The organism is Bacteroidia bacterium (genome assembly GCA_040880525.1).
In the GTDB taxonomy this organism is placed as follows: Bacteria; Bacteroidota; Bacteroidia; order CAILMK01; family JBBDIG01; genus JBBDIG01.
The window spans coordinates 1-57,671 of sequence record JBBDIG010000050.1; the positions used below are offsets into that span (position 1 = coordinate 1).

Here is a 57,671-nt window from a genome sequence, read left to right on the forward strand (position 1 = left end):
AGCAGACCTAAATTAAAATGTGATTTTACTCCAGCTTATTAGGGGGCTAAGACACGGGATATGTCAACCAATGACGTGAATGAATATTTGTTGGAACCGGGCTGGAATTTACAAAGTGCTGAAAAAGCGTTAAACTGACAGTACTGTAATGGTACGAGTTACGCTATCGCTAAACTCGCACCAACGGGTGCCGCATCTTGGGATGCGAGGTATTTATTGAGTACCGATGTTTGATATAAACTCATGGATAAGTGCTATCACTTAGGGTTTTGACACAAAGGCGAGCCAACGCCCCATTAAGAGTTGGCCCGGTTTCAATCCCGAAAGTAGCACTTCCTTCCTCATCCGCCAATATATTGTCAATCACGAGCCCGGCCCGAGGCCTACCACCATAACCGTCACCCGACAGGAGCCGGGCGACTGGAAACGTTATGGCCTTTCAAATGATGAATAATATTACTTTTACAATAGGTAATTAATCAGCTTGAGCCAGATGTATATGATGGCAGGCTATTCAGCTTCATCCTTTAACCGCAGGTATCTTTTACTTGAAGTAGTGCTTTGGAAACTACCATCTACTTTTTTAAAATCCTCTTCTATTAATCCAGAATTACCCTGAATGGATGTTGCGATAATATTGGAATCTGCTTTCCAAGTACCTGATTTCACCTGATTGTCGGGTGTCCAGGTCCAGCTGGCTGAACCATCAGGTTTGAGATCAAACAATTCAGTTTTTTCTGAATCGCCCTTCACCATTATCCAATAAGACCCTGCATATTCTTGAAGAAATTTCTCCTGAAATTCATCAAGGGCTTCTATATTGGCACTGGTAGAAGCATCATTATTCCCATTATTACATGAGAATAATAAAAGAAGAGTGAAGATTAGGGACATGATTCTTAGCATAGAAAATTTTATCAGTACATTATATGTTAGCGCTAATCATCAACCAAACAAGTCATTTGGCTGGGTTTCAATTTCAAAAGTAGCAAATCTTTACTTATAAGATCAGGCACTCCATTATGAACCGTCACGGCCGTACGTCATTCAGATCGTAGCGAAGCGGAGAGAAGAATCTGGTACACGGATAACCGGGCGTGCAGCACCCTTCCGGATCCTTCGTTATCGCTCAGGATGGCGATGTTTGCTGAGGGGCTTGCTGTAGTGCATTGGCGCTGCCAAGCGTAACAGAAGTTCATTGCTGGTGCGAGTTTAGCCCTTCAGCCCCCAAACGCAAAAAAGCCTTGCAAAGTCAGTCTTTGCAAGGCTTTATAAAATTGGTTTGTGAACCCGAAGGGATTCGAACCCCAAACCTCCTGATCCGTAGTCAGGTGCTCTATCCAGTTGAGCTACGGGTCCATGCGGGTGCAAAGGTAAAAAAAATCATAGTTGCAGGATATATTTCCGGCAGCAAATCAGGAAATATGGCAGAGCCAGCTATGCTCCTGAGCGCTAAACTGTCCGGGGTCTGGTCGTTCTCTGAAGATACCGTAAACTGCGCTTCCGCTGCCTGTCATGGCTGCGTATGTTGCACCGGCTGCGTATAGCTGGTCTTTTGCCCGTGCAATTTCCGGATGCTGTGAAAAAAGGTGTTTCTCAAAATCATTGAATATATGATGGCGCCATTCCCCAACTGGCAGCGTTGGCAATTGGCGGAGATCATACGGTGCTGGCGTGGGAGAAACGCCTGCATAAGCCTCTCCGCTGGAAACGAATACCGGAGGCTTAACCACCAATAGGTACAGCCCCTGAAGTGATATGTCTACCGCTTCCAGCAGTTCTCCCCGGCCGGTTACGCACTGCGGACGGTTCTGGATAAAGAAGGGGCAGTCACTTCCAAGTCTTTCGGCATAAGCCAGGAGCCGGCTTTGATCCAGTTTCAGCCGGAAAAGGTCGTTCAGCATTTTCAGCGTAAAAGCGCCATCTGCCGAACCTCCGCCCAGGCCGGCACCGGTGGGAATGTTTTTTCTGAGGCGAATCTCCACGGGCGGCAGGGAATGTTCCGCCTGCAATAACCGGAAGGCCTGTAAACACAGGTTTTCCCTTGCACCTTCCGGGATTTCAAGTCCGGAGCTTTGAAACGACAATTGAGAAGCCTCATGAATCTGAAGTTCATCGCACAATGGCAGCGGATAAAATATGCTTTCTATATTATGAAAGCCGTCAGGCCGCTTGCCCGTAATGAACAAGCCAATATTGATCTTAGCGTTGGGAAAAGTGAGCATAAAAAGATTTACGAGCTAAATATCGGAATGGAGAAAAGCATTAATATAAGCGGGTTCGTTTTAGCAGGAATGGGAGCAATACCTGCCGGAAGCCCTTGTTGATGTCAGCTTCTACATATTCTATCTGGTACTGGGTACATTTCATTTGCAGCTTTTGCCTGTATTTGTTTACCTGGTCAAGGTATTTCTCCTTCACCTCGCTGGGAAATACCTTTACCTCCTGGCCGGTTTCAATGTCTACAAACCTGTATGGCCGGTTTTCAAATTCAAATCCAAATTCCATTTTTTTGTCCATTACATGGAAAAGGATAACCTCGTGCTTATTGTATTTCAAGTGTTGCAGTGCATTGAAGAGCTGATCTTCTGTGGAGGAATTATCCATCATATCACTGAATATCACGATCAGTGAGCGCTTGTGAATGCTTTCAGCGATAAGGTGCAGCACATCCGTGGTTGATGAAGTTTTATTATGCGCATGCTCTTTCAGCAATCCTCCAAGCGCTGAATAGAGGAGTTTGAGATGGACCGGATTTGACCTCGCCCCGAATGATTCTTCGATCCTATCGGAAAAGATGGTCATTCCGGTGGCATCACGCTGCTTCTTTAAAAGCTGTATGAGGGCAGCCGCTGCATAGACGGAAAATTGCAATTTATTGATTCCGCCCTCTGGATAATACATGGAACTGCTGTTGTCAATCAGCAACTGGCAGCGCAGATTGGTTTCCTCCTCGTAGCGTTTTACAAACAGTTTTTCGGTACGGCCATACAGTTTCCAGTCAATATGGCGCGTGCTTTCTCCGGTATTATACAGCCGGTGCTCAGCAAACTCTACAGAAAAGCCGTGGTATGGACTCTTATGCAAACCGGTGATAAATCCTTCCACTACCTGCTTTGCCAGGAGTTCAAGATTCTCAAATTCCTGGACTGCTGCAAGATCAAGATGATCGGTATCTAATTCTGCCATTTCTTTTTGGATATGAATATTCAGCTAAATAACGAAGCGCTCCGCTCGCATGGCAAAAGTCCTTCCTTATCCGGTCATATCCCAAAGGAATGATACGATGTATCGAACAGGTTGAATCCCAGCCTTCCGGAGAGGCACTGCATCCGAGGTAGAAAAATTTTCGGGTTTGCGTGTAACATTTTGCTGCCCCTTCCAGTCAATCTAACCAACAACGGAAATGGATTAAAAATTTGAAACTTCAATATTAAAATTAAAACATCATGAAATCTTTTAGTATCGCACTCGCAATCGTTTTGTTGACTTTTTCATTTACCCATGCTGCCGGATTACGACCCGGTGACGGACCTGCCGGTGAGGCTACTATCCTTGAGTCTGAATATGACCTGGCTGTCCAGGATCTGGAGGAAATACTCAGTTTGAAATTTGAAGCCGATGGTGCGTTTATCCTTGAGCGGGAATATGATTTAGCAGTGGCAAAACTAGAAGGGATCCTTAATATGGGAAACACGGAAAAGCCGGACAAAACTCTTGAGGCACGTCAAAAACTGGAAAAAACACGTGAAGATCTCAGGGCACAAATCACCTGGATAAATGCCACTATGGAAGACCTGAAATCCTGGGAGCCGGTGGTGGCAGGCCTCACGAAGGCGCTGATTGAAACTGAGAGATCTTTGGCAGAATTGAAAAAGCTGGATCAATCAAAAGAAGATCAACCTGCCCGAAGTAAATAGATTAGGTTTGCTTTCTGAATTGTAATGTGTGAAGGAACGGCTTGCTGCGTAGCGGGCCGTTTTTTTTATGTATTGAACCATAGTAAAAATATCCAACAAGAACACCCGGCAACCAATGTTGGCAAAATGGGCTGCAATCCGGCTGCCCATCACGCCTGACCTAAGTACGGCTACTTTTCTGATTATTCGGTTCATGAATGGATTGGTTTTCTGATAAATAAATTTTCTTCTTGATAAAGGTGGGAGGGGTGGAAAGGTTTGGGGGAGTTCGAGAAGGTACGAGCGAGGTGAATGGCCATTTTATGCTAACTTTGAACTCAGGCAACAGAAATTAAAAAAATCATGAAATTTTCACTTCAAACTTTGTGGATAATGCTCATAGGACTATGTTTCATCTCGTGCAATAAGAGCGATATTGACAGAAATAAATTGTTGAAGTCCGGAAGCTTTTTCTTAGAAAGTATTTTTGACTACAATCAAACTCGTACAGAGGGAATCATGTATGTTTCAGCATTCACTGGGTCTGATTCAGATGTTACAGTCTATGGTTTGGGGGCAAACCTTTACGGAGATACAGCCGATTGGAGTACCCCTAAGAATGGTGGAACGTTAACACTTGGGAATAAACAAATAAATACTGATTCAACTCAAAACTATGCCTACTATTATAGCGCGTATCACAGTAATGATCCTTCTTTAGCATCTAATTTTGGGAATACTATAAGTTTTGACATAAGCGGAAATAGCACCGCTGGAATCCCAAATATTTCAGGAAGTATTTATAGTCCTGATCTCATATTCATGACTCAGCCTACGGGAAGTTTGTTGGATATATCATCAGACTTCGATATAGATTGGAATTCGGATGCCGCCAATCCGAACAATATATTCATAATTATTGAATATTTAGGATCTGCCTCTCAACGACAAGATCCTTCTTTGCCAGGTAGTAATTTCTATTTGATTTACGAAACAGCCGATGATGGCAGCCACACTGTCAATTCATTAGATCTGGCGGATTTCCCGGTTGATGGTATAACACAAATACATATTGTAAGGGGCAATACCGCAATTGAAGAAGATGCTTCGGGAGAACATAAATATGAATTCCTTACCTACAGTAAATATCGAGCGGAGTTCATTATAACTGAATAGTTACTTGTTGTTTTCTTCCTTTCTTTTACGGAAGTATTCCAGAATTTCCTGAGGTGTCTTTCCTTCGGTATCCTTGGCAATTTGCTCTCTCACTTTCCTCACCTCCTTAACGCAATCGTAGTCTTTCTTAATTGTCGTCTTCATAATCTCAACGTAGATCGTTTTCATCTAATCAGTATCGAAATTAACCGTTTCTTAATGATGTATCCCCTGACTCAGCCCATTGACGAAATACGATGGTAGGGCTCTGCCCGGATTCTCTCGCGAAAGTAGCCCTTTCTTGCCTAACCAGTGAGGCACCAACCCAAACGTCAAGATGACGATGTTTGCCAAGGGGCTTTGGCAAATGTATTGGCGGGGAGCCGAGTACTTCTAATGGATAAAACCTCACCGACTATATTAGTTTTATCAAAGTTCTATAATGATGGACACTAATGTGCGCAATGAAATTCAAATTAAGCTCTGTTAGAAAACAAAGAACAGCCCTTGTGATTGCCCTACTGCCAGTGTTGCTTGCGTTGCTGATATTCTGTACCTTCTTGGTGGGCGAAATCCTTACTGGAAATCTGAAAGATTTTGGGTTTGAGAGAAAACTCCTACTGCCTAAAATATTCATCGGATTGATCTCTATAAATCCCCTGTTCACAATTGCTGGTCTCTATATAAGCGGCCTTACCAACTATGAGAAAAATTTGGCCTCATCTACCATCCATCTCTTGATCGCCCTCATGTGCATTATCTCGATTATCTTGCTTTTTCTTGGTTGGTTTTTGTATCTGTTTTGGGTTATGCCCTTTTTGAGTGGGTGAGGGGAAATCCACGGCAGGAGCCAGGCGACAGCAAACGAGCCACCTCTTCCGTCATTCAGATCGCAGCGAAGCGGAGAGAAGAATCTGGTGCATGGATAACCGGGAATATTTATTAATGCAGGAGTTGAAAATTACATCACCAATAGGCTAACGCGTGTTTATTTAGGGTATTATTATGGAGAAATTTTTCAGTTGGAAGATGAAAATGGCCCGGTTGAAATATTTTCGCAAGCAAATAGACATCTGGATTTAGACTTTAGCGGATTCAATGTTTCGTTTGGTTTGAATCTGTATTTATTTTAATAATTCTATTCACACCCGTGTCATTTGCATCACGGTCAGTTCGAATTGTGGTATTTGAAATATTTGCAAAAGAACCAAGAAGAAGTCGCATCTGTCCTTCCTCCGGATTTCCGAAAACCTTCCCCCATTTGATACCTTAACTTTGCAGCGCAATAAATGTATTGAAAAATGTTGCTGCAGGCAAAATCGCTGGTGAAGACATACCGGCAAAGACGGGTGGTTGATGATGTGAGCATTGAAGTGAACCAGGGTGAAATCGTGGGCCTTCTTGGACCCAACGGTGCCGGGAAAACCACCACCTTCTACATGATCGTGGGCTTCATAAAGCCTGGGAGAGGTGACATTTATTTGGATGATAAGCGTATTACCGGTCTGCCAATGTACAAGCGCGCTAAAATGGGAATTGGATACCTGCCTCAGGAAGCTTCCGTTTTTCGCAAGCTGACGGTAGAAGAAAACATCAAGGCCGTGCTGGAAATGACAAACCTCAAGAAGGCGGAACAAAAAGACCGGCTGGAGCAGCTCATTGTTGAATTTGGGCTGGAACGCGTAAGGAAAAACCGTGGCGATCTGCTCTCTGGTGGTGAACGCAGGCGGACGGAAATTGCCCGCGCCCTCGCGGTAGACCCCAAATTTATTTTGCTTGATGAGCCTTTTGCAGGCGTGGACCCAATTGCGGTGGAAGATATTCAATCCATTGTTTCTCAATTGCGCTTCAAAAATATCGGCATCCTTATTACCGACCACAACGTGCAGGAAACGCTCTCCATCACCGACCGCGCCTATCTGCTCTTCGAAGGCAACATCCTCAAATCCGGAACAGCCGAAGAATTGGCCGCAGACGAGCAAGTCAGAAAAGTGTACCTGGGTCAAAACTTCGAATTAAGAAGAAAAACCTTTAATTCAGATTTGAATTTAAAATAAACCCCTTCTTGCCGCTACCGCTCTCATTGCGTGGATTGCGTTCACTCCCGGCCACTTATCTCTGAGCTGCCATTTTTTCCAATTCAATTTTGGCTACTTCAAAGGAAGGGTCAATGGCCAGGGCCATCCTGAAATCCTGCTCTGCGCGGTCGTTTTGGTTCATTTCAATGTGGGTGCGGCCACGGGAATACCAGGCCCAGGTATATGTGCTGTCCGCAGCGATCGCATTGCTGAAGTGTTCAAGCGAATTTTCAAAATCGCCCTGCAGGTAATTCAGATAACCAATATTATAACTGGCATTGCGATTACGCGGCTGAAGGGATAATACCATCTGGTAATCCGTAATTGCTTTTTCGAGGCTATCCATTTGCTGATACGCCCATCCACGATTGTGCAGGGCCTCTACGCTTTCGGGGCGAAGTTCCACGGCATTCGAAAAATAGCTGACTGCATGTGAGGTGTTGCGGTTCAGGAAAAGCAGGCCCAGTTGAATATAGCCATCATAGAATTCCGGGTTCACTTCCACGGCCGTTTGAAAGTTGCTGATCGCACGTTGCGTATCACCCATTTCTTTATAATTCATTCCTTTCAGAAAATATGCACGGGCATTATAACGATCCTGTCGTAATGCATCATTGAGATTTCTGAAGGACTGCTCGCGGTCCGGCAGGTAAAGGTACAACTCCCCCAGCCGCAGATAGGTGCTGACATCATTGGTATCCAGCAGCTTTTTTTTCTCGTAGGCATCTATTGCGCCCCGGCTTGATTTCAGGTTCCAGGATATTCTGCCCAGGCGCTCGTAGTATTCGGGGTTCAGCGAATCGAGTTCAACGGCTCGCTCCATGTCCAGCAGCGCCATCTGGTCCCTCTGCCGCTTCATGTACAGCCCCGCCCGCTCGTAATATAGTGCTGGAGAGAGGGAATCTTCCTTGATTTTGTCTGTAAGCTTGCTAATCTCCATCATCCAGGAATCTTCCGTCATTGGAATGGAATCCGAGGTTTCAACATATTCCTCAGAATTGCCGCCATCGCATGAAACCAGAAGAACGAAAAAACCAATTATTAAAAACGGTAATAATTTTCTTTTAAATATTAATTTATTTTTCATTTTAATTTTTCTGATTTGATCCATTTAAAATTGGCGCTCTTTTAAAAGGAATAGAAGGATCAAAATATTTTCGGTAAGTATGATAGATCTTTTTTCGCTTTGCATCAAGCTTTTCAACCATGCCTATCATCTTTGGGTTAAAGTCACCGATCCAGATCATTTCCAGTTCATCGTATTTTCTCATTGGTTTAATTACCTTTTCTGCGGCATTGATTATCGCACCTTCCACTCCTTTGCCCTGATGAGCGGGCACAATACCAAACAAGATACCGAACATTTTGCGGTTTACCCCCCGCCAGCGGTAATACAGAAATTTTAGTTTTTCCCATAAACCAAATTTCCCGTTCATATATTTAAATATCTGGTTCAGTTCCGGAAGCATCAGAAAAAAGGCAATAGGCTTCTCATCATAATACCCAAACCACATCAGTTCCTCTTCCATTATTGGCTTGATGCTATTGAGAATGGCCATTGCCTGGCGCCTGTCCATTTTTTTAAATCCATAATGGCCACCCCATGCATCATTATAAATTTCAAGAAAATCCTCACCGTATTTTTCCAACTCACTTTTTTTGGCGTAGCGGAAGCTGTAGCGATCATCCCCTGCGATTTTTTCAGCCGCCTCTTTGAATCGTTGCGGAACTGGCTGCCCCACCTCATAGCTGTAGCAATATTGCCGGAAGTAAAGCTGGAATCCATAGTTCTCGAACAACTCACGATAATACGGGCGATGATAATTCATGCAGTAGGTGGGCTCTTCAAATCCTTCCACCAGCAGCCCCCACCAACGGTCGCGCTCTCCGAAGTTGATGGGGCCGTCCATTCCTTTCATTCCGCGTTCCTCCAGCCATTCTTCGCACTTATTGAAAAGCGCATCGGCCGTGGACTGGTCGTTTACGCACTCAAAAAATCCCATGCCTCCCACCGGTAAATCCTTATCCAGCTTTTTACGGTTGATATAGGCTGCCACCCGGCCTACGGGTTTTCCCTCATCATTTTGCAGCACCCAGCGTACCGCCTCCCCATGCCGGAAAAACTTGTTTTGTTCCTGATCAAATACCAACTCAATATCCTTGTCCAGCGGCCTGATCCACTTCGGATCATTTTTATAGATATCCACTGGCATTTCTAAAAACATCCGGGCTGTGGCCTTATTATTTACTTCAATGAATTTCATTTATTCCTTCTACTTTAAGTTGCAAAAATCCCTATTTATTTATCATTATGACAATTTCCCGTTTTCATGGCTAAAGCTAATTACCGCTAGCGGTTTTATTGAAAGATTACGTTGTTGGCAGACATTTCAGTTTGCGCCAGCGGGCACTTCTCCTCAAAAATTTAAATCTCAATTGGCGTTATCTTTGAGCATTCGCGGCAAAATCAATTCACTTATGAAAAATCTACTGTTTACGCTTGTTGCAGTCTTGCTATTCTCGAATCTGCAGGGACAGGAGGCTGAAAAGGAAGAAGGAAAACCTTTACCTTCTGTAATATTGACCACCCTGGATGGAGAGGAAGTAGACCTTCAGGAATATCTTAATGATGGCAAACCCCTGATCATTTCATTGTGGGCTACCTGGTGTACGCCATGCAAAAAAGAGCTTGATAATGTGAGCGGCCTGCTGGACGAATGGGAGAACAAGTATGGTGTTCGCCTTCTCGCCATTTCTGTAGACGATTCCCGGAACAGCATGAAGGTCCGTCCCTACATTGATGGCAAGGGATGGGAATTTCATGTATTGCTGGATGAAAACAGCGATACGAAACGGGCACTTAACTGGGCCACAATACCCTACACCATCCTCGTAGACAAAAACCGGAATATTGTGTACAAACATACCGGCTACACAGAAGGCGATGAATACGAACTGGAGGATCAGCTAAAAGCTCTGAAATAATTCGGCATCGGTAATAGGTTATGAGAAGAAATTATTTCTCTCTACTTTTGCACCTCCAAAAATTAATTTTACATGGCACATCACGCTTCAGCAATTAAAAGAATTCGGCAAAACGCAGTAAAACGGCTAAGAAACCGCTACTATAAAAAGACATTGCGAAATGCCATTAAGAAGCTGAGAAATACACACGACAAGGCAGAAGCTCAAAAGCAGCTTGTGGAAGTTTCTTCAATGCTGGACAAGCTTGCAAAGAAAAAAATGATCCACCGGAACAAGGCGGCAAACAACAAGTCCAAGCTATCGCGGCTTGTGAACAGCCTGTCTTAATCGCCAGGCTTTTTCGGAAAGATATAAAAGGATGCTCACGGGCATCCTTTTCAGTTTCTGCACCTTCGTAAATTCGCGGCCATGCCACAAGAACCAAAAGTGCCAAAGGGCATCCTTTCATGGAGCGAAGAGGATCGTCCCCGCGAAAAGCTGCTGCTGAAGGGAAAGCAAGCCCTGAGCGATGCAGAATTAATTGCCATCCTACTGGGTAGCGGCACCCCTGACCGCAGCGCAGTTGAAGTAGCCAAGGACCTTCTCAAGCAGGTGGAACACGATCTGGAAAAGCTCGGACAACTCACCATCAAACAGCTTTGTAAGCCAAAAGGCATTGGCCCGGCAAAGGCCATCACCATTGCAGCTTCTATGGAACTTGGGCGCAGGAGAAAAACCTCTGAAAAGAGGAAACGGCTTAAAATCACTTCCAGCAAGGATGCCTACGACTATATGTATCCATTGCTGGCCGACCTGGAGATGGAGCAGTTCTATGTGCTGTTGCTAAGGCGCAGCAATGAGGTCATTCGTCATCATCATGTGAGCACGGGCGGAGTTTCAGGAACTGTGGTAGATCCGAAAATCATTTTCCGTCCGGCACTGGAAGAGCTGGCCTGCTCTATCGTTCTTTGCCATAATCATCCTTCCGGCAACATAAAGCCAAGCCAGGCCGATATTTCTCTTACCAATAAACTGAAGCAGGCGGGTGATGTGCTCGATATCCGGCTGATTGACCACATCATTTTTACCAATAACGACTACACAAGTTTTGCGGATGAAGGCATGTTGTAAGAGCTACCTTTGCAGCCGCTAAAATTTAATCTTATTTCTACTTCTTCATCCATAGAGAAGCAAATAGTGATTGCCGGTGCCGGACCATCAGGAGTAAGCACTTCACTTTTCCTTTCCAAACAAAAGATCCCACACCTCATCATTGATAAGGCAAAGTTTCCGCGCGATAAAATATGCGGGGATGCCATCAGCGGCAAAGTGCTGGATACCCTTACAAAGTATGACCCGGCATTTGTGAAGGAGCATTTCGAGGGCCGGGAAAATCTGCTTCCGGCTTTTGGTATCACTTTTTATGCTCCAAACGGGAAAAATGTGGATATCGGCTTCCCATCTTCTGCCACAGATAGCCCCGGCTACATTTCCAGACGCCTGCATTTTGATCAACTGATCTTTGATCACCTGGATACTGAATTCGCGGAAATATGGCAAAAAGCTGAACTGCTGGATGCGGTACAGAAAACGGAAGGAATAACGCTTACCGTGCGCCACAACGGTATTCAAAAACAGGTTAACACTTCTTTAGCCATTGCGGCAGAAGGTTCACGATCAGTGATTGCAAAGCAGGTAGGCGGAACCACAGTAGAAGAAAAACATTATTGTGCCGGCATCCGGGCGTATTATTCAGGTGTGGAAGGAATGCATCCGCAGAATTATCTCGAACTCCATTTTATCAATGAACTGCTGCCCGGCTATTTCTGGATCTTTCCGCTGCCGGGCGGTAGTTGCAATGTGGGGATGGGAATGCTGAGCAGTAAGGTGAGCCAGAAAAAAGTAAACCTTCGCAAGGAACTGTTGCGCTTGGTGACTGAACATCCGGTATTAAAGCAGAGATTCAAAAATGCCAGACCGGAAGGCAAAATACAGGGATGGGGCCTTCCGCTGGGATCGAAGAAGCGCTCGTTGTCAGGCAGCAACTATTTGCTAACAGGCGATTCCGGCTATCTGATTGATCCATTCACAGGCGAGGGCATAGGCAATGCTTTCGTAAGCGGAATGCTCGCGGCAAAGGTTGCTGCCGAAGCGATTGCCGCAAATGATTTTTCTGCCAGACATCTTTTCGGATATGATACAATGGTTTATACCAAGCTTTGGGATGAACTGAAGTTGAGCCGTACGCTTCAACAATTGTCTGCTGTTCCACCTCTCTTTAATTTTGTAGTAAATAAAATTTCTGGCAGCGAATCTTTGCAGGAGGTTTTTACTACGATGTACAACGATGTGGAAGTAAGGGCGCAGATGAAAAACCCGCTTTTCTATTTCCGGCTTTTATTCAACTAATTTGCTCCTTGAAAGTCGTTAATAATTTCTTTAGATGAAATATTTAATCATATTCTTCAGCCTGCTATTGGTGTTTCTGAATTCCACCCTGCTAGCGCAGGAGAAAGGACAGTTGTCAGGCGATTTTACGCTCAATGCCAGCTTCTATGATCTGGACAGCAACATTGGTACGACTACGACCCAATACCTCCGCGAGCTCTCTTCAGCCGACTCATGGTTATACCTTGACTATCGCTACGAAGGTTGGCAGTTCAATATGCGCTATGATCTTTTTCACAATTCTCCGCTGCTAAACCCTATTGAGGCCTATTCTGCGCAGGGAATCGGCTTTTTCTCGGTGAGGAAAGACATTGACAATGTGAACATTACTGCCGGCCATTTTTATGATCAGATCGGAGCGGGGCTTATTTACAGGGCGTTTGAGGAACGGCAGATCGGGCTCGATTATGCAACCCGCGGTGTGCGCGTGGAGTACAGGCCCTTCAAGGATTTTATGATCAAAGGTTTTACAGGCCAGCAGAAAAATCGTCTGGGTGTATTTGATCCTATTATAAAAGGTGCAAGCGCGGAGTATTATAAAAAGCTGGGAAAAAGATTGAGCATCGTGCCAGGCGCAGGAATAGTGAACCGTACGATAGACCAAAGCACAATGCAAATAGTTGCCGACCAGATCAACTCCTATCCTCTGGAAGATCGTTTCATCCCGAAATACAATGTTTACGCCTATAGCTTTTTTAACCGGCTCAGCTATAAAAGCATTGGCTGGTACGTAGAATATGCCGGCAAAACAGATGATGTAATAAGAGACCAGGGAGGGAGGTTACGGCTTCGCGATGGAAATGCCATTTATACCGCCCTGAATTACTCTCGCAAAGGTTTTGGTATTAGCGGCCAGTACCGCAGGATTGATAATTTTGAGATCAGAACCTCACCTGAACAAATCCTGCTGGAGGGATTGGTAAACTATCTCCCTTCCCTCAACCGGCAGAATGCCTACACCCTGCCTGCCCGCTACAATGGTGCGGCCATCGCTGAGGGAGAAGAAGGCGTGCAGTTTGAGGTGACCTGGACTCCGAAAAAAGACAACACTATTATGCTTAATTTCAGCGATATTCACCGGCTGAACGGAGAAAAACTTTTCCGTGAATATTTGATTGATTATTACAGAAAGCATAGTATTAATACCAAAACCCGCTTTGGTTTGCAGGCAGTAGATTACAATCAGGAAGTATATGAGTTTAAGCCTACGGCACCTATGGTACAAACCCTCACACCTTATGTGGAACTGTCGCAAAAACTGGATCGTAAAAAGTCGCTGCGGGTTGAACTCCAGTACATGATTACGCAACGGAATACACGTATCAATGCTTTGCTCAATAACGTGTTCAAAACCAACCACAATGAAACCGGTGCTGAGCAGGATCTGGGTGACTTTGCATTGGCGCTGGCCGAACTTAATATCGCTCCCAAATATTCTATCTCTGTTTCGGACATGGTCAATACCAAACCAACAGAATCAGAGAAAATGGTACATTATTACTCCTTCTTTGGCGCGTTTACCCAAAAGCAAACCCGCTTCAGCCTGGGATACGTGAAGCAGGTGGAGGGCGTTGTATGCACGGGTGGTGTTTGCCGGGTAGAACCTGCCTTCAGCGGCATGAGGTTTGGGCTGACTACTAATTTTTAAATATTAAAATTATGAAAAGAAATACGCCACTTCTGATCCTTGCAATTTTGGCTGTGGGCCTGATAACCGGATGCAAGGAAATGCCTCCATTTATAGACATGACCCCGGAGGTAGTTGATACCACTTTAACGGATACCACGTATGTCGCGAGTACCACTCAGGCTTCGCAGCAGAAGAATGTGCTCATTGAGGATTTTACTGGCGTTCGCTGTCCAAATTGTCCTGCTGCACAAGTAGTAGCATCCACTATTGCTGATGAAAATCCGGGACGCGTGGTAGTCGTGAGCCTCCATCCATCGGGATCAGGCGTTGGGGCTTTGGTAACTCCTCTGGATGAAAGCAAGTATGATTTCAGACGGGATGCGGCAGCCGATATATTGAGTCTCCTTGGTCTATTTAACGGGCTGCCCATAGGAGCTGTAGACCGGATCAAATTTGAGCAGAACATTCTGATAACGGATGCGAAATGGAAAGGTTATACGCAGCAGCGTCTGCAGGTTGAGACACCCGTAAATCTTATTCTCGAAACAGAATATGATGCGGCTTTGAATGAAGTGGTAATTACTACAGAGCTTCATTACACGCAGGATGTTTCTGAAGAAAATTACATTTCCATTGGTATTCTTGAAAGCCACATGATTGATTGGCAAAAGGATGACCAGGTCTACGTTGAAGATTACGAACACAACCACGTGTTGCGGGAAATGATCACAATATCCGCAGGCAAAAAGCTGACGCCACAGCTTGAAAAAGGTCGCGTAATTATTAAACAATACCGTGTAAAGTTAAATCCGGAGTACGTGGCAGAAAACCTGGATATTGTAGCCTTTGTGCATCAAAAAGGAAGCGGTCTGGATGTTCTTCAGGTTCAGCAAAAAGCCGTTGTACAATGATGCGGTTGATGTTTATTTCTGTATTTGGTTTACTGCTCTTCTCGGCTAATACCTGTAAAAAGGAGTCGGAAGAGAATCACCGGGAAGAGATAGCCGGTTTGCGTGTGGAAAAGGATTCGCTGTTTAAAGACCCCGCAACAACCCCCATTCCGGAGGCAGAACGCAGCAGCTTCAAAAGGCTGAATTATTTTCCGCTGGATTCTGCTTTTTTTGTCAAGGCAAAATTTGAAATTCTCCCCCAGCCAGAAGTGGTTAATATAGCTTATACAAATGGCGGCACAGAAGCCTATACCCGTTATGCCCGCCTGGATTTTAAACTGAAAGGTGAAAAGCAGTCCCTGTTCGCTTATCGCAGCAATGATTTTCTCAGTTCAAAAGAATACAGGAATGCCGTCTTCATTCCCTTTATGGATCCGAGCAATGGCCGTGAAACCTATGGCGGGGGCCGCTTCCTGGATGTGGAAATACCCGAAGATGAGGAGATGATGCTGGATTTCAATCTGGCTTATAATCCCTATTGCGCCTACAATGCAGAATATACCTGTCCTATTCCGCCACGTGAAAACCTCCTTGGGGTACCAGTTTTGGCCGGAGAGAAAAATTATAATTCCGATAAAGCGAATTAACCTTTTATGTACGAAATACGACCCGGTGCCGTAACCCTTGTGGCAGATAGTGGAAGCACTAAAACCCATTGGGCCGTTTGCTCAGAAAATGATCTGCAATACATAAAAGGGACGGGCATCAATCCTATGCTTCATGACCTTGCTGCTATTTCAAAGGCGCTGCGTGAAGATTTAGATTCAATAGATTCCGGACAGGTATCACATATTTATTTTTATGGGGCAGGTTGTTCATCACCGGGACGAAATCAGGTGGTGGAGAAAGCATTGCTGCAACAATTTCCAAAAGCGAAAACAGAGGTGGAGCACGATCTGCTTGCGGCAGCCCGCGTTCTCTGCGAAGATAAACCCGGCATTGTCTGCATTCTTGGTACGGGCTCAAATTCATGCCACTATGATGGCCATGAAATAGTGGAACAACACGGAGGTCTTGGTTACATCCTGGGCGATGAAGGAAGCGGACAGCACATTGGAAATAAATTTCTGCGCAGGCTCTTGAACAAAGATTTGCCTGCAACCATCATTTCAAAATTTAATACTGAATTCCAAATGAGCAAAGATGAAATCCTTCAGCGTGTGTATGGTCATTCCCACCCCAACCGCTTCATTGCCTCTTTTGCGCCTTTCATTCATCATCACAGGAATGAATCCATGGTGAAGGATTTAATTAAAGAAGCGTTTACCGAGTTTATAGATGTACATCTGAATAAGCTGAATTCAACCCGTCATTTGAGCGTACATGCACTAGGTTCAGTGGCCTATTATTTCAGGGAGCTTTGGGAGCATTTATTGGCCGAAGCCGGATATTCTCCCGGAAACGTTATCCAGGAGCCTATCCATAGATTGGTAGCCTATCATCAACATCGCTAATGTGCTCTGTTCCCAGCCTGCCCTATAATTGAATGGCTTGCCTGAACTTGGCACTTGGCTGTAAAAGGAATACTTTTGAGCTTTCGCAATTAACATATTAAAAAATAAATGAACTTACACGAATATCAAGGCAAACAGATACTAAAAAATGCCGGTGTGGCAATCCAGGAAGGTATTGTAGCTGAAACGCCTGAGCAGGCAGTAGAAGCTGCCAGGAAGCTTAGCAAAGACACCGGCACCGAATGGTGGGTGGTAAAAGCCCAGATCCACGCAGGGGGCCGCGGAAAAGGTGGCGGGGTAAAACTGGCTAAATCGCTGGATTCCGTAAAGGAAATAGCCGGCAACATTTTAGGAATGAACCTGATAACACCCCAAACAGGAGAAGAGGGCAAGCTGGTGAATAAAGTATTGATAACCCAGGACGTTTATTACCCCGGTGAAAGCGAACCTGAAGAATACTACATGAGCCTTTTACTCGATCGCGAAGAAGGTCGGCATGTCCTGATGTATTCACCGGAAGGAGGGATGGACATCGAAGAAGTAGCGGAGAAAACCCCGGAGAAGATATTCAGAGAGCATATCCATCCTGGCCTCGGACTTCAGCCCTTCCAAGCGCGAAGAGTTGCATTTAACCTGGGCCTGAGCGGAGATGCTTTTAAACACATGACCAAATTCGTGATGGGCGTGGAGAAAGCCTATCGCGAATCTGACGCATCATTATTTGAGATCAATCCCGTTCTCAAAACCTCTGACAATAAAATACTTGCCGTTGACAGTAAAGTCCGGCTTGATGATAATGCCCTGTTCCGCCATAAAGAACTGGCCGCAATGCGTGATAAAAGCGAGGAAAACCCGCTGGAAGTAAAAGCAAAGGAGCATAATCTGAACTATATTAAATTGGATGGAAATGTAGGCTGCATGGTGAACGGAGCGGGCCTGGCAATGGCCACAATGGATATGATAAAGCTTGCAGGCGGAGAACCGGCCAACTTTCTGGATGTGGGCGGTACGGCCAATCCTGAAACCGTGGAAGCAGGGTTCCGGCTCATCATGGAAGATGAAGCGGTAGAAGCAATCCTGGTGAACATTTTCGGAGGCATCGTTCGTTGCGACCGCGTTGCGAAAGGTGTAGTTCAGGCTTACAAAAATATTGGCGACATCAACATCCCGATTATCGTGAGGCTGCAAGGAACCAATGCCGAAGAAGCAAAGCAGATAATTGATGAAAGCGGACTGAAGGTTTTCTCAGCCGTATTGCTGAAAGAGGCAGCAGAAAAAGTGAAGGAGGTAATGAACTGATCGTACTGCTGAAATATGAGCGAAAACCCGTGGCACAATCCTTAACCACGGGTTTTTTATTGCAAAATCCATTTTCTGAATCTTCACAATTATTGAACCTGCAACAGGCGATTTGCCTTATGTAACGAGGTGTAAATTGACAGGGAAAAATTTTATTTTTAAATCTCAAATTAAAATCCATGACAGCCACAATCCTCAGGGTATATCCTGAAAATCCTGCTCCCCGCCATATCCGGCATATCGTTGATCTGCTTCGGGATGGCGGAATCATCATTTATCCAACTGACACGGTTTACGCCTTGGGGTGCGACATGGCCAACCAAAGCAGCATTGACAGGCTTTGCCGCATTGTAGGTAAAAAGCCGGAGCAAGCCAACCTTGCCCTTATTTGTGAAGATCTGAGCAACATCAGTTTCTATACCAAACAATTTGAGAATCCCATTTTTAAAATGATGAAAAAAGCGCTGCCCGGCCCCTATACTTTTATTCTTAATGCCAACAGCAACGTGCCCAAATTATTCAAGAATAAAAAACGGGAAATAGGCATCCGGGTTCCGGACAATAACATTCCCCGCGCGCTGGTTAAGGAACTTGGCCATCCTATTATTACTACCTCGCTTTCGTCAGAGGATGAGATTACCCGCTACTTTATTGATCCCGAAGAAATGCTGCTGGAATACAAGAACCTGGTGGATCTGGTAATTGATGGCGGTCCGGGTGGTACCGAAGCCAGTACCGTGATTGATTGCACAGGAAACGAAGTAGCGGTGGTACGCGAAGGAAAAGGCCCCATTGATATTCTTCCGTAGCCCGGAACCATTATATCGCTGCCGTCCATTAGGCGCTCCTTCCTACTTTTGCCCGTTCAAGAAATAAAAATTGTCAATTATGTCTGATGCCATAAAACTCGAAAAGCAAAACGGGATTGCCACAATAACCCTCAACAGGCCCGATGTCTTTAACGCCTTCAATGATGAGCAGAGCTTTGCGCTCCAGGATGCGCTGAAACAAGTGAAGAGGGATAATGAAGTCAGGGTCGTGATCCTGACAGGCGCAGGAAAAGCTTTTTGTTCCGGCCAGGATCTGAAAGACATTGCACAATCTAAGAACCGTTCGCTAAGTGATTCGCTGCACAAGCGCTATAATCCCATTATCCGCGCGATGCGCAACCTGCCTAAACCCATCATCTGCCGGCTCAATGGCGTGGCTGCCGGTGCGGGATGTTCGCTGGTGCTGGCCTGCGACTATGTGGTGGCCGTGGATTCCGCTTCGCTGATTGAAGTATTTGTGAATGTGGGATTGGTGCTGGATTCAGGCTCTTCTTATTTCCTACCGCGTGCCCTGGGCAGCCTCAAGGCATTTGAACTGGCTACCACAGGAAGAAAAGTGAAGGCAGATGAAGCCCTGCAATTGGGATTGATAAATGAAATGGTTCCTGCTGAGAAACTTGATGAAGCCGTGCAGAAAATTGCTTCTTACTACGCTGCTGCTCCTACCAAAGCTATTGGACTTATGAAAGCCATGCTCAATAAATCAACCTATTCTGACTTGGAAACGATGCTGGAATACGAAGCTTACTGCCAGGAAATAGCCGGACGAAGCAACGACTATGCTGAAGGTGTGGCGGCATTCAATGAAAAACGCAAAGCCACCTTTAAAGGCAACTGACGCTATTCCATGTCCAGACGTATCAGATCCGGGTTTATCTCCGAAAAACGAACTGAGAAGATAAAACGCATTCTCAGGTTCCGGCAACCCGGACTCACCATTGTACTGGAAGAGGTACACGATATTCACAATATTTCAGCGATGCTGCGCACCAGCGATGCCGTGGGTGTAATGCAGGTACACGGAATATTTGAGAAGATGCAGACCGGTAAAAAATCGCGCATGGGCAAGCGTAGTTCTGCCGGTACACGAAAGTGGGTAAAGGTGGAAAAATATTCCAGTCCTGCCGAATGCTTTGATGTGCTTCGACAACAAAACTTCAAAATATTTACAACCAAAATAACTGCGGATTCGAAACCGCTATACGCGCTTGACCTTACACAGCCAGTAGCCCTCGTATTTGGAAATGAACATGATGGCGTTTCTGAAGAAGCCGCAGCCCTTGCTGACGGAAATTTTATGATCCCTCAAATCGGAATGGCCGAGAGCCTGAATGTATCCGTGGCCTGTGCCGTATCGCTTTATGAAGCATTCCGGCAGCGACAGTTGAAGGGGATGTATAATTCGCCTCAACTCCCAGACGCACAACTGGCAGAATTATTTGAAGAATGGCGAAAAAAATAGCCGGGTGTTGGTCATTTTTGCGCCAAATTTCAGCAAGGAATTTCCTGAATATTTACAGATTATCCACATGAGCGAACGATTTAAGTTTTTCTTCCGCAACCTGATCAAAGGATTGCTTTATCTCGGTCTGTTGATCCTCCTCTTTATCCTTGCCCGCAACTCCATGGATGCAGAGCAGATCGCGTGGTTGGCGCCTGTTTACACCAATCCTACGTTGGTTTATATCATCTTTATTGTATCGGAAGTCGTATTTGGGATCATCCCGCCCGAGGTGTTTTTCATCTGGGCGCTGCGAGAAGAAAGCGTTTCATACTACATTACGCAGGTAGCCATCCTTGCAGCGATTTCCTATGCGGCAGGAATCATTGGTTTTTTCTTTGGGCGCTACCTGAATAAAACCATTCTTTACAGGTGGCTTCGCAGGCGTTTTCTTGGCAAATACCAGGAAAAGCTGAGGGACTATGGATTCTTTCTCGTACTTGTTGCTGCGCTCACGCCAGTGCCATTCTCTGCCATTGCCATCCTCACCGGTGCAGTTGGCATGTCGCCACTCAAATATATGCTTTGGTCGCTTGCTCGTTTTCTGCGATTTGGCGTTTATGCGTGGTTCATCTGGCAAGCCAATATGGTGTAGGAAGGAGGGTGGTTGTATGGTACATCACGTTTCCTGAAAAATGAAAGTGCCATGACTTTTGTGAACGGATATCCGGGCAGAAAGGCTATTAATGAGCTACTCTTGTGCCTTGCAGCACCACATCATTCTGATCCGGTTCTATGTCGCCTGCTTTCACTACATACTTTCGCCAGAATCTTTTGTAGCGCAAGTCTGAAAGCTGCTTTTCTACCATATAAGTTTCTCCATTTTTCGCTAAGGTGATCATCACCTTAGAATCAGGTTGGCGAAAGCAATCGCGGAAGCCTACTTTTCTGAAGGTAAGTTTACGTCCTTTGTCCATTGTATTTCCGCTGGTATTGGTGAGGTATGCCATCGATATACGATACTTGCGCGTTTTCACCACCAACCCATCGTTCTTCAGATTCTCAATAATATTGGCAACGAATGCAACCGGAGCGCTAACAAGGGCCACGGGACTTAAAACTTTATCTGCATTGAAACCCCCACCTCCTGTGATATTGAACTCGTAGTACGACCGCCCATTTTCAACTGTAAAGTCCAGTTTCTGGCTTTCGCTGCTCCAGCCTGTTAAGCCGCCCATCTTGCGGGTTTGGTAGAGGCGCATTTCAGGATCAATGGTGGGTGCGGGAATTCGCACTTTCATGCAAGTATCATTACTTGCCTTTACAGGTTGTCCCTTGTGCAGGATCTCTACGAAAATCATCCCACCGGTTTCCAGACAATTTCCAAGGGCATCTACAGTGATAATGTCTTCTTCAATCATTTCGGCCGGAGTGTTTACTTCCGTTATCTTGACCTCTATCTCGTTCACATCAATACCATCGAAGCAGTCGCAGGAAGCAATTATTTGCGATCCCTTTGCACCCTCAATTACCCGTGGGGGACATTCTTCTTCGGGACTTACCTCCACCTCAGCAGTTTGGGGAATCACAGGGACTTTATAAGCCAGTTCCACCCTACGGTTCTTCTGCCTGTTTTCGTTTGTACTGTTGGCCACCAGGGGTTTCGTTTCTCCGAAACTGCTGAAATCAATTTCTCCAGATGGGATATTTTGTTTTTCGAGATATTGCTGTACAACGCTGGTTCTACGCAGGCTGAGGATGAGATTATAGCCATCTGTACCGAAGCTGTCGGTATGTCCGTGGATGATCAGCTTTTCTGCACCTGAAGCCTGGTACTGCTCAATAAACTGATCGAGCGCTTCCACTTCCTGTGTCTTGAGGGAATGTTTGTCGAATTCAAAGTAGACGTGATGTATAACTTCGCCTTGGGCATAAATGAGTGAAGGCGCTAAAACTACTACAGCAAGCAATAAGAGCATTTTCATGGGATTGGAATTTTTTTAATGATAAAAAATAACGGTAGAATATGCGCGATTAGTTTGAGTGGAATCAGGGTAATACGAATCCAGCAGTGAGGTGCTCAGAGCGGCCTTGAGTTTTTCTACACGAAAAGCCAAAACAAAGATCTTCAATAATTGCCAAGGGCTACAGCTTTTTTGCAAATATTCGCAGAATAACCCAATGAAACAGCAGGGGAACACATTGCATGCATGCAATGTGTTTTAAATGATGCAACATGGAAAAATTCAAAAACAAATATCGCATCGCATCGGCCCGTGCCCAATGGTGGGATTACAGTTGGAACGGGGCGTATTTTATTACGATTTGTACCAAAGACTTGGAAACATTATTTCGGGGAAATTGTGGATGGTAAAATGGGGTTGTCCAACACCGGGGTGATTGCCGATATTTTATGGTACGAAATCTAATCATGCATCATTTGTGGAATTAGGTGATTTTGTGGTGATGCCCAATCATGTTCACGGCATATTGATTTTGAATAAACCGGATACGCACGTTGGCATTGGTGACGTGGACGATGACAACGCCAACAACCACCAATGACCAACGAAACGATAGATGAAATGTCAAATCGTCAATCTATTGGACACAACCGTTTTCAAAACATCGGCAAAAACACGGTTTCATCAATTATCGGTTCCTACAAATCGGCCGTGACCAAACACGCCAACCGATTGAAATTGCCCAATGCCTGGCAATCCCGTTTCCACGACCACATTATCCGCAATGATGAAGAATATCAGCACATTTCTGATTACATTGTAACCAACCCGGCCTATTGGCAGGACGACAAATTTTATTCAAAATAAATATCACATATCAGAAATAATTATGAACGCACAGGCTATTTGGCCTACTCATGCTCCCACTGCACTTCCTCCCCACCGGCATCATGCACCATTTTGCGGGCCAGCACGAAGAGGTAATCGGATAAACGATTGAGGAAGGGGATTACGAGCGGGATCAGAGGCTCGTGTGTATTTAGTTCAACTACGAGGCGTTCGGCCCTGCGGCATACGCAGCGGGCTATGTGGCAGTAGGAGCCGGTGGGGTGGCCACCAGGAAGGATAAAGGCTGTCAGTTCCGGCAGTGCCTCATTCATTTTGTCCATCGCCTGCTCCATCATATCTATGCTGGATTGCTTTAGCTCCGGCAATTTCATTTTGCTTTTGCCAGGTTCAGAGGCCAGCAGTGAGCCTATGGTAAACAGTTGATTCTGGATATGATATAATTCTGCCCGCTCCTGCTCTCCAGTGGTATGGTCGCGCACCAGGCCGAGAAATGAATTGAGTTCGTCAATTGTGCCATAAGCATTAATGCGTATGTGCGACTTCTGAACCTTGGAACCACCGATCAATGAGGTAAATCCCTGGTCTCCTTTTTTTGTATAAATTTTCATGGTTGCTGTTTTTTGCCACGAAGGCTCAAGGCCACTAGGTTTCACAAATAATTATATTAATTATTTTTATTTAAATTAAAACTTAATTGAGATTCTGTAATGGCATAAAATCAATTGTTTTCGCAATTTTATTGGACCATAAAGCTTGGGAAAAAAAGCTTTTGCGAATTAAAATCTTTAGTTTTTAAATAATCACAGTTCGAAGCTTTCATTTTTCCCCAGGGAAGAATCCCCGGAATCAAATGTTTCTTCACGGTTCAGTTTGTCGCTTTCCACATTGCCATCGCGCAAACGGATTACGCGTCTGGCCCTTTCGGCAATGTCGTGCTCGTGCGTTACGACAATGATGGTATTGCCGCGGGAATGCAGTTCCTCAAACAGGTCCATGATCTCTACGCTGGTCTTGGTATCCAGGTTTCCTGTCGGCTCGTCAGCGAGGATAATTGAAGGATTGTTGACCAGCGCCCGCGCCACTGCCACACGCTGCCGCTGTCCGCCCGAAAGTTCATTCGGTTTATGATCCATGCGATCGCCCAGGCCCACATCGGTCAACACTTCCTTTGCCCGTGCTGTCCGCTCTTTGCGTCCGGTTCCGGCATAAACCAGCGGCAGTGCCACATTGTCAAGTGCCGACATGCGGGGGATCAGATTAAATGTCTGGAAAACGAAACCTATTTCCTTGTTCCTGATCCTGGCCAGTTCATCGTCATTCATGGAGCTTACATCCTGCCTGTTGAGGAAATATTTTCCATAGGTGGGTGTATCAAGGCAGCCCAGCATATTCATAAGGGTAGACTTACCTGAACCAGAAGCACCTACCAATGCCACGTACTCATTTTGCCGGATGGAAACGGAGACTTTATCAAGTGCCTTTATTTGCACCTTTCCAATAATGTAGATCTTGCCGATTCCTTCGGTTTGTATGAGTTCATCCCTCATTTGTTGCCCAAAAATTTCGGAACCTTAATGTAATCTGAATCCTTGGTCGGGGCATTTTTCAGCGCCTCTTCATGGGTGATGTTTTTTTCTTCCACATCTTCCCTGAAGGCGTTCACCTCTTCCGTCATAAAGATGAGCGGCTCCACGCCCTCGGTGTCTACCTCTTTCAGCTTCTCAATAAGGTCCATAATCCGGTTCAAATCCTTCAGCAGGATCTCCTTCTCTTCAGGTGTAAATTCGAGTTTTGCCAGGCTTGCCACCCGGTCTACGGTTGCGATGTCGAGTTTCATAGCGCAAAAATAGCCATCATGCCGGCAATCCATTATTATTCAAAATTAAGTACGGATTTTTGCGGCCATATTTAAATCAACCTATGAAGTATATTTTAGCAATTGGATTTCTGATCGTGCTTGCACAACCATCGCTGAGAGGGCAGGATGCTAATCTTCCGCACAATACCCTTTCATATCAATACCTTGACAGGCTGGAAATAAAAAGCGGCAAGCTGAACGACTCCATGTATTTGGATCTTCGGGAAGTGCCGAGGCAGGCTGCCGCTGCATTCCTTCGTAAGCTCGATAGTTCTTCACTTGGCGCGAAGGACAGCTTTCAGCTTCAATATCTCCACAATGAGCTTCTGTTTGAATTTCCACAGTTACCAAAGGAAAGCAAGCGACCGGTGCTGAATACTTTTTACCGGGACCCTGCTAACTTTTTTCAGATAAATATTCCTGAATTTCAATTGACCATTAATCCTGTAGCTTATTTTCATTATGGAATGCCGGTCACTGAATCCCCAACGGCAACTGATGATGAAGGACCGATTTATCAAAATACCAGAGGACTTGAACTTCGGGGCAGTGTAGATAGGAAGGTTGGCTTTTATGCAATGGTCCAGGAAAACCAGGCAGGTTTGCCAGATTATGTTGACCGGTTCGTGAGAGATCACAGGGCCATTCCCGGAGCTGGATTCTACAAAGGCTTTGGCACTGACAGAACCGGCTATGATTATTTTGTAGCGCGCGGATACATTACAGCATCACCTACGCGGCACATCCGGGTTCAGTTCGGGCACGACCGCAACTTCATTGGAAATGGCTACCGTTCTTTGCTTATGTCTGATTTTTCTGATGATTATCTTTTTCTGAAAATCAACACCAACGTATGGAAGCTGAATTACCAGAATTTATTCACAGAAATGACAGACCGGATTGGCTCCGTGGATGAGCCTTACAATAAAAAGTACGGAGCTTTTCATTACCTGAGTCTTAATATATCAGATAAACTGAATGTAGGACTTTTTGAAGGAATCATTTTTCATGACAGGCTGGGCACCGGCAGAGGCTACGATCTCAATTATCTGAACCCGGTAATTTTTTACCGGTCGGTAGAACATGATCTTGGCAGCCCGGATAATGCGATGGTAGGATTGAATTTTAATATATTTCCCATTGGAAATGTAGCCGTTTATGGACAATTGGTTTTTGACGAATTTCTCCTGGATAATTTTATGAACAGAGGCGACAGCTCGCAATGGTGGGGCAATAAGCACGGTTTGCAAGTGGGGCTGAAATATGTGGATGCGCTTACTATTCCAAATCTTGATTACCAGGTGGAATTTAACACAGTTCGACCTTTTACTTATTCCGGGATAACGTCCGCTACTTCTTACACTCACTTTAATCAACCGCTGGCACATCCGCTCGGGGCATCCTTCAGGGAGGTGGTGAATATATTGATTTACAGACCCTGGCCCTTTTTGCAGTTCAGGATGCAGCACGTTTGGGCAACCTATGGGGAAGATTTAGACGGCCGGAACTATGGAGGAAATATTCTGCGCGGAAATCAGGATCACACTGGAGAATTCGGTTACAAAATAGCCGGAGGAGATACCCGAAAACTTCATCTCGTGAATTTTACCACGACATGGCAGCCACGACACAATCTGTTCCTTGATCTGAACATATTGTTCCGCGAAGAAAGTGGAGAAACTTCTTCTTTCACCGAGCCGGTTTTTACGACCCTGTCCATGCGTCTCAATATTCCTGAAAGAAGATTTGACTGGTAATGAGGGGTTTCTTTACCCGAAAAGTATTTAGGCGTGGAGAACCTTTTCCTGTATTGGGTTTTATATGAGAAAATACCAGGATTTTTTTAAATATAAATAATTACAAAATGAGCAACGACAAAAAGAACGAGATCATTGAAAATCTGAAGAAAAGCTATTGGATGGAAATAGAGACGGTGATGAACTACCTGGCCAATTCTGTTCATCTGGATGGAATAAGGGCTGAGGAAGTGAAGGAAAAGCTATCCGTGGAAGTGGCTGATGAACTGGGCCATGCCACGCGGCTTGCCAAAAGGCTGAAGGAACTGGGCGCTGCTGTGCCGGGCTCTCTGGAGTTCAATGCGGAGCAGAAAACCATGCAACCCCCGGAAGACACCACTGACATGTATGCCATCGTAAAAGGTGTGGTGGATGCTGAAACAGGTGCCATTGAGCAATACAAAAAAATTATCCGGCTCTGCGATGGAGTGGATTACGTTACGCAGGATCTGTGTATTGGTTTACAGGCGGATGAGGAAGAACATTTGGTAATCTTTCAGGGCTATCTGAAGGCGCTTGATAAAGATAGAAAGTGAATAAACCATCACTTCCTGATTTATGAGAAAAAACCCGGTGTAGCAGCCGGGTTTTTTTTTGCATAAAAAAAGGCGGAAGTTCTGCACTTCCGCCTTTTCACTAATAGCAGGTAATTAAATTTTCAGGTGCTGATTACATCATGCCACCCATACCGCCCATGCCGCCTGGAGGCATTCCGCCACCGCCATTGTTTTCTTCTGGCTCATCGGCAAGAACGCACTCGGTAGTGAGGAGCATACCGGCTACAGAAGCTGCATTTTCAAGAGCAATGCGGGCAACCTTGGTAGGATCAATAACACCGCTTTCCATGAGGTTTTCGAACTCACCTGTGCGGGCATTGTAACCGTAGTCATCCTTGCCGTCCTTAACTTTCTGAACGATAATGGAACCTTCGCCACCGGCATTTTCCACGATCAGCCTCAGCGGTTCTTCCAGTGCTCTGCGAATAATGGCAATACCGGTTTTCTGATCTTCATTCTCCACCTTCAGATTGGCAAGTGAACTGATTGCGCGGATGTAGCCCATTCCACCGCCAGGAATAATTCCTTCTTCCACGGCTGCGCGTGTTGCGTGCAGTGCATCGTCTACGCGGTCCTTCTTCTCTTTCATTTCAATTTCAGATGCAGCACCTACGTACAGTACGGCTACGCCACCACTCAGCTTGGCAAGGCGCTCCTGAAGCTTTTCCTTGTCATAGTCTGAAGTAGTATTTTCAATCTGAGATTTAATTTGGCTTACGCGGGCAGTGATGTCATCTTTCTTGCCTTTGCCATTGACCACGGTAGTGTTGTCTTTGTCAATGATGATCTTCTCAGCCTGGCCGAGGTACGACATATCAGCGTTTTCGAGCTTATAGCCTCTTTCTTCGCTGATCACCGTTCCGCCAGTCAGGATCGCGATGTCTTCCAGCATAGCTTTTCTGCGGTCGCCAAAGCCTGGTGCTTTTACAGCAGCAATTTTCAGTGATCCGCGGATTTTGTTCACCACCAATGTAGCGAGCGCTTCTCCTTCCACATCTTCAGAAATGATCATCAGCGGCTTGCCGGTTTGTACTACTTTTTCCAGGATAGGAAGCAGTTCTTTCATATTGCTCACCTTCTTGTCATAGATGAGAATATAAGGATCTTCCAGTTCCACCAACATCTTGTCAGTGTTGGTTACGAAGTAAGCTGAGAGGTATCCGCGGTCGAATTGCATCCCTTCCACTACGTCCACATACGTGTCAGTACCTTTGGATTCTTCAACAGTGATAACGCCTTCCTTCTTCACCTTTTCCATTGCCTGGGCAATCAGCTTCCCGATTTGGCTATCGTTATTTGCTGAAATAGTTCCTACCTGTTCGATCTTTTTAATGTCATCGCCCACTTCTTTGGTCATCTTTCCCAGGAATGAGACAACGGCTTCAACGGCCTTGTCAATCCCACGCTTCAGGTCCATAGGGTTGGCACCGGCTGCTACGTTCTTGAGGCCGGCACTAATGATAGCCTGTGCAAGAACAGTTGCTGTGGTGGTACCGTCTCCGGCAGCGTCAGAAGTTCTGGAAGCCACTTCTTTCACCATTTGAGCGCCCATGTTTTCCACGGGATCTTTGAGTTCAATTTCTTTTGCTACGGTCACACCATCTTTCGTAATAGTAGGGGAACCGAATTTTTTATCGATAATCACGTTGCGGCCTTTGGGGCCCAGAGTTACTTTTACTGCATTAGCCAGCGCATCCACGCCTTTCTTCAATGCATCTCTCGCTTCGAGGTTAAATTGAATTGTCTTCGCCATAGTTAATTGATTGTTTTCTGGTTAATATATTACTTGTTAAGAACTGCGAGAATGTCAGATTCTCTCATAATGAGATAGTCGTCACCCTCAATTGTGATCTCTGATCCGGAATATTTTCCGTACAGCACCTGGTCACCTTCTTTTACAGTTGTTGGCTCATCTTTTTTACCCGGACCTACAGATACCACTTTTCCTTTTTGTGGTTTTTCCTTGGCCGTGTCAGGAATGATGATACCTGATGCAGTCTTTTCTTCTGCAGCGGCTGGCTGTACCAGCACTCTGTCTGCTAAAGGCTTAATGTTCAATCCCATATTGAATAAAATTTTAAAGTTTGAATTGATTTGTTACGTGAATGGCCGTTGTCATAATATATGCCAATGAATTTGTCAGGAAATTTTGCCATTTGCGCACTGACAAAGCGGCAGGACGGAATGGAAGCCGCATAAGACTTGGCAAAGAGGATGGATAATCGTTTCCTTGCGCCCGGGAAAAATGTCTGAAAGGAGAGGGGCGAATGTTCGTCCCTGCGAAAACCTCTGTTCAATTATATTTGACGCCTAAATTTGACGACATGAATAAACATTTTACTGCATTCTTAATAATTCTTTATGCTGGCTGTTTTCAAATCCTGCCGGCTCAGACGACCAAAGACTCGGTTCAAATCAGGGAAATTTATGATTTTGCCTTAACGCGTGGTGAATGCTACGGCTGGCTTCGCTATTTGTCCAAAGAGATTGGAGGCAGGCTGAGCGGATCGCCTGAAGCTGAAGAGGCTGTGCAGTGGAGCCACCGGTTAATGGATAGCCTCGGATTTGACACCGTTTACCTGCAACCTGTCATGGTGCCGCACTGGGTTCGTGGAGAGAAGGAATATGCTGCCATTCTCGGTGAACAGGAATCTGGTAACTCGGAAGTGCCTGTGACAGCTTTAGGAGGAAGCATCAGGACGGAAAAGGATGGACTCACGGCACAGGTAGTGGAGGTTATGAATTTTGAAGAACTGGAGCAGTTGGGTGAGGCCAACGTCAAAGGCAAGATCGTTTTCTACAACCGGCCTATGGATCCGAAGAACATCACTACTTTTTCATCGTATGGCGGAACTGTGGACCAGCGGTGGGCCGGTGCAGCGAAAGCGGCTAAATATGGTGCAGCCGGTGTTGTGGTGCGCTCGGTAGGATTGCGGCTTGATGATTTTCCGCATACCGGCACAATGCGGTATGACGAAGGTGTATCAAAAATACCGGCTGTAGCCATAAGTACAAACGGAGCGGAACTTCTCAGCAGCCGGCTCAAGAACGAACCGGAGCTAAAGTTTCATTTCAGGACTTCCTGTGAAACGTTGCCGGATGCACTGAGCTACAACGTGATTGGGGAATTGCGGGGAGCAGAATTCCCGGATGAGATCATTGTGGTGAGCGGACACCTGGATGCATGGGACAATGGCGAAGGTGCCCATGATGACGGAGCCGGGTGCGTCCAGTCGATAGAAGTGCTGCGCATTTTTCAGGAATTGGACATAAAGCCTAAACGTACGCTGCGCGCGGTGATGTTCATGAATGAAGAAAACGGTTTGCGTGGCGGACTTCGCTATGCTGCCATTGCTGATTCCCTTGAAGAGAATCATATCGCGGCAATGGAATCGGACCGCGGCGGATTTACGCCCCGTGGTTTCAGTATTGATGCAGGCGATGCCAACTTCAGAAAAATACTAAGCTGGAAGGCACTGCTGGCGCCCTACGGTTTGCACGACCTGGTAAAGGGTGGGAGCGGGGCTGACATTGGTCCGCTCAAGCCGCAAGGGCCGGTTCTTATTGGATACTTACCAGATTCGCAACGCTACTTCGATATTCACCATGCACCCTCTGATGTATTTGAGGAGGTGAATAAACGCGAACTGGAACTTGGTGCTGCCGCTATGGCAGCGATTACTTATCTTATTGATCAATATGGTTTTGAAAAGGAATCGCGATAACCGTTCTGGCAACCAGAATAATCTGACAACAAAAAAAGCCGGCCTGTATCCCAGGCCGGCTTTTTTATAAAAAGTAAAATTTTACTGTACGACATCCAAAGTACGGGACTGTTCGCCTTTATTACCGGCTTTGTCAGTTGCCCTGACGATTACCTCTAATTCGGTATTGGCAGGCACGTTCGCCCGGTAAATTGTGTCCATCTGCGCAGAGGTGCCACTGTAAAGCCTGTTCGAGGAAAATACCTCCGAATTGTCGTTGAGTATAATTATTTCAACCGTCAGAAGTTCAATGTCATCGGTTGCCGTAGCGCGGATATCCAGCGTATCACCTCTGGAAACTACATCGCCTGTTTCAGGAGTACTGATGCTGACCGATGGTGGCTGCGTATCCTCTTCGTCCTCATCTTTTTTACAGGAAGAGGTAACGATGGCCAAAGCCAGGAATGGAAGTAGTAATTTTTTTATCATTGTGCTTGCATTTAAATGTTGGGTGAAAGATAAACGTCTTTGTTCAAATTGAAATTTCTTCTGGGAAAAATTATTTGATTTATATAAAAAAAGCTGCTCGATTTTCATGAGCAGCTTTTTAGTTATTAATATTTAAAATTCAGTATCAGTTTCCTTTGGGAGCAGCCTCCAAAATTTCCTTGCTGGCATTTTCTGCATATTTTGCAAAGTTTTTATTGAAAGCATCTGCCAGGTACTTAGCCTTCTCATCATAAGCTTCTTTATCGCTCCAGGTATTGCGAGGGCTTAAAATTTCGGATGGCACGCCAGGACAAGAAGCCGGGATGCTGAGTCCGAAAAAGCGGGTCTCGCTATATTTCACATTGTCCAGGTCTCCATTCAAAGCAGCATTGATGAGAGCCCGTGTGTAAGGCAGATTAATTCGGTTACCAACTCCATAGGGTCCTCCTGTCCAGCCTGTGTTTATAAGCCATACTTTAACGTTGCTCTTGTTAATTTTTTCGCCCAGCATCTCGGCATAGCGGGTGGGATGCAATGGGAGGAATGGGGCTCCGAAACAAGCGGAAAAGGCCATCTGTGGTTCGGTGACGCCAGCTTCTGTTCCCGCTACTTTCGCTGTATATCCAGAGATAAAATGATACATTGCCTGGCCTTTTGTGAGGCGCGAAATGGGGGGTAAAACCCCAAAAGCATCAGCCGTAAGCAGGAAAATGTTTTGAGGAGCTTCTCCCGCTGAAGGTATTACTGCATTTTCAATATGATCAATAGGATAGGCGGCTCTGGTATTTTCTGTTACCTCCGTATTGCTATAGTCAGGCTTCCGTGTATCAGGGATGAAGCGGATGTTTTCCAGCAATGCTCCGAATTTTATCGCATCATAAATTTCAGGTTCCTTTTGGGCGGAAAGATTCACTACTTTGGCGTAGCAACCGCCTTCAAAGTTGAATACGCTGTTTTCCGTCCATCCGTGCTCGTCATCTCCAATGAGATTTCTGGCAGGATCAGCTGAAAGCGTGGTTTTGCCCGTGCCTGAAAGACCGAAGAAAACAGCCGTATCGCCTTCGCGGCCTATGTTGGCCGAGCAGTGCATGCTCAGCACATTTCGTTCGTGAGGCAGAATATAGTTGAGTACAGAGAAAATCCCTTTTTTAATTTCACCGGTGTAGGCGGTTCCTCCGATGAGGATTACCTGGCGGGTAAAGTTGATGATCGCGAAATTGGACTGGCGAGTTCCATCTATTTCGGGATTGGCCTCAAATCCTGGTGCAGCGATCACCGTCCAGTCCGGAGAAAAATCCGCTACTTCATCCTTATTGGGGCGTAAAAAGAGATTGTAGGCAAATAAATTCTGAAAAGCGGATTCTGTAACGACACGTACGCTGAGCCGGTATTCCGGCAAGGCACAGGCATAGGCGTCTCTCACAAAAACCTCTTTTTCACTCAGGTAATTAATTACCTTTTCATATAGATCGTCAAATTTTTGGGAATCGAATTTAATATTGACGTCTCCCCACCATACGCTGTCCAGGGTTCTATCATCGGCTACAATAAAGCGGTCTTTTGGAGAGCGTCCGGTAAACTTCCCGGTGTCAGCGGCCAATGCGCCATTGTCAGCAAGTTTTCCTTCGCCTCTTGCCAAAGCCTGTTCCACGAGTTCTGCCGGGGAAAGATTCCAGTATGCCTTGCGTATCTTTTCGAGCCCCATCTGGGTCAATGTTGAATTTTGACCTTTATATCCGACTTCAATCATACTCTGCTTTTAATAGAATTATTCAAATTTTTAAAGGGCAAATTTAGTTAAAATCCAAACGCCCTTTTTTGCGTGAAATACATAAGAAGGTTTGAATTCGAGGGATACTATAAGCTGATTTAAACTAAAAAAGGAGTGATTGTGTCACTCCTCTGATTTTTTTGGCCTCTCCCCAACTATCGGCTCATGCCAGTATCTGTTTCAGTTGGCAGCAGAGATGTGTCTATCACGGCCGTGTCCTGAGCAGCATTGTCCATTTCCATAGACTGGTCGCTTTCCAGGTCATGGAGCATGCTGTCTCGCATTTCTTCATATTCCCGGTCCGCCTGCTCATCTTCAGAGTTTGAAGCATTATCACAAGCTGCAAATGAAAAGATCCCCGCGATCATAAGTAACCAAGCCGTCCTTTTAATAATCATCATGTTCGCTATTAGTGGTGATTGAAAATAAGCGGCAAAAATAGAAGATTTGGGATGAACACCAATTATTTTTTCTTAAAGTAGAATGATAAAGGAACCCCTGTGAAATCGAATTTTTCACGCATCTTATTTTCAAGAAATCGTTTATAAGATTCCTTCACGGCCTGGGGATAATTACAAAATAATGCAAAAGCCGGATTCTTTGATGGAACCTGCGTGGTATACTTTATTTTGATGTATTTACCCCGGTGAGATGGGGGAGGAAAAGCCTGTATCAATTCCAGCAGAAACTCATTGAGTTTTGGTGTGCTGATCCTTTGTTTCCTGTTTTCAAACACTTGAATGCCCACCTCAAGCGCTTTATGAATACGGGTTTTATCCAGGGCTGAAATGAACAATACAGGGACATCAGAGAAGGGAGACAGCTTATCGCGGATCACTTCCGTATAGTGTTTCGTGGTTACGCCTTCTTCTTGCTTTGCCAGGTCCCATTTATTCACGAGGATGACCACGCCTTTCCTGCGCTTAACTGCAAGGCTGAATATATTTATGTCCTGTGCCTCTATTCCCTCTCTTGCATCAATCATTACAAAGCATACATCCGCATCTTCCACGGCCTTTATTGTCCGCATTACAGAATAAAATTCGATGTCTTCCGTAACGTTTTTCTTCTTGCGTAAACCGGCCGTGTCAATGAGGTAGAATTCTTTATTATACTTATTATATAAGGTATGAATTGAATCGCGGGTGGTTCCCGGAATCTCTGACACGATGGTTCTTTCCTCCCCGATAAGGACATTGATAAAGGTGGATTTACCCACATTCGGGCGGCCCACAATGGCAAATCTCGGGATGTCAGGATTTTCTTCCGGGGTGTTGTCTTCCACCGGAAGCTTTTCCATCACGGCATCAAGCAGATCCCCGGTTCCGGAGCCGCTCATGGATGAAATGGGAATTACATCATCGAACCCGAACTTGTAGAACGGGGATACCTCCTGATAGCGCTGGAAATTATCAGCTTTATTTGCTACTACCAATACAGGTTTGCCTGCTTTTCTCATCAGTTTGGCAAACTCCTCATCCTCTCCGGTGATTCCCACAGCCACATCCACCATGAAGAGCAGTAAATCTGCCTCGCGAATAGCGATCTCAACCTGCTTTCTGGTTTCGGTCTCGAATATGTCGTTGGGGCGGGGCACGTATCCGCCCGTATCAATGATAGTGAATGCGGTGCCATTCCACTCTCCGCGCCCGTAATGGCGGTCGCGGGTAACGCCACTGGTATCATGTACAATGGCATTCCTCGCTTCGGTGATGCGATTGAACAAAGTGGATTTCCCTACGTTCGGCCGCCCGACAATGGCTACGATCCGGCTCATTTTTTTTGGATTTTAATAATAGTAAATAGAATCATAATGCGCTTTGCCGGCATCATGATCCTTTGCAGTAAATGCAGGTTCAAAGGTAAGTCCGGGTGCTTTCTAAAGCCTTATAGAGTTTCGTTTACCCATAGTCTTTTCTTTATGCTTGCCGGTCCGACTTTTTGAAACTTGCGTTATTTTTCATTCCGATTATCCAGATATACGGTAAATGACTAGTTCAGATATATAACTTTCGGCCTCACCAACAGGGTCACGATTTTGGAAACAGAACGGGGTTTTCAAGGAGTTTGTGGGAATTAATCTAACATCATCGGTTTTGACGATAAATGAAAATATCGTCTTAATAAACGATAATACTAAATATCATTGAATTTAACGATATTTGCTTTCATGATAGCTGTAATAAAAGGTGATATAATCGCTTCACGTAAGCTGACCAATCCTGAGAAATGGCTGAATCCCTTAAAAAAATTGCTGGGTGCCTGGGGCAAAACTCCCGGACAATGGGAACTGGTTTGGGGAGATTTCTTTCAACTGGAAATTGCCAGTGCTGCGGATGCCTTAAATAAAGCGCTGGAAATAAAAGCATTGGTAAAAAGTATTGATCCGGTGGACGCAAACAAAAAAATCAGCACGATAGACGTACGGATGGCCATTGGGATTGGTGAAAAGACTTACACTGCCCCGCGCATATCCGAAAGCAACGGACCTGCTTTTATAAATTCAGGTGAAAAATTTGAAAAACTTAAGCAGGCAAAAAGCACCCTGGCGATACAAACTCCCTGGGAGGATTTTGACGAGGAAATAAACCTCTACCTGAAACTGGCGGGTACATTTATGGACAGTTGGTCAATTTCTTCGGCAGAACTGATGAAAATAGTATTGGAGCACCCTGATGCCACCCAGGAGGAAATAGGAGCTGTTTTGGGAATAAAGCAGAATTCCGTAAGTGGAAGATGGAAAAGAGCTAAGGCAGATGAAGTTCTGGAGATAGAAAACGTATTTCGCAAAAAGCTTAAAGATCGAATACAATGATAGTTTTACTCAAACTATTATTAGCCCACCTTATCGCGGATTTTTTACTGCAACCCCGCAATTGGGTATTGGATAAAGAACAGAAAAAAGCAGGATCCGGAAAGCTGTATTTGCATGTTCTTCTTCATGGAATATTAACCCTGTTGCTTTTATGGGACTGGAGTTTTTGGTGGATGGCATTGCTGATTATGGTAATGCATGGCCTCGTAGATATTATAAAACTCTATGCTCAAACTGAAGCTACCCGTGTGGGATGGTTTATAGCCGACCAGCTATTGCACGGGTTCACTTTGATAGCAGTATGGTATGCTTGGTTTCAGCCGGAATTTCATCCGATTGAAGAGAGCCTGCATTCTTTGGTTTGGGTCTATGCCACGGCTGTTCTGTTTTTGACAGCCGCCACCGGCATTATCATTCAAATATTATTGACAAATTTCTCAAAACAAATTTCTGATGGTCCTGATGAATCTTTAGCCAGTGCCGGTAAATATATTGGAATATTAGAACGTCTGTTGATCTTCGTATTTATAGTGACCGGCCATTGGGAAGGCGTTGGTTTTTTATTGGCAGCCAAATCTATTTTCCGCTTCGGAGATTTGAAAGAATCTAAAGACAGAAAATTAACAGAGTATATTTTAATAGGGACTTTGCTGAGTTTTGGAATAGCCATCATCACAGGAATTACGGTAGTGGGAATAACGGCTGTTTTGTAACGGGCAAATGCTGAAATGGGGTAGAGTTATTTAACTAGCGTCTTTCATAAGTTCAAAAATAAAAAGGCGCTGCAAGTACGAAACTTACAGCGCCTTTTGTTGGATTCAGGTGGGTGATCCCGCTGGGGCTCGAACCCAGGACCCACGCCTTAAAAGGGCGTTGCTCTACCAACTGAGCTACGGAATCAAAATGATGCGCTTTTGAAAAAAGCAGTGCAAAGATAGCAGGATAAAAATTTCACCCAAGTTTTCTGAATGCTTTTGCCGGCCAGGTCGCTCTGCCGCTCTTGGTAGCGGAATATTTTATAAACTTTGCTCCGCCTAAAATTAAACCTAAAATGGAAATTGGTGAAAAGCTAAAAGATTTTGAACTGCCTGATTATGAAGGCAACCAGGTTTCGTCTTATGACCTGATAAATGAGTACGCATTGCTCGTACTTTTCATTGCCTCGGATTGTGAGCTAAGCCGGGCGTATGTGGCCCGTGTTTGCAAACTTATAAACCGCTATGAGGAGGACGATCTTGGAATATTGCTCATAGACCTGAAACCGGATAAAGAGGGATTTGTGGAAATGCAACGGTGCCTTCAGGAGTATAATCTCAATCTGAAACATCCTGATATACGCTTCCTGTTTGATTCCGGTCATAGTCTTTCCGAGCAGTTTCCAATAGAAGTTACACCCACCGCCTTTCTTTTTAACCAGCACCGGGAGTTGGTATATCGAGGCCCGATTGACGATGCCGGAGAAAATCCAACCATCATTACGCGCGTATACCTGGAGGATGCCATTGAAAATGTACTTGATGGACTCGAAGTGGATTTCCCTGAAGTGGAACCGTACGGCACTCCTGTCAAGAAGCTTAAGTAGATGAAATTTCCTGGAAAAGTGGCTGTGGTCACCGGGGCCTCTTCCGGGATTGGCCGTGCTATTTCAATTGCACTTGCCGCTGAAGGTTGTAAGCTGGTACTGGCGGCACGCAATGCAGAAAAATTACAGGAAACAGCCAGGCTATGCAGAGAACGGGGAATTGAAGCTATAGTGGCAGAGACCGATGTTTCCGTGGAGGATGATTGCCGTAGACTGATCTCCACAGCCGTTCAGCATTTTCAGAAAATTGATATTCTTGTAAATAATGCCGGCATATCCATGCGAGCCTTATTTGAGGATACCGAACTTTCCGTGATCAAACGAGTGATGGATATTAATTTCTGGGGAGCTGTTTATTGTACCAAGTATGCCTTGCCTCACCTGCTACAGGCCAGAGGTTCATTGGTTGGCGTTTCTTCCATTGCAGGGTATGTGGGCCTTCCGGCCCGTTCAGGATATTCATCATCCAAATTTGCACTGAATGGTTTTCTCGAATGTATCAGGACAGAAAATCTGCACAAAGGACTTCATGTGCTCATCCTTGCTCCGGGTTTTACCGCATCCGGCATTCGTGAGCAGGCACTGAATGCCTCCGGAAAATCACAGCAGGAATCTCCACGAAAGGAAGAGAAGATGATGCAGCCGGAAGAGGTAGCCCGCCAGATGATAATTTCCCTTGTGAAGCGTGAAGACACCAGATTACTGACCGTGCAGGGAAAGCTGACCGTGTTGCTGAAGAAATTTTTTCCGGGATTCATCAAACGCAAGTCGTATGACGTAATGGCCGGAGAACCGGATTCTCCGCTCAGGAAGGCATAACACGAATTTCATCCCCAGGCTGTTCGTTCAAATAACTCTACTATCTAATCGCCACATCCGGGTGAGTCCTGTCAATCATCCATCATTGCCGCAGAAAACGGGCATTATCTGCGCATAGACATATCTTTGAAACCTTCATAACAGCTGATAATTTATGCCCAAGAAAATCCGTCCTCAGGAAGCTTTAGACTATCACAGCCAGGGAAGAGCGGGCAAGATCGAAGTCATTTCCAGCAAACCCACCAACAGTCAGCGCGACCTTGCGCTGACCTATTCTCCGGGAGTGGCTGAGCCATGCAAAGCCATAGATGAGGATAAAAGTAATGTTTTTAAATATACGGCAAAGGGAAATCTTGTCGGCATTATTACCAATGGCACTGCAGTCCTTGGCCTGGGAGATATTGGTCCTGAAGCGGCAAAACCTGTAATGGAAGGAAAGGCTGTACTCTTTAAGGTATTCGCAGATATTGATTGTTTTGACCTTGAAATTTCTGAGAAAAAGGCAGAGGATTTCATTAAGGTGGTGAAAGCCCTGGAGCCGACTTTTGGCGGGATCAATCTTGAAGATATTGCATCACCCGAATGTTTTGAGATAGAGAGAAGGTTGAAGCAGGAAATGAATATTCCTGTGATGCATGATGATCAGCATGGAACTTCCATTATAGTAGGAGCAGCTCTGCTCAACGCCCTTCAACTTGTAAAAAAGAAAATTGAAAAAGTCCGCGTAGTCGTAAGCGGTGCCGGAGCTTCGGCTATTTCCTGCTCCAGACTCATCACTAGCCTGGGCATTAAAAAGGAGAATCTTTTAATGACGGATAGCACCGGAGTTTTGAGCACGGCCAGGAATGATATTGCCGAGATTAAAACGGAATTTGCCAGGGACACGACAAAGGAATCATTGGCAGATGCGATGGAAGGTGCGGATGTATTTATCGGGCTTTCCGTTGGGGGGATCGTTTCTGCACAAATGCTGAAGTCAATGGCTAAAAATCCGGTGGTATTTGCGCTGGCCAATCCAGATCCGGAAATTGATTATCCTGAAGCTGTGAAGGTGCGGAAGGATCTGCTGATGGCTACTGGCAGATCAGATTATCCTAATCAGGTGAATAATGTCCTGGGTTTCCCGTTTATTTTCCGGGGAGCGCTTGATGTACGCGCTACTGCGATAAATGAAGAAATGAAGCTGGCAGCCGTTCATGCGCTGGCCGACCTTGCAAAAAAGCCTGTACCGGAACTGGTGACCTTAGCCTATAACGAAAAGGTGATCAACTTTGGGAAAGACTATATCATTCCAAAGCCGTTGGATCCCCGGCTGCTGACCACGGTGGCTCCTGCCGTAGCCAAAGCTGCGGTAGATTCAGGCGTGGCCAGGATCAAGATCCAGGATTGGGACCAATACGAAATGGTACTGAGTTCCCGCCTGGGTATTGACAGCCAGATAGCGCAGGTAATTATGAGCAAAGCGCGAAAGAATCCAAAGAGGGTATTGTTTGCAGAAGCCGATAGCCGTAAGATATTAAAGGCAGCACAGATGGTGCGGGAGGATGGTATTGCCGAGCCTCTTCTGATGGGCAATATTGCCAGGATACGTGAATTGATCAAAGAGCATAAACTAGGATTGGAAGATTGTAAGATGATTGATCCGCTGGAAGAGAGCAGGAAAAGGCAGGAGTTTGGCGATCATCTTTTCAGGAAACGGCCGCGGAAAGGACTCACGCAATTTGAAGCGGTCAGCCTCATGCGCAACCGGAATTATTTCGCCAGCATGATGGTGGAACTGGGAGAAGCAGATGCCCTTATCAGTGGTATGACACGGAAATACCCTGACACCATTCGCCCGGCTTTGCAGATCATTGGCCATGAAGATGGGCTGGATAAGGTGGCCGGGATGTATATTATGATCACGAAACGAGGGCCGCTGTTTTTTGCAGATACAACGGTAAATGTGGATCCCAGTGCAGAAACGATCATGAAAATTACGGAGCTGGTGGCAAGGCAGGTCAGGCAGTTTAATATAAAACCACGGATCGCATTGTTGAGCTATGGCAACTTTGGATCATCAGAAGGAGAGAGCCCGCAGAAAGTAGCAAGGGCCTATAAAATGCTGAAAGAAAAATATCCTGATATGGTGGTGGATGGAGAACTACAAGCGAATTTTGCACTTAATGATAACTTGTTGAAGGAATATTTTCCTTTCAGCCATTTGGTGGATAAGAGTGTAAATACATTGATCTTTCCCAATTTGTCTTCAGGAAATATTGCGTATAAATTATTGCAGGAACTGGCCGGGGCTGAGGCCATTGGCCCGGTTCTGCTGGGTTTGAAGAAGCCGGTCCATATTCTTCAACTTGGCAGTTCAATCCGCGAAATCGTAAATATGGTGGCGATAGCCGTAGTGGATGCACAAAATAAAAACAGAAAATAGATGTATGCATATATAGAAGGTAAAGTAACCTTCAGAAATCCTGCTTATGTGGTAATAGATGCAGGGGGGGTAGGATACCAGTTGAATATTTCCCTGTACACTTATGAAAAACTGAATGGCCTTGAGAGAGCACGCTTATATACTCACCTTGCGGTGCGGGAAGATGCGCATGTACTTTTCGGCTTTTTTTCCGAAGCAGAAAGATCGCTGTTTCTACGATTAACCAGCGTTTCCGGCATAGGCCCGAATACTGCCAGAATGCTTCTTTCCTCACTTTCTCCGACTGAAGTAACTACAGCAATAATGGATGGAAATGTTTCGTTGTTAACCACCGTTAAGGGAATTGGAGCTAAATCTGCGCAAAGAATCGTAGTAGATTTGCGGGACGCCTTACAAAAAGATACGCCTGAATTTATTCAGGATGTAGCAGAAGGCGGTAGCGCCAAGCAGGAAGCTCTTTCGGCCCTTGCGGCCCTGGGTTTTGCTCCCGGTCCTTCTGAAAAAGCAATTTCCAAAGCACTGAAGGTGAATCAGGATTTAAATGTGGAAGCACTCATTAAGCAGGCTTTAAAATCGCTGTAGTCAATATATTTCTAGGATTAGCTATATGCTCAATAATTTGAAACGCGTTACTCTAACCGTTCTTGCGGGTTCTGTTATTTTAATTTTCATTCTTGGATCTGAGGCAAAAACGCCTGACAATTCATATTTTAACCCGGAAACGCTGAAAATGTTAGCGCCTCCGGATACATTGGATGATACCTCAAGGCTTCACTTTCCTCTGAAACCGGGAATGGGGGGCAGTCATAGCATGGACCTGAAAACTCCGGAAGGTTATGAGAAACATGTGGAGCTTGACTCCACTCTGGAGAACTACAGAGTTTATTATACCTATAATGGAATGCCAGTAGGTGAGGAAGAACTGATTCCGGTTGAGGAATACTTAGAGCAAAACACCCGCGAATACCAAAAGGATTATTTTAAAACCCGCTCAAGCGCACAAAACTTTGTGCAGGGCGACAGGCTTATTCCAAAAATAGATTTAGGGCCACCTCTACTTGATGATATATTCGGTGGCAGCTTCGTGGATATTCGTCCGCAGGGTTCTGCTGAGCTGATATTTTCAGGAGATATTAACCGAGTTGAAAATCCTGCCTGGTCTGTACGGCAGCAGCGTACTACGCAATTTAAATTCGACCAGAAGATCCGGATGAGCGTGGTGGGAACCATTGGTGATCGCATAAAAATAGGAGTGAATTACGATTCAGAAGCCAGTTTCGATTTTGATAATGAATACAAGATAGCGTATGAAGGCGATGAAGATAAGATCGTCAGAAAAGTAGAAGCCGGGAACGTTTCATTGCCCATTCCGGGCAGCCTCATCACTGGAAGCCAGGAACTCTTTGGTGTTAAAACCGAACTTCAATTTGGAAAGCTAAGGGTGGCAACGCTCTTTTCTCAACAGAAAAGTGAGAAGAAAGAGATCGTCTTAGAAGACGGGGCGCAACGCCAGGAGTTTGATATCTCAGCACTGGATTATGACGCGAACCGCCATTACTTCCTGAATAACTTTTTCCGGAGCGGCTATGACCGCTATATGCAAAGTTTACCGGTCATTAATTCGCCAATTATTGTAACGCGGGTTGAAGCTTGGGTCACAAACCGTTCAGGTGCTTATAATAACACAAGGAATATTGTTGGCTTCATGGATCTGGGTGCGGTGGATCCTTATAATGACAATATCAGCAGTAATGGAGGATATCCGCGGAATGGCGCAAATAGCCTGTACAATACCCTGGTTAGCAATCCTCAATTTCGCCAGTTGTCCACTTCAAGCCAGGCACTGACGGGCTTGTTCGGAGCCGCTGGAGGCGAAGATTATTCGAGGATTTCCAATGCCCGCCAGCTTACACAAAATGAATTTCAGTTCAACGCAAAACTTGGATTCATCTCTTTGAACCAGCCGCTGAATAATGACGAAGTCCTGGCAGTTGCCTATGAGTATACTTACAATGGCGCAACCTATCAGGTGGGGGAATTTGCCCGCGACTATGCACCCAGCCAGGCCAATGATCAGGTTCTTTTCCTTCAATTGCTGAAAAGCGAAAACAGGAGAGTGGATTTACCTACCTGGGACCTGATGATGAAGAATATTTACTTTCTGGGAAGCTATCAGGTGCAGCCTGAAGATTTTCGTCTGGAAGTAATTTACCACGATGACCGCTCTGGTTCTGACCTTAATTATATTCCTGAATCTTCGCAGCCCCAGCTTTCCGCAAAGCCACTCATCAGGGTGTTTAATCTTGACCAACTCAATACGCAGGAAGAAGCATCGCCTGACGGACGTTTCGACTATATTGAAGGAGTGACGGTAAACTCCGCAACAGGCCGGATCATCTTCCCCGTGCTGGAACCATTCGGATCTTTCTTGCGATCAAAATTTGATGATCCTGCCCTCGCTAATAAGTATGTATACAGTGAATTGTATGACTCCACACAATTCCAGGCAGAGCAGTTTGCGCGGCTCAATAAATTTTTCCTGAAAGGATATTTTCAATCAGCGGCAGGAAATGAGATCAGCCTGAATGCGATCAATGTTCCTGAAGGTTCGGTGAGGGTTACGGCCGGGGGAGCTCCTTTAACTGAGGGCCAGGATTATACGGTGGATTACAATCTCGGAAGGGTTACGATCATTAATCCCAGCATACTTAATTCCGGTTCTGTAATTAAGGTAACAACGGAAAGCACAACACTTTTCAGCGTGCAACAAAAAACGCTGATGGGAACTAGGCTGGATTATCAGTTCAATGAAGATTTTTACGTGGGCGGCACATTGCTTCATCTTCGCGAGCGGCCAATTACCCAGAAAGTAAATATTGGTGATGAACCGATCAGTAATGTTATCTACGGACTGGATGCTTCTTACCGGACTGATTCCAGACTCCTTACGTCTCTTGTGGATAAAATTCCATTTATTGATACAAAGGAAAGATCTGAACTTCTCCTCTCCGGGGAATTTGCCCATCTGATTCCCGGACATCCTAAACTGCTGGGCTCAGGCGGTACTGCATATATTGATGATTTTGAAGGGAGCGAAGTGCCTTACGACATGAGGGTCGGCAACTATTGGGTTCACGCATCTACCCCTACCGGCCAGCCTGACAAGTTTCCCAATGCTGATCTGGTGAATGATTTACGGTACAATTACAACCGGGCGCTTATCTCCTGGTATAGCATTGACCAGATGTTTTACCGGGACGGGAGCAACCTGATGCCTGAGTACATGCGAAATGATGCAGAAATGCGCAGTAATCACTATGTGCGTGAAGTGAAAGAACAGGAGGTATTTACCAACAGAGAAATCGGAAGCGGACAACCCGGTACGCTCCCTACTTTCGATATCGCTTTTTTCCCCAGAGAACGTGGTCCATATAATTACAATGTGGATAATATGGATCCCAATACCGGTGAACTCATGAATCCTGAAGACAACTGGGGTGGCATTATGCGCAGAATAGAAACCAGTGATTTTGAAGCAGCAAATATTGAATATATGGAATTCTGGATGATGGATCCATTCATTTATGACTCAGCCACGAGCGGAGGTGAAATTTATTTGCAGCTAGGAAATGTATCAGAGGATATCCTTAAAGATGGAAGGAAGCTCTATGAAAACGGTTTACCTGAAACGGAGGCATTAGTAAACGTAGATACCACTACCTGGGGTCTTGTGCCCACCCTGCCGGAAATTAATGATGCCTTTAATAATGAGCAAAGTGCCCGGCAATACCAGGATGTAGGGTATGATGGTCTCACGAATGAAAATGAGCGTAGCTTTTTCAGTACCATCCATGATTTTATTCAGGAGGTAGAGACAAAATATGGGGCAGGTTCGGATGTAGCGAATTCCATTCAGCAGGATCCTTCAGGAGATGACTACCGGTTTTTCAGGGGCTCGGAGCAGGACGAGCAGAGACTCAACGTCATTGAGCGCTATAAATATTACAACAACCCTGACGGCAATTCACCCACACCGGAACAATGGCCGGATGACTTCAGCAACAGCGGACAACTTCAGCCAAATGATGAAGACATTAACGGAGACTTTACCCTGAGCGAATTCGAGGATTATTTTCAGTACAGAATAGAACTGCGGCCCGATAGAATGAGGGTCGGGGAGAATTACATTGCTGACAGAAACGTGGTGCCTGTAACTCTGCCTGACGGTACATCTGAAAATGTAACCTGGTATCAATTTAAAATACCTGTCCAAAGCTATACCGGCCAGATCGGCCAGATCCGCGATTTTAAATCTATCCGCTTTATGAGGATGATCTATACCGGTTTTCAGGACAGCATAATTACACGATTCGGGACGTTTCAGCTCATTCGGGGCGAATGGAGGCGCTATCTCTTCGACCTGAAAACTCCCGGTGAGGAAACGCCTGTGGACGATCAGGCATTGACAACCTTCGATATCAGCACAGTAAATATTGAGGAGAACGGTCGCAGAAACCCTATTCCTTATGTGTTGCCTCCGGGCATTGAGCGAGAAGTAAACGTGAACACCACGGAACTGCTGGAGCAAAATGAGCAATCTTTGGCACTGTCAGTTTGCGAACTGCAGGATGGAGATTCGAGAGCTGCATACAAAACCATCACCTTTGATGTAAGGCGGTATAAGAACCTGAAAATGTTTGTTCATGCAGAAGGCAATAATCTTAATGACGATGAATTATGGCTCTTCATCAGGCTAGGAACAGATTTTAACAACAACTATTACGAGTATGCTTATCCGCTGACGATAACCCAGGGACAAACCAGAGAACCCACTGAAATTTGGCCAAGGGAAAATGAACTGCTGATTCCGCTGGATGAACTTTATACCACCAAAATACAACGGAACAATTCCGGCACCGGATTGCTGGTTCCCTATACCCGCGAGTTCACTAATGAAAATGGAAAGGCCGGTATTATTACGGTAGTAGGTAGTCCGGATCTGAGCAATATGCGAACGATCATGATGGGGCTCAGGAACCCGGCTACCGATGATCCTCTCAATCCTTTTCCTGATAACGGGCAGTCATTATGCGGGCAGGTGTGGGTGAATGAACTGAGGGTAACCGATTTTGATGAGGAGGGAGGCTGGGCAGCTATTCTAAGAGCAACAGCAACTCTGGCCGATTTCGGAAAAGTAACTGCCACGGTAAACCGCCAAACCATCGGATTTGGTGGAATTGAGCAGAACCTCCAGGAGCGTAGTCTCTACGACCAAACAGGAGCTGACATTCAGGCCAGTTTCGAACTCGGAAAATTTCTACCGGCCAAAGCCAATGTCAGGATCCCAATGTTACTGACCTACTCGGTACAATCTGAAAAACCGAAGTATAATCCGCTGAATCCGGATCTTCTGCTGGAGCAGTCGCTGGCCGAAATGGGAGGAGGAGCCCGTGATTCTTTGCTGGAACTCTCGGAGACTTTTATCCAGCGAAAGGGTGTGACGTTTACTAACGTTCAGAAAACCAGAGGAGCTCCGGCCCCCGGGGAGACAGCGGCAAAACCGCGATTTTATGATATAGAAAACTGGTCGCTCACCTATATTTATAACCAAACCTACAGACGAAATCCAACTACGCTCTACGACAGTGTAACAACCCATAAAGGCATTCTTGCTTATAATTTTGGATTTAATCCCAAACCGGTAGAGCCACTCAAGAAACTGAGCAATAGCAAGTTTCTGAAGCCAATTACAGATTTTAACTTCTTTTATCTTCCCCAAAGCATAAGTTTCCGGACGGAGCTGGACAGGCGATATGGCGTCCTGAAATATCGTGACCTTGGTGAAGTAAAAAGCATCCTGACGGCCAACTACGATAAGAGCTTCCGCAACAGGCGGATCTACGATATGCGATGGGATTTGACCCGCTCCCTGAAACTGTCTTATTCCGCAACCGCTGATGCACGTTTTGTGGAGCCGCCCGGCCCGCTGGATACAAGAGAGAAAAAAGACAGCCTCTGGGAAAGTATTTCCCGCCTCGGACAACTCATGAATTTTGCCCAGAATGCTACGTTAAGTTATGACCTTCCTCTGCGCAAACTCCCTATCACAGACTGGATAACCTCCCGTACAACCTATAGCGCTACTTACAACTGGATAGCAGCACCTCCGGCCGCTGACAGTCTCGGAAACATTGCTCAGAACAACCGGGATATCCAGATAAATACCCAATTCAATCTCGTTAATCTTTATAATAAAATAACATTCCTGAGAAATATAAACCAGGGAAAGAGCAATGCTGAAGAAATAAGAAAGAGAAGAGAGCAGCAGCAGCCGAAGGAGGATACAGAAGGAGAGGAAGAAGAGGATGAGGAAGAAGAAGAAACAGGGCTTGCCGGCATTAAAATAGTGGAAGGGGCTGCCAGGTTACTGATGAGTGCGCGCAATTTCTCCATCAACTACCAGTTTGGACGAGGGACTATCCTGCCAGGATTTTTACCCAGGCCGAATATAATTGGTCAGGATTTTTCCAGAAATGCACCCGGGTTGCCGTTTATCTTCGGCTCGCAACGTGATCTACGTGCAAGAGCAGCTACAGAAGGGTGGATCACCACGGACACCAACCTTACAGCGTTGTACGTGAGAAACAGAACTAAGAATCTTACCGCGCAGGGAACATTGGAACCCGTGAAGGATCTGCGAATAACACTGAATTTTTCCCAACGCGAAACTGAGAACTTCACCTCCAACTTCAGAACGATGGATGGATCCTCGTTTGAAAATCTTTCTCCGGTAACCAATGGCAGCTATTCATCCACCGTTATTATTCTGCCAACTGCGTTTCAGAAATTAGGTGATCAGAATGAAAGCCAGACATTTGACAATTTTGAGAACTATCGCACAACGGTTGCAACTCGGCTAACTGAAGCAGGACAGCAGGTGGACAGCCTTTCTTCTCAGGAAGTGCTTATCCCGGCATTCCTTGCTGCCTACAAAGGTTCTGACCCTTCAGAAATTGGATTGAGCGCATTTCCCAAACTGCCGCTTCCGAACTGGAGGGTCAATTATAATGGCCTCTCCAAGATCAGTTTTTTCAAGCGTTTTGCCAATAATATTGTACTGAATCATGGCTATAATGCCACTTATAGCGTGAACAACTATCTTTCATCGCTTCAGACCAACCGAATTGAAATTCAGCAGATAACTATACAGGAACAGTTCGCTCCATTGATCGGAGTAGATATTACATTTATAAATAATGTAACAGCACGTACTGAGTACAAAAAGAGAAGGATGCTTTCATTCACTTTTTCCAACTACCAACTCACGGAAGTGCGCGAAGACGGGATCACTATAGGATTGGGTTATCGCACCAAAGATTTTGTAGTGCCATTTAAATTCAGCGGGAAAAAACTTGTATTGCCGAACGACCTCTTATTTCGGCTGGATTTCTCCTGGCGAAATGACAAGACCCTTATTCGCAGGCTGGATCAGGAAATCACCGAGGCCACAGCCGGAATTGCTTCCTACTCCATTGATCCTGTGATTGAATACACGGTTAACGACAATTTGAATGTCAGGATATTCTTTAAGCGGGAGGCCACCATCCCTGCCGTGGCTACCAGCTATCCCAGGAGTTACACTCAGTTTGGGTTTAGCCTGAGATATACCCTGACGCAATAAAGATTGAATTGAGAATACCACAGCCCTAAGGGATAAAAGAGCCGGCTCTCTCTGGCATTTTCTCCTGACGAAATAAAAATAACTGTAATTTCGGCACCCAAAAAAATAAAGATTGAAGATGAATTTTCCAGAGGAATTGAAGTACACCAAAGACCATGAATGGGTGAGAATCGAAGGCGACAATGCCATTATTGGAATAACTGATTTTGCCCAGAGCGAACTGGGAGACATTGTATACGTGGAAGTGGATACAGTGGGTGACGAATTGGAAAAAGATGAAGTATTCGGAACCGTGGAGGCAGTAAAAACAGTATCAGACCTCTTTATGCCACTTTCCGGAGAAGTATTGGAACTGAACGAAAAACTGGAAGAAAACCCGGAGGTGGTAAATGATGATCCATACAAGGATGGCTGGATGATCAAGATCAGGATGAAGGATTCTTCAGAAGCAGATCAACTGCTTTCAGCCGCAGAATATAAAGAACTTGTCGGCCAGTCTTAATATATCCCGGGCCTGGAATTTCTTGCGGTGGCTGATCCCGGCAATTTTATGGGGTGGCTTCATTACTATAATGAGTGGCGTACCCGGTGGAACTATTAAAGTAAAAAATTTCTGGGATCTCATCACATTTGATAAGTTTGGCCATGTGGCCTTTTATGCGGTTTTCAGCTATCTGCTCGCAGTAGGAATCTATAAGCAACATACGTTTAAGGCTATTCGTTATCATGGAAGGATTTATGTTTTATGCATTTCAGTGCTTTTTGGCATCTTACAAGAGATCTTTCAGTTGCTTCAAAATGATGGAAGATCAGCCGAATTTGCTGACGTGATCGCGAATACGGCCGGGGCATTGGCAGGAGTGGCAATATTCAATTTAATCTTTGGCAAAGTGCTGAAGGAAACAAAATAAATTAATTGTATGGAACCTAAAAAAACGGAAAGAGCAGACGTAGATAAACGAAGAGGCATGTTCTTCATGGGCGGCCTTATCTTTAGCTTACTCGTTGTAATCGTGGCATTCACTATTGAAGAACAGGATCCGGAACCCATGGAACTCACCAGCAACCTGATGCTTGACGAGGATGAAGAAATTATCCTCAATACACAGCAGGAGGAGAAACCGCCTCCACCGCCCCCCCCTCCGGAGCTCGAAGTGGTGGACGATGAGGAAGAGATTGAGGAGGATCAACCTGAACTGGAAGATGTGGACGTGGATGAAGATGTAGCGATGGATATGCCAGACATTGAGGCCCCTACAGAAGAAGTTAAGGATGATAAGATTTTTGTAACCGTTGAGCAGGCTCCTTCTTTTCCGGGTGGAGAAGCGAAATTGTATGAATACATTAATAAGAATCTGAAGTATCCTACGATGGAAAAAGAGAATAACATCCAGGGTACAGCGGTGCTTACTTTCGTAGTCGAAAGAGATGGTTCTATTTCCAATATTAAAGTGCTGAAAGGCGTAAGCCAGGGTATTGATGAAGAGGCAAAGCGCGTGGTGAGGAATATGCCGCGCTGGACTCCCGGTGAACAGCGCAACCGGCCGGTAAGGGTTCAGTTCGTGCTTCCCATTCGGTTTGTGCTTTCTTATTAAGCAATTCCCCAAGATGTTTAAAAGCCTGTTTCTATCCGAAGCAGGCTTTTTCATTTTCAAGAACTCCTGATCCCTTTTCAGAAAAGGTTCGTCCGGGTTCATAAATGGCGGAAGTTTTCATGGCTTGTTGCGTTTAAATTCAAAACGTTTCCGTTCATTTTAAAAATTTAAAACCATGAATTCTCCACATTCCAAAAATGACAGGATTGATAGCCAGCGGGGCATTTTTTTTCAATTGGGGCTTGTAATCTCCATTCTTTCCGTCATCATTTTTATGAATTTCACTTACTCTGTCAAAAAGCCTGAAGCAGCCGAAGAACCTGTTGATCCTCCAACTGATTTTAATGCTAAAGTCACAATAATTGAAAAGGAGGAAAGGAAGCCGGAAGAACCGGAACCAACGAAGGAGCAACAAAAAATTTACGATCCGGATAAAATTAAGATTGTCGAAAAGAAGGCAAAACCCTCCCCGGATTCCATAGTTCCGCTGATTGATACTTCAATGTTTTCGATTTATAAGGAGCCAAAGCCAGATGATGAGCCGGTACCTTTTGACTTGATGGAAGATAAACCTGCATTTCCGGATGGAGAAGAGGGATTGTATAAATTTATGGGAAAGAATATCAAGTATCCGCCAAGAGCAAAAAGGGAATCAGAACAGGGGACGGTGGTCGTTTATTTTATAATAGAGAAAGATGGCTCGGTGGGCAATATCAAAATATTGAAAAGTGTGTCGCCCGAAATTTATGCCGAGGCCATTCGGGTTCTGAAGCTCATGCCCAACTGGTCTCCGGGTAGGCAGCGTGGAGAATACGTTCGGGTGAGCTTTATCTTTCCTCTGAAATTCTCGCTGCAATAAGCCGCATCTCTTCTACCTGAGCAGCGTAACGGTCCCTCTGAGGATGTGATCTTGGGCGTCATATCCCACTCCTTTTACCACGTAGATGTAAACGCCCTGGTTTGCGGGTATACCGTTATAGCTACCATCCCAGCCTTCTTTCCAGTCATTGGTTTCGAATACCTTTTGGCCCCATCGGTCGTAGATCGTCATGCGGTATTCTTTGAGTTTTTGGGGAGTGAGGCGGTGAATGGAGATGGGATGAACGTAGAATACATCATTGATCCGGTCCTCGTTGGGGCTGAATGCTGAAGGAACAAAAAGGCTGGAGGGATAAATGGTGCAGGCCAGGTTGGAGACGGAGGTATCGGCATTGGCTGAATTTTCCACGGCTTTCACGCGATAGCACCAGTCCGCCTCAATATGGCGATGAAGGCCAGTATCGATGAAGGTGGTGGTAGCACCGTCCACCGTTCCGATGGATTGGAAGCTGCCGTTGGGCTGCATGAGTTGCACGATATATTGATCTATCCCTGCTGCCCATTCCTGGTAAGGATTCCACTTAAGTTCCACCTGGTACACCTCGTTGTTAATGATCCCGGCCTGAAGGTAAATGGTGGTGGCTTCATTGCTCAATGGAGAAACGTATCCGCAGGCATCTTCCACCGAGATCCGGTACCGGTACGGTTCGAGGTTCACCTTTGCTTTGTAGTCAGAAAACGATGTGTTGGGGGTTTCATCGAAATCATTTTCCCATCCGTATCGGCTGGTGTAGCGGTCAATAATGTATCGCTGAATATTTTTTTGAGTTCCGGCTTCCCAGGAGATGAAGGAGGAAAAGCTGTCGGCTACGGTAGCCACAAAGAGTTCAAGGGGCTCTTCCTGGTATAGATAGGGCGCGCGGTTGCAGGCATAGTTGCTGCCGGAGGCCAGTCCGCTGGGGCTTATGGCCTGCACAAAGTAGCAATAGGTGGTGTCGCACAAGTTCTCGTCCAGGTAAGATCTTTCCGTACCGGGAACGGTATCAATAAGCTGGTAGGGTTCATTCCCGATGGTCCTGAAAATTTCATATCGCACTACGTTGCTCCAGCCTTTGTAAGGGCTCCAGCTCAGCAGATTTTGAGAAGGTCCCTGTGAGTAGGCGTTGAGTACTACTGTGCAATGATCTCCTGAGATCTCAGAAAGATTACCACAATCATCGGCTACCTGCATAGCATAACAATATGATTTGGTATGTGGGTTTGTGTTTGAGGAATCAGTAAAGCGTGTTTCGTTAATGTCATCAGTTAAATGATGGGGATTTGTGGCATCAATGGAGCGCATGATGCGGTACTGGCCGAAGTCATCAAGGGAAGATTGATCCCACACCACTTCCACATGATTACTGCTTCCGTCTGTGGTGGAATTTTTTTGCACAGATACGTAGAGGAGGTCATTCACGGGAGGTGCGGCAGTATCTTTCACGCGCACCAAGCCGGGCATAATGATAGTGTCGGGGCATCCGTATTCGTCCATTACCGCCAGGGTTACGTCATAAGATCCGGGGTTGAAGTAATGATAAGGATCAGGATTTCGTACGGAAGCGGTATCATCACCGGTATCAGGATCGCCAAAATTCCAGGCAAAGCTGGTGAGGCGGTATGGGCTGTAGCTTTGGTCCTGGAAACTCACGCTGTCGCCAGAGCAAATGAGGGTATCAGAATAAAGGAAGTTGGCAACGGGGCTTTCGCGAACGTCCATCAGCCTGGGGTGGGCCACGCGGTGAGTGCAGCCATAGGCGTTTTCCACTTCGAGGGCTACGGTATAGAGTCCGTGGCTAAAGGGGTGGAGCGGGTTGGCCACGGTGGCATCTACCGAGCCGTCATTATCAAAATCCCAGCGGTAGGTCAAATTTCCGGGAGGTCCGGTAAACTTCACCCTGAGCGGTTCGCAGCCAGCCGTGGTATCCCATGAAAAGGAAGCATCAGGATTGGGAAAAATAATAATGGTATCGCGGAAAGGCACCGAACAACCGGCAGCATTTTTTACCGTCAGGGTAGGGAAAAAGATCATGGAATCGAGTCCGCTGCTGTAGTTAAAGCGGTAAGTATGCGGAGGGAGTTGATTTTCCACGGGCACGGAGCCATCACCATAATCCAGAGTGAAATCAATAAATCCCTGGCTTTCATTGGTAAAATGTACGAGAAGGGAATCGCAACCCTTGTTCTGGTTCACAGAAAACCGGGGTTCGGGAGCGGGTAAAATGGTAATAAAATCCTTTATGGTAATGCTGTCTTCACATCCTCCTTTGCCTGTAATATAAAGCGTTACATCTACATTCCCAGTGTCAGAATAAGTAAAAACCGGATCCGGGCCGGAAGAATCAATCACACCGTCTCCGTCCAAATCCCATTGCCAGTCAATAGCCGCAATGCTGCGGTCATGGAACTGAACCGTAAAGGGCGGACATCCGCTGGAAGAATCAGCCGTAAAATCAGGGATCGGGCGGGGATAGAGGAGAACGGTATCCGTGAAGGAAGCCGCACAGTTATTCGCATCCCTGGCAATGAGGGTAGGGAGAAAAATAGCAGAATCGGCCACACCCAGCGGCAGTTGATAGAGGTGTTTGTTGATGGTACCTGAATCCGGGAAAGAGCCATCCCCATAATCAAAAATAAAACTGGTGGTATTGATGCTCTGGTTTGTAAATGTTACCTCCAGTCGTTCGCAGGCAGAATCCTTATCCAGCGTAAAGTGGGGTTCGGGGCCTAATATTACTATATGCTGTGTTTTCATAACAGAATCGCGGCAGGTGTTGTCTTTGATTGCTACCAGACTGACGTCAAATCCGGATACATTATTAACCTCATAGGTGTGATGCGGATTTTCATTGGTGGTTTCCAGGAAAGTACCATCGCCAAAATCCCAAAGATATTTATCGGCATTTTCAGATTCAGAATTAAATTGTATGGATACGGGTGCGCAGTATTTTAAAGTATCTGATGTTGTAAATGCGGCCGTAGGTGCTGCCACGCATATATTTTCATACGATATAGTATCATAGCACATCACTCCATCAATTAATTTTCCCGTTACCAGAATAATCTCATAACAGGTGTCTTCATAAAAGATTACCTGGGGATTGGTATCGCTATCTGAAGGAAAAAAATCAGCGGAAGGAGGGTTAGTGGACCATTTCCAATGAGTTGGGCCGAGCGAAGAACTATCGGTAAGCTGAATAGGTGTATTCGCACAAAAAACCAGCTCCATCCGGAAGTTGGGTTTGGTACCAACGCATATACCTCCGGGTGGTGTAATGTTTTGCCCGCAGCCCATTTTATCCACTATCGCCAAAGTAGGACTATAGCACCCCGAAGCCTTTAAAAACATAGTAGCTTCAGTGCTGTCCGTCCGGTCGAAAGTGACATCCTCTTCAGGTGAAGCTGACCATTTAAAGCTGAGTGAATCGGCTGATGACGGGGGATATACCGCCCAAATCTCAGAACTTAACTCAATAGAGTCTCCTTTGCAGGCAAGCGTGCTGCTGACTGACACCTCAGCAGACACCCCATTGACAGTCAGGTAATTGAATCTTATGAATGTGTCAACACAGGTGGGGCTGTTTTTTACAATAAGCGTTACATGGTACTTTCCCGGCATTCTGGGAATGAAAACAGGATTGCGTTGCGAAAGGGTGCTTTTGGTACTACTGCTGTCGGCATGTTGTATGATCCATATATAATCATATTGATTCGAGGACGGTGCTTCAGGTATCGTAGAGTCTTGTAAATTAATTACGTCTTGCACACACACTACTGTATCCTGTGTCGCAAAATTTGCTTTGGGTTTTCCAATCCGGATAAATTCTTCATATAGTCTGGTATGACTGCAACCGTTAGTACTGGTAGCCGTGATCCGAACATCATACACGCCATTGTTGGTAAAAGTAAATGCCGTGTCCATTTTGTTAATCGGACCGATGGTGGAATTGGGGAGTAACGTTCCCGCAGAATCATAAAATTCCCACTTATAAAAGGTGATACCTGAAGGTTCAACAGATTCATTTTTGAAATGAACTGTAGCGGGGACCTCGCAGGGGAACCTGTCAGCAGAACTCAGTTGCGCCATTGGTGGCCGTATGTCAAGTACATTATCATACCTGACCCGGTTCAGGCAACCTTCTTCACTATATTTAAAGCTTACCGTCATTCTTTTACTGCCTGCTGTTGGGTGGCGGATTGTAAAAGAACTGGAAGTTTGATCTACCAATTCTGCATTCTGAAAATCCCAGCTAAAGTATCCGCGCCCGCCATTATTTGAGTTGCTGGTTACAATCACCTCTTCGCCCACGCAAACCGTATTTTTTGATACTACGAAGTAATCTTTAATGAAGTCCTGATACTCAATGGTATATTGGCATCCGGAGGTGGTGGTTACCGTAAGTTTTACTTTTTCTGAAAGCGTAGAAGAGAAGGGGTAATTAATGGTTGGGTTTGAAAGGGAAGAAGAACTAGGATTGCCTCCTGGAAATTCCCATTGATAGCTCTGAACGGTCTGGCCGTATGTGTTCAGGTCAGGCGTAAATGTCGCAGAAATGGTATTTCCATTTTTAACAGCATTCACACAAAAATCCACATCGAAGGTTTGGAATATTTTAACATAATCGGATTTTGAGAAAATACCGGTGCAGCCATTGGAATTGGTCACCTTAAGTGTCAGGGATTTATTTCCCAAAGAGTTGAAAAGGTGGGGGATTGTCTGCGACCCGTTGGGATGATAAAAGCCATCTATCGTCCATTCTCTGGAAACTACATTGGGTGTGGAATCGGTGAACATTACATTTCCCGGTCCGTCACAAAGAACCCTGGATGATGCGTGAACCTGTGGGCTGGGAGAGGGAAGGACAGTAATATATCCTGCTTTGATAACGGTATCGCAAAATGTGCCGTTGGGAAGTTTGACAAGCAATTTTATGGTATAGTTGCCGGGAGAGCTAAAGCTCCTGAATACAGAATCATTTCCGCTCAGGAATCCGTTACCAAAATCCCAGTAAAATTCGCTGCCTAACGGTGCGCCTGTAGCGATTATATTGATCAGGCCAGGAGTACATGCTATCCGGAGATCAGCATTAAAATCAATTGATGAACAATTGCTTTGACCGAAAGAAGAGTGAGAAACCAGTTGAAAAAGAAGGAAGGCCAATATCAAAGGCCATTTCATACCTGTCTTTTTCAATAAATTGAGATGCATTAATTTTTGTAATTATTGTTTCGATATATTTCTGCTTTTTGATCTTCCTTACAAATATCCTTATTTAAGCCAGGTTTTCCATAAGAACGGAAAATTAAGAGTATAACGTAATGTATCAGTTTACAGTTTCAGCAGGCTGTTTCCGGCATAAGTTTATCGCTGCTTTGCTTAATTCCTGAGCAGGCAGGTTTCCAATTATTTCCATTGGATCATAGCCGCATCTCTTCTACCTGAGCAGCGTAACGGTCCCTCTGAGGATGTGGTCTTGGGAGTCATATCCTACGCCTTTTACCACGTAGATGTAAACGCCCTGGTTTGCGGGTATACCGTTATAGCTACCATCCCAGCCTTCTTTCCAGTCATTGGTTTCGAATACCTTTTGGCCCCATCGGTCGTAGATCGTCATGCGGTATTCTTTGAGTTTTTGGGGAGTGAGGCGGTGAATGGAGATGGGATGAACGTAGAATACATCATTGATCCGGTCCTCGTTGGGGCTGAATGCTGAAGGAACAAAAAGGCTGGAGGGATAAATGGTGCAGGCCAGGTTGGAGACGGAGGTATCGGCATTGGCTGAATTTTCCACGGCTTTCACGCGATAGCACCAGTCCGCCTCAATATGGCGATGAAGGCCAGTATCGATGAAGGTGGTGGTAGCACCGTCCACCGTTCCGATGGATTGGAAGCTGCCGTTGGGCTGCATGAGTTGCACGATATATTGATCTATCCCTGCTGCCCATTCCTGGTAAGGATTCCACTTAAGTTCCACCTGGTACACCTCGTTGTTAATGATCCCGGCCTGAAGGTAAATGGTGGTGGCTTCATTGCTCAATGGAGAAACGTATCCGCAGGCATCTTCCACCGAGATCCGGTACCGGTACGGTTCGAGGTTCACCTTTGCTTTGTAGTCAGAAAACGATGTGTTGGGGGTTTCATCGAAATCATTTTCCCATCCGTATCGGCTGGTGTAGCGGTCAATAATGTATCGCTGAATATTTTTTTGAGTTCCGGCTTCCCAGGAGATGAAGGAGGAAAAGCTGTCGGCTACGGTAGCCACAAAGAGTTCAAGGGGCTCTTCCTGGTATAGATAGGGCGCGCGGTTGCAGGCATAGTTGCTGCCGGAGGCCAGTCCGCTGGGGCTTATGGCCTGCACAAAGTAGCAATAGGTGGTGTCGCACAAGTTCTCGTCCAGGTAAGATCTTTCCGTACCGGGAACGGTATCAATAAGCTGGTAGGGTTCATTCCCGATGGTCCTGAAAATTTCATATCGCACTACGTTGCTCCAGCCTTTGTAAGGGCTCCAGCTCAGCAGATTTTGAGAAGGTCCCTGTGAGTAGGCGTTGAGTACTACTGTGCAATGATCTCCTGAGATCTCAGAAAGATTACCACAATCATCGGCTACCTGCATAGCATAACAATATGATTTGGTATGTGGGTTTGTGTTTGAGGAATCAGTAAAGCGTGTTTCGTTAATGTCATCAGTTAAATGATGGGGATTTGTGGCATCAATGGAGCGCATGATGCGGTACTGGCCGAAGTCATCAAGGGAAGATT

51 protein-coding genes and 2 tRNA genes (1 of these 53 running past the window's edge) are annotated in these 57,671 nt (G+C 45.5%); 31 read left to right on the plus strand and 22 right to left on the minus strand.

What is annotated here, in order from left to right:
* Nucleotides 1-510 precede the first annotated feature (510 nt).
* The 5 genes from WD077_13930 to WD077_13950 all read right to left on the minus strand — a co-directional run bounded on the left by WD077_13930 (nt 511) and on the right by WD077_13950 (nt 3,189).
* Nucleotides 511-906 carry a hypothetical protein gene (locus WD077_13930; GenBank protein MEX0968331.1) on the minus strand — a complete coding sequence of 132 codons (396 nt, stop codon included), beginning with the start codon at nt 904-906 and terminating at the stop codon, nt 511-513.
* A gap of 137 nt (nt 907-1,043) precedes the next feature.
* Nucleotides 1,044-1,199 (minus strand): hypothetical protein, encoded by a 156-nt coding sequence (locus tag WD077_13935; GenBank protein MEX0968332.1) that lies wholly within the window; start codon nt 1,197-1,199, stop codon nt 1,044-1,046.
* A gap of 86 nt (nt 1,200-1,285) precedes the next feature.
* Nucleotides 1,286-1,359: transfer RNA gene (locus tag WD077_13940), tRNA-Arg, on the minus strand.
* A gap of 56 nt (nt 1,360-1,415) precedes the next feature.
* On the minus strand, nt 1,416-2,225 hold the full coding sequence (ispE, locus tag WD077_13945) for a 4-(cytidine 5'-diphospho)-2-C-methyl-D-erythritol kinase (GenBank protein ID MEX0968333.1): 810 nt from the start codon (nt 2,223-2,225) through the stop codon (nt 1,416-1,418).
* A 40-nt stretch (nt 2,226-2,265) separates the two neighbouring features.
* The gene (locus WD077_13950) at nt 2,266-3,189 is read right to left on the minus strand and encodes a DUF58 domain-containing protein (GenBank protein MEX0968334.1); all 924 of its coding nucleotides are present in this window, start codon (nt 3,187-3,189) and stop codon (nt 2,266-2,268) included.
* A gap of 260 nt (nt 3,190-3,449) precedes the next feature.
* Between WD077_13950 and WD077_13955 the strand changes: the two genes are divergently transcribed.
* Nucleotides 3,450-3,920, plus strand: coding sequence for a hypothetical protein (locus WD077_13955; protein MEX0968335.1), 471 nt, complete (start codon nt 3,450-3,452; stop codon nt 3,918-3,920).
* Here WD077_13955 and WD077_13960 read toward each other — a convergent pair.
* A complete protein-coding gene (locus WD077_13960) occupies nt 3,888-4,115 on the minus strand; it encodes a 3-hydroxyacyl-CoA dehydrogenase NAD-binding domain-containing protein (GenBank protein ID MEX0968336.1) in 228 nt (75 codons plus the stop codon). The two genes, WD077_13955 and WD077_13960, sit on opposite strands and share 33 nt — an antisense overlap.
* Nucleotides 4,116-4,262: 147 nt before the next feature.
* On the opposite strand from WD077_13960, the gene WD077_13965 reads away from it, so the two are divergent.
* Entirely contained in the window at nt 4,263-5,075 is an 813-nt protein-coding gene (locus WD077_13965; protein ID MEX0968337.1) for a hypothetical protein, read from the plus strand.
* Here the strand turns inward: WD077_13965 and WD077_13970 are convergent, their stop codons facing one another.
* Nucleotides 5,076-5,243, minus strand: a complete 168-nt coding sequence (locus WD077_13970; GenBank protein ID MEX0968338.1) for a hypothetical protein — start codon at nt 5,241-5,243, stop codon at nt 5,076-5,078.
* Nucleotides 5,244-6,355: 1,112 nt separating this feature from the next.
* Here WD077_13970 and lptB point away from each other — a divergent pair.
* Nucleotides 6,356-7,111, plus strand: a complete 756-nt coding sequence (gene lptB / locus WD077_13975) for an LPS export ABC transporter ATP-binding protein (protein MEX0968339.1) — start codon at nt 6,356-6,358, stop codon at nt 7,109-7,111.
* Between the two features lie 55 nt (nt 7,112-7,166).
* Here the strand turns inward: lptB and WD077_13980 are convergent, their stop codons facing one another.
* Both WD077_13980 and WD077_13985 read right to left on the minus strand, forming a co-directional pair.
* Complete coding sequence (locus tag WD077_13980) at nt 7,167-8,219, minus strand: tetratricopeptide repeat protein (protein ID MEX0968340.1); 1,053 nt, start codon at nt 8,217-8,219, stop codon at nt 7,167-7,169.
* A gap of 1 nt (nt 8,220) precedes the next feature.
* Nucleotides 8,221-9,396 carry a hypothetical protein gene (locus WD077_13985; protein ID MEX0968341.1) on the minus strand — a complete coding sequence of 392 codons (1,176 nt, stop codon included), beginning with the start codon at nt 9,394-9,396 and terminating at the stop codon, nt 8,221-8,223.
* 214 nt (nt 9,397-9,610) lie between these two features.
* On the opposite strand from WD077_13985, the gene WD077_13990 reads away from it, so the two are divergent.
* The 13 genes from WD077_13990 to WD077_14050 all read left to right on the plus strand — a co-directional run bounded on the left by WD077_13990 (nt 9,611) and on the right by WD077_14050 (nt 20,803).
* Complete coding sequence (locus tag WD077_13990; GenBank protein MEX0968342.1) at nt 9,611-10,117, plus strand: TlpA disulfide reductase family protein; 507 nt, start codon at nt 9,611-9,613, stop codon at nt 10,115-10,117.
* A 72-nt stretch (nt 10,118-10,189) separates the two neighbouring features.
* Nucleotides 10,190-10,444 carry a 30S ribosomal protein S20 gene (rpsT, locus tag WD077_13995; protein MEX0968343.1) on the plus strand — a complete coding sequence of 85 codons (255 nt, stop codon included), beginning with the start codon at nt 10,190-10,192 and terminating at the stop codon, nt 10,442-10,444.
* Between the two features lie 81 nt (nt 10,445-10,525).
* Nucleotides 10,526-11,227, plus strand: coding sequence for a DNA repair protein RadC (gene radC, locus WD077_14000; GenBank protein MEX0968344.1), 702 nt, complete (start codon nt 10,526-10,528; stop codon nt 11,225-11,227).
* Nucleotides 11,228-11,236: 9 nt separating this feature from the next.
* Nucleotides 11,237-12,505, plus strand: coding sequence for a geranylgeranyl reductase family protein (locus tag WD077_14005; GenBank protein ID MEX0968345.1), 1,269 nt, complete (start codon nt 11,237-11,239; stop codon nt 12,503-12,505).
* 34 nt (nt 12,506-12,539) lie between these two features.
* The gene (locus WD077_14010; protein ID MEX0968346.1) at nt 12,540-14,192 is read left to right on the plus strand and encodes a DUF6029 family protein; all 1,653 of its coding nucleotides are present in this window, start codon (nt 12,540-12,542) and stop codon (nt 14,190-14,192) included.
* Between the two features lie 11 nt (nt 14,193-14,203).
* Nucleotides 14,204-15,085 (plus strand): Omp28-related outer membrane protein, encoded by an 882-nt coding sequence (locus WD077_14015; GenBank protein ID MEX0968347.1) that lies wholly within the window; start codon nt 14,204-14,206, stop codon nt 15,083-15,085.
* Entirely contained in the window at nt 15,082-15,711 is a 630-nt protein-coding gene (locus tag WD077_14020; GenBank protein ID MEX0968348.1) for a DUF1684 domain-containing protein, read from the plus strand. The genes WD077_14015 and WD077_14020 overlap by 4 nt, the downstream gene beginning before the upstream one ends.
* Nucleotides 15,712-15,717: 6 nt before the next feature.
* A complete protein-coding gene (locus WD077_14025) occupies nt 15,718-16,578 on the plus strand; it encodes a BadF/BadG/BcrA/BcrD ATPase family protein (protein ID MEX0968349.1) in 861 nt (286 codons plus the stop codon).
* A gap of 108 nt (nt 16,579-16,686) precedes the next feature.
* Complete coding sequence (gene sucC / locus WD077_14030; protein MEX0968350.1) at nt 16,687-17,877, plus strand: ADP-forming succinate--CoA ligase subunit beta; 1,191 nt, start codon at nt 16,687-16,689, stop codon at nt 17,875-17,877.
* A gap of 179 nt (nt 17,878-18,056) precedes the next feature.
* Nucleotides 18,057-18,686, plus strand: coding sequence for an L-threonylcarbamoyladenylate synthase (locus WD077_14035; protein MEX0968351.1), 630 nt, complete (start codon nt 18,057-18,059; stop codon nt 18,684-18,686).
* A 79-nt stretch (nt 18,687-18,765) separates the two neighbouring features.
* Nucleotides 18,766-19,545: an enoyl-CoA hydratase-related protein gene (locus WD077_14040; GenBank protein MEX0968352.1), complete on the plus strand. Its 780-nt coding sequence runs from the start codon at nt 18,766-18,768 to the stop codon at nt 19,543-19,545.
* A gap of 9 nt (nt 19,546-19,554) precedes the next feature.
* The gene (locus WD077_14045; GenBank protein ID MEX0968353.1) at nt 19,555-20,169 is read left to right on the plus strand and encodes a TrmH family RNA methyltransferase; all 615 of its coding nucleotides are present in this window, start codon (nt 19,555-19,557) and stop codon (nt 20,167-20,169) included.
* Between the two features lie 67 nt (nt 20,170-20,236).
* Nucleotides 20,237-20,803, plus strand: a complete 567-nt coding sequence (locus WD077_14050; GenBank protein MEX0968354.1) for a VTT domain-containing protein — start codon at nt 20,237-20,239, stop codon at nt 20,801-20,803.
* An 88-nt stretch (nt 20,804-20,891) separates the two neighbouring features.
* Here the strand turns inward: WD077_14050 and WD077_14055 are convergent, their stop codons facing one another.
* A complete protein-coding gene (locus tag WD077_14055) occupies nt 20,892-22,133 on the minus strand; it encodes an OmpA family protein (protein ID MEX0968355.1) in 1,242 nt (413 codons plus the stop codon).
* 576 nt (nt 22,134-22,709) lie between these two features.
* Between WD077_14055 and WD077_14060 the strand changes: the two genes are divergently transcribed.
* Nucleotides 22,710-22,979: a hypothetical protein gene (locus WD077_14060; protein MEX0968356.1), complete on the plus strand. Its 270-nt coding sequence runs from the start codon at nt 22,710-22,712 to the stop codon at nt 22,977-22,979.
* A 44-nt stretch (nt 22,980-23,023) separates the two neighbouring features.
* Here WD077_14060 and WD077_14065 read toward each other — a convergent pair whose 3' ends face one another.
* From WD077_14065 to gatC, 3 genes are all read right to left on the minus strand, one after another.
* Entirely contained in the window at nt 23,024-23,569 is a 546-nt protein-coding gene (locus WD077_14065; protein MEX0968357.1) for a cob(I)yrinic acid a,c-diamide adenosyltransferase, read from the minus strand.
* A gap of 192 nt (nt 23,570-23,761) precedes the next feature.
* Nucleotides 23,762-24,508, minus strand: coding sequence for an ABC transporter ATP-binding protein (locus WD077_14070; protein MEX0968358.1), 747 nt, complete (start codon nt 24,506-24,508; stop codon nt 23,762-23,764).
* Nucleotides 24,505-24,798 (minus strand): Asp-tRNA(Asn)/Glu-tRNA(Gln) amidotransferase subunit GatC, encoded by a 294-nt coding sequence (gatC, locus tag WD077_14075; protein ID MEX0968359.1) that lies wholly within the window; start codon nt 24,796-24,798, stop codon nt 24,505-24,507. The genes WD077_14070 and gatC overlap by 4 nt, the downstream gene beginning before the upstream one ends.
* Before the next feature lie 83 nt (nt 24,799-24,881).
* On the opposite strand from gatC, the gene WD077_14080 reads away from it, so the two are divergent.
* A complete protein-coding gene (locus tag WD077_14080; GenBank protein MEX0968360.1) occupies nt 24,882-26,576 on the plus strand; it encodes a hypothetical protein in 1,695 nt (564 codons plus the stop codon).
* A gap of 107 nt (nt 26,577-26,683) precedes the next feature.
* On the plus strand, nt 26,684-27,151 hold the full coding sequence (locus tag WD077_14085; protein MEX0968361.1) for a ferritin-like domain-containing protein: 468 nt from the start codon (nt 26,684-26,686) through the stop codon (nt 27,149-27,151).
* Between the two features lie 133 nt (nt 27,152-27,284).
* Here the strand turns inward: WD077_14085 and groL are convergent, their stop codons facing one another.
* On the minus strand, nt 27,285-28,925 hold the full coding sequence (groL, locus tag WD077_14090) for a chaperonin GroEL (protein MEX0968362.1): 1,641 nt from the start codon (nt 28,923-28,925) through the stop codon (nt 27,285-27,287).
* Nucleotides 28,926-28,954: 29 nt separating this feature from the next.
* Complete coding sequence (locus tag WD077_14095) at nt 28,955-29,236, minus strand: co-chaperone GroES (GenBank protein ID MEX0968363.1); 282 nt, start codon at nt 29,234-29,236, stop codon at nt 28,955-28,957.
* Between the two features lie 260 nt (nt 29,237-29,496).
* Between WD077_14095 and WD077_14100 the strand changes: the two genes are divergently transcribed.
* On the plus strand, nt 29,497-30,897 hold the full coding sequence (locus WD077_14100; protein MEX0968364.1) for a M28 family peptidase: 1,401 nt from the start codon (nt 29,497-29,499) through the stop codon (nt 30,895-30,897).
* 81 nt (nt 30,898-30,978) lie between these two features.
* On the opposite strand, the gene WD077_14105 is transcribed toward WD077_14100, so the two are convergent.
* The 4 genes from WD077_14105 to der all read right to left on the minus strand — a co-directional run bounded on the left by WD077_14105 (nt 30,979) and on the right by der (nt 34,913).
* Nucleotides 30,979-31,365 (minus strand): DUF4625 domain-containing protein, encoded by a 387-nt coding sequence (locus WD077_14105; protein ID MEX0968365.1) that lies wholly within the window; start codon nt 31,363-31,365, stop codon nt 30,979-30,981.
* Between the two features lie 145 nt (nt 31,366-31,510).
* Nucleotides 31,511-33,115 carry a phosphoenolpyruvate carboxykinase (ATP) gene (gene pckA / locus WD077_14110; GenBank protein ID MEX0968366.1) on the minus strand — a complete coding sequence of 535 codons (1,605 nt, stop codon included), beginning with the start codon at nt 33,113-33,115 and terminating at the stop codon, nt 31,511-31,513.
* A 176-nt stretch (nt 33,116-33,291) separates the two neighbouring features.
* Complete coding sequence (locus tag WD077_14115; GenBank protein ID MEX0968367.1) at nt 33,292-33,537, minus strand: hypothetical protein; 246 nt, start codon at nt 33,535-33,537, stop codon at nt 33,292-33,294.
* Nucleotides 33,538-33,599: 62 nt separating this feature from the next.
* On the minus strand, nt 33,600-34,913 hold the full coding sequence (gene der / locus WD077_14120) for a ribosome biogenesis GTPase Der (GenBank protein ID MEX0968368.1): 1,314 nt from the start codon (nt 34,911-34,913) through the stop codon (nt 33,600-33,602).
* Between the two features lie 393 nt (nt 34,914-35,306).
* Between der and WD077_14125 the strand changes: the two genes are divergently transcribed.
* Both WD077_14125 and WD077_14130 read left to right on the plus strand, forming a co-directional pair.
* On the plus strand, nt 35,307-35,951 hold the full coding sequence (locus tag WD077_14125) for a hypothetical protein (protein ID MEX0968369.1): 645 nt from the start codon (nt 35,307-35,309) through the stop codon (nt 35,949-35,951).
* The gene (locus WD077_14130) at nt 35,948-36,664 is read left to right on the plus strand and encodes a DUF3307 domain-containing protein (protein MEX0968370.1); all 717 of its coding nucleotides are present in this window, start codon (nt 35,948-35,950) and stop codon (nt 36,662-36,664) included. The genes WD077_14125 and WD077_14130 overlap by 4 nt, the downstream gene beginning before the upstream one ends.
* A 114-nt stretch (nt 36,665-36,778) precedes the next feature.
* Here the strand turns inward: WD077_14130 and WD077_14135 are convergent.
* A tRNA-Lys gene (locus tag WD077_14135) sits at nt 36,779-36,851 on the minus strand.
* Between the two features lie 151 nt (nt 36,852-37,002).
* On the opposite strand from WD077_14135, the gene WD077_14140 reads away from it, so the two are divergent.
* The 9 genes from WD077_14140 to WD077_14180 all read left to right on the plus strand — a co-directional run bounded on the left by WD077_14140 (nt 37,003) and on the right by WD077_14180 (nt 50,912).
* The gene (locus tag WD077_14140) at nt 37,003-37,533 is read left to right on the plus strand and encodes a redoxin domain-containing protein (protein MEX0968371.1); all 531 of its coding nucleotides are present in this window, start codon (nt 37,003-37,005) and stop codon (nt 37,531-37,533) included.
* A complete protein-coding gene (locus WD077_14145) occupies nt 37,534-38,352 on the plus strand; it encodes an SDR family oxidoreductase (GenBank protein MEX0968372.1) in 819 nt (272 codons plus the stop codon).
* Nucleotides 38,353-38,506: 154 nt separating this feature from the next.
* Nucleotides 38,507-40,777 (plus strand): NADP-dependent malic enzyme, encoded by a 2,271-nt coding sequence (locus WD077_14150; GenBank protein MEX0968373.1) that lies wholly within the window; start codon nt 38,507-38,509, stop codon nt 40,775-40,777.
* Nucleotides 40,778-41,359: a Holliday junction branch migration protein RuvA gene (ruvA, locus tag WD077_14155; GenBank protein MEX0968374.1), complete on the plus strand. Its 582-nt coding sequence runs from the start codon at nt 40,778-40,780 to the stop codon at nt 41,357-41,359. It abuts the gene before it with no gap.
* Nucleotides 41,360-41,507: 148 nt separating this feature from the next.
* On the plus strand, nt 41,508-48,458 hold the full coding sequence (gene sprA / locus WD077_14160; GenBank protein MEX0968375.1) for a cell surface protein SprA: 6,951 nt from the start codon (nt 41,508-41,510) through the stop codon (nt 48,456-48,458).
* A 118-nt stretch (nt 48,459-48,576) separates the two neighbouring features.
* Nucleotides 48,577-48,960, plus strand: a complete 384-nt coding sequence (gcvH, locus tag WD077_14165) for a glycine cleavage system protein GcvH (GenBank protein ID MEX0968376.1) — start codon at nt 48,577-48,579, stop codon at nt 48,958-48,960.
* Nucleotides 48,944-49,369, plus strand: coding sequence for a VanZ family protein (locus tag WD077_14170; protein ID MEX0968377.1), 426 nt, complete (start codon nt 48,944-48,946; stop codon nt 49,367-49,369). The genes gcvH and WD077_14170 overlap by 17 nt, the downstream gene beginning before the upstream one ends.
* Before the next feature lie 9 nt (nt 49,370-49,378).
* A complete protein-coding gene (locus WD077_14175; protein ID MEX0968378.1) occupies nt 49,379-50,053 on the plus strand; it encodes an energy transducer TonB in 675 nt (224 codons plus the stop codon).
* Nucleotides 50,054-50,228: 175 nt separating this feature from the next.
* Nucleotides 50,229-50,912: an energy transducer TonB gene (locus WD077_14180; GenBank protein MEX0968379.1), complete on the plus strand. Its 684-nt coding sequence runs from the start codon at nt 50,229-50,231 to the stop codon at nt 50,910-50,912.
* A 12-nt stretch (nt 50,913-50,924) separates the two neighbouring features.
* On the opposite strand, the gene WD077_14185 is transcribed toward WD077_14180, so the two are convergent.
* Both WD077_14185 and WD077_14190 read right to left on the minus strand, forming a co-directional pair.
* On the minus strand, nt 50,925-56,090 hold the full coding sequence (locus tag WD077_14185; GenBank protein ID MEX0968380.1) for a PKD domain-containing protein: 5,166 nt from the start codon (nt 56,088-56,090) through the stop codon (nt 50,925-50,927).
* A 256-nt stretch (nt 56,091-56,346) separates the two neighbouring features.
* Nucleotides 56,347-57,671 carry the final stretch of a PKD domain-containing protein gene (locus WD077_14190; GenBank protein ID MEX0968381.1) on the minus strand. 3,862 nt of this gene lie beyond the right edge of the window, so the window shows 1,325 of its 5,187 coding nt (coding positions 3,863-5,187); the start codon falls outside the window, past its right edge; it ends in the stop codon at nt 56,347-56,349.

Coding starts and splice junctions, on each gene's coding strand:
- WD077_13930 (MEX0968331.1), bottom strand. CDS start 906: ATGCTAAGAATCATGTCCCTAATCTTCACTCTTCTTTTATTATTCTCA.
- WD077_13935 (MEX0968332.1), bottom strand. CDS start 1,199: ATGAACTTCTGTTACGCTTGGCAGCGCCAATGCACTACAGCAAGCCCC.
- ispE (MEX0968333.1), bottom strand. CDS start 2,225: ATGCTCACTTTTCCCAACGCTAAGATCAATATTGGCTTGTTCATTACG.
- WD077_13950 (MEX0968334.1), bottom strand. CDS start 3,189: ATGGCAGAATTAGATACCGATCATCTTGATCTTGCAGCAGTCCAGGAA.
- WD077_13955 (MEX0968335.1), top strand. CDS start 3,450: ATGAAATCTTTTAGTATCGCACTCGCAATCGTTTTGTTGACTTTTTCA.
- WD077_13960 (MEX0968336.1), bottom strand. CDS start 4,115: ATGAACCGAATAATCAGAAAAGTAGCCGTACTTAGGTCAGGCGTGATG.
- WD077_13965 (MEX0968337.1), top strand. CDS start 4,263: ATGAAATTTTCACTTCAAACTTTGTGGATAATGCTCATAGGACTATGT.
- WD077_13970 (MEX0968338.1), bottom strand. CDS start 5,243: ATGAAAACGATCTACGTTGAGATTATGAAGACGACAATTAAGAAAGAC.
- lptB (MEX0968339.1), top strand. CDS start 6,356: ATGTTGCTGCAGGCAAAATCGCTGGTGAAGACATACCGGCAAAGACGG.
- WD077_13980 (MEX0968340.1), bottom strand. CDS start 8,219: ATGAAAAATAAATTAATATTTAAAAGAAAATTATTACCGTTTTTAATA.
- WD077_13985 (MEX0968341.1), bottom strand. CDS start 9,396: ATGAAATTCATTGAAGTAAATAATAAGGCCACAGCCCGGATGTTTTTA.
- WD077_13990 (MEX0968342.1), top strand. CDS start 9,611: ATGAAAAATCTACTGTTTACGCTTGTTGCAGTCTTGCTATTCTCGAAT.
- rpsT (MEX0968343.1), top strand. CDS start 10,190: ATGGCACATCACGCTTCAGCAATTAAAAGAATTCGGCAAAACGCAGTA.
- radC (MEX0968344.1), top strand. CDS start 10,526: ATGCCACAAGAACCAAAAGTGCCAAAGGGCATCCTTTCATGGAGCGAA.
- WD077_14010 (MEX0968346.1), top strand. CDS start 12,540: ATGAAATATTTAATCATATTCTTCAGCCTGCTATTGGTGTTTCTGAAT.
- WD077_14015 (MEX0968347.1), top strand. CDS start 14,204: ATGAAAAGAAATACGCCACTTCTGATCCTTGCAATTTTGGCTGTGGGC.
- WD077_14020 (MEX0968348.1), top strand. CDS start 15,082: ATGATGCGGTTGATGTTTATTTCTGTATTTGGTTTACTGCTCTTCTCG.
- WD077_14025 (MEX0968349.1), top strand. CDS start 15,718: ATGTACGAAATACGACCCGGTGCCGTAACCCTTGTGGCAGATAGTGGA.
- sucC (MEX0968350.1), top strand. CDS start 16,687: ATGAACTTACACGAATATCAAGGCAAACAGATACTAAAAAATGCCGGT.
- WD077_14035 (MEX0968351.1), top strand. CDS start 18,057: ATGACAGCCACAATCCTCAGGGTATATCCTGAAAATCCTGCTCCCCGC.
- WD077_14040 (MEX0968352.1), top strand. CDS start 18,766: ATGTCTGATGCCATAAAACTCGAAAAGCAAAACGGGATTGCCACAATA.
- WD077_14045 (MEX0968353.1), top strand. CDS start 19,555: ATGTCCAGACGTATCAGATCCGGGTTTATCTCCGAAAAACGAACTGAG.
- WD077_14050 (MEX0968354.1), top strand. CDS start 20,237: ATGAGCGAACGATTTAAGTTTTTCTTCCGCAACCTGATCAAAGGATTG.
- WD077_14055 (MEX0968355.1), bottom strand. CDS start 22,133: ATGAAAATGCTCTTATTGCTTGCTGTAGTAGTTTTAGCGCCTTCACTC.
- WD077_14060 (MEX0968356.1), top strand. CDS start 22,710: ATGACCAACGAAACGATAGATGAAATGTCAAATCGTCAATCTATTGGA.
- WD077_14065 (MEX0968357.1), bottom strand. CDS start 23,569: ATGAAAATTTATACAAAAAAAGGAGACCAGGGATTTACCTCATTGATC.
- WD077_14070 (MEX0968358.1), bottom strand. CDS start 24,508: ATGAGGGATGAACTCATACAAACCGAAGGAATCGGCAAGATCTACATT.
- gatC (MEX0968359.1), bottom strand. CDS start 24,798: ATGAAACTCGACATCGCAACCGTAGACCGGGTGGCAAGCCTGGCAAAA.
- WD077_14080 (MEX0968360.1), top strand. CDS start 24,882: ATGAAGTATATTTTAGCAATTGGATTTCTGATCGTGCTTGCACAACCA.
- WD077_14085 (MEX0968361.1), top strand. CDS start 26,684: ATGAGCAACGACAAAAAGAACGAGATCATTGAAAATCTGAAGAAAAGC.
- groL (MEX0968362.1), bottom strand. CDS start 28,925: ATGGCGAAGACAATTCAATTTAACCTCGAAGCGAGAGATGCATTGAAG.
- WD077_14095 (MEX0968363.1), bottom strand. CDS start 29,236: ATGGGATTGAACATTAAGCCTTTAGCAGACAGAGTGCTGGTACAGCCA.
- WD077_14100 (MEX0968364.1), top strand. CDS start 29,497: ATGAATAAACATTTTACTGCATTCTTAATAATTCTTTATGCTGGCTGT.
- WD077_14105 (MEX0968365.1), bottom strand. CDS start 31,365: ATGATAAAAAAATTACTACTTCCATTCCTGGCTTTGGCCATCGTTACC.
- pckA (MEX0968366.1), bottom strand. CDS start 33,115: ATGATTGAAGTCGGATATAAAGGTCAAAATTCAACATTGACCCAGATG.
- WD077_14115 (MEX0968367.1), bottom strand. CDS start 33,537: ATGATGATTATTAAAAGGACGGCTTGGTTACTTATGATCGCGGGGATC.
- der (MEX0968368.1), bottom strand. CDS start 34,913: ATGAGCCGGATCGTAGCCATTGTCGGGCGGCCGAACGTAGGGAAATCC.
- WD077_14125 (MEX0968369.1), top strand. CDS start 35,307: ATGATAGCTGTAATAAAAGGTGATATAATCGCTTCACGTAAGCTGACC.
- WD077_14130 (MEX0968370.1), top strand. CDS start 35,948: ATGATAGTTTTACTCAAACTATTATTAGCCCACCTTATCGCGGATTTT.
- WD077_14140 (MEX0968371.1), top strand. CDS start 37,003: ATGGAAATTGGTGAAAAGCTAAAAGATTTTGAACTGCCTGATTATGAA.
- WD077_14145 (MEX0968372.1), top strand. CDS start 37,534: ATGAAATTTCCTGGAAAAGTGGCTGTGGTCACCGGGGCCTCTTCCGGG.
- WD077_14150 (MEX0968373.1), top strand. CDS start 38,507: ATGCCCAAGAAAATCCGTCCTCAGGAAGCTTTAGACTATCACAGCCAG.
- ruvA (MEX0968374.1), top strand. CDS start 40,778: ATGTATGCATATATAGAAGGTAAAGTAACCTTCAGAAATCCTGCTTAT.
- sprA (MEX0968375.1), top strand. CDS start 41,508: ATGTTAGCGCCTCCGGATACATTGGATGATACCTCAAGGCTTCACTTT.
- gcvH (MEX0968376.1), top strand. CDS start 48,577: ATGAATTTTCCAGAGGAATTGAAGTACACCAAAGACCATGAATGGGTG.
- WD077_14175 (MEX0968378.1), top strand. CDS start 49,379: ATGGAACCTAAAAAAACGGAAAGAGCAGACGTAGATAAACGAAGAGGC.
- WD077_14180 (MEX0968379.1), top strand. CDS start 50,229: ATGAATTCTCCACATTCCAAAAATGACAGGATTGATAGCCAGCGGGGC.
- WD077_14185 (MEX0968380.1), bottom strand. CDS start 56,090: ATGAAATGGCCTTTGATATTGGCCTTCCTTCTTTTTCAACTGGTTTCT.